Genomic DNA, 46,244 nt, shown 5'->3' on the forward strand with positions numbered 1-46,244 from the left:
ACAGGGAATTGTCAGAATGCAATGATAAAGAAGAACCATCTATATTTATTTGACATTTTGCAAAATGCATATTGCCAAATAATACCTTTGATGGTAAAATACACATGGGCTTTAATGGTTTAAAGTGAAAAAGAAAGGAATCATGGTATGGAAAAGGAAAAAATAGTTGTAGTGGTTTGTGTCATTTACTTTGCAGCAATGATCCTGATAGGGATAATCGCTGCAAGAAGGAATAAGGCAACTTCTGATTATCTGGTGGCGGGAAGGAAACTGAACGTGACCATGACCGCCATTACGCTGGCAGCAGTACAGATCGGGGTGGGTATCGTGCTCAGCAGCGCCACCAATGGCTATGACCTGGGCGTATGGCCGGGTATGTATTATGCATTTGGATGCGGCGGAGGTCTGATCATAGCGGGACTTGTAACAACAAAGAAACTCAGGGAGCAGGAAGGCTATGTGCCCCTGGATTATTTTGCACAGCGCTATGGGGAGAGCAAGGCAATCCGGCTTTGGGCCTGGATTAGCAATGTGCCCAGCCTTCTGGGTATTTTCATTGCGCAGCTGCTGGCGTCCGGCGGTATCCTGGCTGGTTTCGGCATCCCGTTTAAGACCGGGGTTGTGATTACGGCAGTGGTAATCCTTATCTACTGTACCGTGGGCGGCATGTGGGGCGTTGTGCTGACCGATGTGGCCCAGACAGCCATCATTGCAGTGGGTGTGCCAATCCTGGCAGTTGCAATCCTAATCCGTTATGTGGGGGCCGGGGGAAGCATTGGGGAGATTTTTGCAACGCCGTTCATTCCGGCAGGAATGGGTTCAAGGTTCATATACCTGGTACTGCCGTTCCTGCTGTCCATATCCGTGTCCTATGACGCCTACTCGCGCATACAGTCATCCAAAGACGCAAAGACAGCAAGGATTGGCTGTATCATAGGCGGTATCCTGGTCATCATCATAGGCGCGTTCTGTTCCACCATCGGCGTGGCGGCAAGGAGCCTTTTCCCGGGCGTGACAGACGGCATTTTCACCATAGCGGCCACCGGCGTCCTGCCTCCTGTGCTGGCAGGCATCGTGATTGCGGCCATACTGGCGGCAGCCATGTCCAGCGCCAACTGTGTGATCCTGTCCATGGGCGCGTCCTTTGCAAGGGACTTTTATAATAAGTTCCTTCATCCGGAGGTGGACGACCTGGACAAGCTTCCAAAGTCAAAGCTGATCTCCCAGGTAACGGTGTTCCTGGGCAGCCTGGCAGGTATTTTCTTTGCCTTCCATATGACGGACATATTGGACGCCATGATTATTTTCAATTATCCGTATATGGGCAGCCTGCTGATTCCGTTGCTGGGCGGACTGGTATGGAAGGGGGCCACAAGAAGGGGGGCGTTTGCGGCAGCCATTGCGGGCGGCATCGTGGGGGTAGTGTCCTTCCTGTTCGGCATACCAGGACCTTTATATGGGAAAATGAACACAGACCTTTCACTTTTAATCGCATATACGGTTTCAGCCGTATTCCTGATCCTATTCAGCATGGCTGACCGGAAAGGAAAGAATTAAGTCATACGATAGATTGTATATCAGGGCGTGTTTGAACACAGAAAAGAGGTAATATGTCAGATATGAAATGGCCTTATCCCAACGAAATGGACCAGGAGGAGCAGATATCAGGTGACGTCCTTGTCCTGGGGGGCGGTATGGCGGGCTGTTATGCAGCCATTGCAGCGGCCCGGAAGGGAAAAAAGGTAATATTAGTAGAAAAAGGAGCCACGGTCCGCAGCGGCGCAGCGGGAAGCGGTTTTGACCACTGGGAGTCAGCCTGCACCAACCCCTGCTCCAAAGTAACGGCAGAGGAGATTGCCAATGCCTACATAGATGAGCAGGATGGATACAGCAATGGGATTGCCCACTACATTGAATGTCAGGAGGGCTGGCACAGGCTTAAGGATATGGAATCCTTTGGGGGCAAGATCAGGGATACCCAGGGTGAATTCGCGGGGGCGGATTTCCGGGATGGGAAGACCGGGCTGATGTTTGCCTATGACTATGAGAATAAATTTACAATCCGCGTCTGGGGAAGCACCTTTAAACCGGCTCTTTATAAGGAGTTAAGACGCCTGGGCGTGGAAATCCATGACAGGACCGAGGCAACGGCATTGCTGGTAAAACAGGAAAATGGCAGCAGGCGCTGCATCGGCGCCATGGGTATGGACGTACATACGGGGAAGTTCCTGGTGTTCAGCTCCAGGACAACGGTCCTTGCCATGTCAAGGCCGGCCAGAATCTGGCTCTTTGATTCAGATCAGGTAGGTTTAAGCGAATTCCGTCCAACCCAGAGCATTGGCAGCGGCCACGCCATGGGCTACCGGGCAGGGGTTGAGTTTACCATGATGGAGAAATCCGTGCGTGGGGAGTTTTCAGCCGCAGGCAGAAGCTTTCCGCCCTACAGCACGGGGAATAACCATAATACCTGGTATGCGGCCACCATGGTGGATGCCAGGGGCCGGGAAATCCCGTATGTGGACCGGGATGGGAATGAGCTTAAGACCGTAAAAGAACGGTATTATCCGGCCAAAGGACAGAAGTTTTTCCTGAAGGGCGGGGTGATTGACAATCCCAAGTATGAGTACCGCGGGCCTGAGACACTGGAATTTGAGGAACTGATGAGGCGCGGATACCAGCTGCCGTTCTATGCGGATTTAAGCAGGATGCCGGACGAAGAGCGCCGGGTCATCTGGGGCATGATGGTGGGTGAGGAAGGCAAGACTAAGATTCCGGTCCTGGAGAATTTTACAGAGCGTGGGTTTGACCCTGCAAAACACCGTCTCCAGTCCTATGGGACGGGCTGGCAGTCAGCTGCCTTCCTGGCACAGGAGCGCCAGCTGTTCGGCGCGCCCGGAGGCATTTTCCATGACTGGGATTTAAAGACCAACATTGATGGGCTTTATGCTGCCGGAGACCAGCTGTACGCATCGGACTGCTGCGGATTTGCAGCTGCAACCGGGTATTACGCGGGGCGGAAGGCGGCAGCGGCCTGCCATGGGCTTGAACCGGCAGCGCCGGACCGGGCGGATGTGGAGCGGGAGAAGGAACGGCTTTATGCCCCGCTTTTTGTGGAGGACGGAATGGACTGGAGGGAGCTTAACAAGGCGGTCTCCAAGGCCATGCAGAATTACTGCGGAGGCGTGAAGAATGACATGCTGCTGACCCAGGGACTGGAACTGCTGGAAAGCTATGAAAGGGAATATGTACCCGCCCTCTCATGCTCCAACCCCCATGAATTGATGCGTGCCCATGAGGTAATGGATATCTTAGAGGTATGTAAGCTGATCATCAACTCCTGCCTGCTGCGCAGATCCAGCTCCGTGCCTCTTTGCTTTGAGCGCAGCGATTATCCGCAGACGGATCCGGAAGAAGACCAGTGCTTCATCACCATTTACCAGGAGGACGGGGAAATCCGCAGCAGAAGGGTGCCAAAGCGGTATTACGGGGATGTGAAGGCCGGGTATGAAGCCTGCAACCAGGACTATATAAAGGAGGAGGCTGGGTTGTATGAAGAAAATTGAATTTCAGGCAGAACCGGTGTCATGCAGCGTGAAGCCCCTGTCCTTTGATGATAAGCTTTGTATTGGCTGTAACCAGTGTGCATCCGTGTGCCAGGTGGATATCATGATTCCTTCATCGGAAAAGGGGAAGCATCCCGTGGTGATGTATCCGGGGGAGTGCTATTACTGCGGCTCCTGCGTCATGGCCTGTCCGGTTAAGGGGGCCATACATCTGAGGCATCCGCTGATGAACCAGACCAAGTTTGTGGGAATTGATTAAGGATGACCGTATCAAATCAAATATAATAAAGCAGAAGCTGGCTCCGGAATGATGTGATTTTGTCAGATCAGTCCGGGGGCCAGCTTTTTTGTGTTGTAAAAAAGTATTCACAGGATATTTATATCATAGGAAAAATGGCATATGGCTTTTTAACGTACAGTTCTGGTATTTTATAGAAACAGGCTAACTGGGACAAGGCTGGCTAGGGCAAGTCTGGAGGGGCCAGACCGGAAACCCGGATGGCCGGAATCTGGGGACAGCAGGTATTCCGGGAAGGAAAGAGGCATCCAGGAGGTGGAAGGAATATGACTCAATACACGGTTCTTATAATCCATAATGATGAAATCATGCAGAAGCTTATTGAAAATACGTCAGATACGGAGAATTACCGGTTCCACCAGGCTGAGAACGGTCTGGGAGGCCTGTCATTTTTCTATGCAGGGCATCCGGATATCGTACTGCTTGACCTGGTCCTTCCTGACATGGATGGAATGGATGTGCTGAAGATGATCCGGCAGGAATCCGGGACCCCGGTCATTATTGTGACATCCAAAACAGAAGAAGCCGTCATGGTGGAGGCTTTGGACTGCGGGGCTGATGATTATGTGGCAAAGTCCTGCCATGCAGAGGAACTTATGGCGCGTATCAGGGCCGCCCTGAGGCACAGGGAGGACCAAAGACCGGTGAAGGATGATACATTCCGCATGGATTACCTGGAGATTGATTTTGAAAAGAGAAAGGTTTATGTCCATGGGAAACAGGTCCATTTGACACCGGTGGAATATAAGATCCTGATCCTTATGGTGACAAATAAGGGAAAGGTCCTGACAAACAGTTACATCCAGCAGGAAATCTGGGGAAATGATGACACCGGGGACTACAGAAGACTCCGGGTATTCATGGCCAATGTCAGGAAAAAGATAGGGGACCAGACCGCACATTCCAGGTTTATCAGGACGGAAATCGGCGTGGGGTACAGGTTTGCGGATGAATAGCCATATTCCGCTGGCGGACCGGACTGCACGGTGGGGAACGAGGATTAAGGCAGATTGGGCTGGATATAAGGGGGGAGGGAGGTAAGGTCTGATTCGGGACTAAATTAGGGATAAATAAGGGATAAACAAGGACGATAGGGATAGATTAGGAATAAATTTAGAACTAAAGCAGGAATAAATTAGAACAAAATCAGGACAAAATGAGGCGGAGGCCATGCAGTATCAATTACAACTGTATGGCCTCCGCCTCAAACATACTTATACATTAAACATACTTACATATTAAAGCTACTTACATATTAAATCTACTTACACATTAAAGCTACTTACACATCAAATCCATTTCACATCAAATCCATCTACCAATCTATTCTAAGACATCCATATAAGAAACCTTAACCCTATTGCTAACGCGGAAACCACGGTCATTATACCCAAACAGGCCAGGTCCTTTTTTATCTCTTTCATCATATATGGTCACCTCCTTTGAGATACCTTCAGTCTAGTACCGAAGGCTTAAAGATTCCATATGCAGTTTCCGGTACGGCATTAAGTTATCATTAAGACCGGGATATCCCTTGGCGTATTTATAGATTCTTTATAAAAAGGACCCGGCTATGGTATGGAATCTTTATTCCCACGTGTGATACCATACCCCTATCTTAAAACGAGGAGGAAAAATCGATGTCAGTACTGTTAGGTATCATAGGTGTAACCGCAGTTTTCCTGTTGGCCTATCTGGTCATTATACTATTGAGAGGTGATAAACAATGATGAATGTAACGGTACAGATGGTTGTGTATTGTGTAATACTTGTACTGCTGGCAATACCCCTTGGACGCTATATGGGTAAGGTTATGAATGGGGAACATGTTTTCCTCTCAGGCGTATTGCAGCCGGTTGAGCGCGTGATTTACAGGGTGCTTAAAATAGACCCGGATGAGGATATGGACTGGAAGAAGTATTCGGTCTGTGCAGCGGTTTTTAGTGTGCTGAGCCTGTTTGTCCTGTGGGCCATCCTCTGTTTCCAGAAGTTCCTTCCGCTGAATCCGGAAGGGATTGGGGGCACGAGCTGGCACCTGGGCTTTAACACGGCAGCAAGCTTTACCACCAATACCAACTGGCAGGCTTATTCAGGAGAATCCACACTGAGCTATTTCAGCCAGATGCTGGGACTGAATTTCCAGAACTTCGTGTCAGCCGCAATCGGGATTGCGGTCCTGTTTGCCCTGATCAGGGGATTTGTGAGGGTAAAGAAAACAGGTATCGGAAACTTTTATGCGGATATGACAAAGACGGTCCTTTACATACTGATTCCTCTGTCAATGGCTGTATCCCTTGTCATTGCATCACAGGGAGTGCCCCAGACGTTTAAACAGTATGATGAAGTACAGCTGCTGGAGCCGGTGGTGGTGGAAAATGAAGACGGCACCACAACAGAAGTGACCAAGGCAGTGGTTCCCTTGGGTCCTGGCGCAAGCCAGATTGCCATCAAGCAGCTGGGGACCAACGGAGGCGGGTTCTGGGGCAATAACTCGGCCCATCCGTTTGAGAACCCCACCCCCCTTTCCAATTTGTTTGAAATGATTTCCCTGCTGCTGATTCCTGCAGGACTCTGCTTCACCTTTGGACGCAATGTAAAGGATAAGCGCCAGGGAATCGCCATCTTCCTTGCCATGTTCATCATGCTGGCGGTGGCCCTTGTGATTGTGGGCTATAATGAGCAGGCGGGCACGCCCCAGCTGGCCCAGGACGGCTCCGTATACATGGGGACCGAAGGACAGGCAGGAGGCAACATGGAAGGCAAGGAGACAAGGTTCGGCATCGCCACTTCTGCTACCTGGGCAACCTTTACAACGGCTGCTTCCAATGGTTCCGTCAACTCCATGCATGACAGCTACACGCCCCTTGGCGGACTTGTCCCGATGCTTCTGATGCAGCTGGGCGAGGTGGTATTCGGAGGAACGGGCTGCGGGCTGTACGGCATGATCGGATTTGCCATCATGACCGTGTTCATAGCAGGATTGATGGTGGGCCGTACGCCGGAGTACCTGTGTAAGAAGATAGAGCCTTTTGAAATGAAGATGGCAGTCCTTGTATGTCTGGCAACCCCCATTGCCATCCTGGTGGGCAGCGGGATTGCAGCCCTGCTTCCTTCCACCCATGACAGCCTGAATAACCCGGGCGCCCATGGACTGTCCGAGATGCTGTACGCATATTCATCCGCAGGCGGCAATAATGGTTCGGCGTTTGCAGGATTCAATGCAAATACCCCATTCCTAAATGTGAGCATTGGACTGGTCATGCTTTTTGTAAGATTCCTGCCAATGTTCGCGACACTGGCTATCGCAGGCAGCCTGGTGGGCAAGAAGAAGGTAGCGGTAAGCTCCGGCACCCTTCCCACGCACAATGCCATGTTTATATCCTTACTGATATTTGTTGTGCTGTTAGTAGGCGCTCTCAGCTTTTTCCCGGCATTGTCACTGGGACCGGTTGCTGAGTTCTTCCAGATGATAGCTTAGGGAGGTCAATGAGACATGAGTGAACGTAAAAAGAATATATTTTCCGATAGAAAGATAGTAGGCCGGGCCATAAAGGATTCCTTCATAAAGCTGAATCCAAGGACCCAGGTCAGGAACCCGGTCATGTTCATGGTATTTGTGTCAGCCATACTGACCCTGGTCATGTTCATCTTTGCACTGGCTGGCGTAAGGGATGCAAAGCCCGGGTACATACTTGCCATATCAGTCATCCTCTGGTTCACCGTACTGTTCGGCAACTTTGCCGAGGCAATCGCAGAGGGCAGGGGCAAGGCCCAGGCAGATGCGCTGAGGGCGGGCAGAAGGGACACAATGGCGTCCAGGATACCATCCGCTGGCCAGAAAGATAAAATCACACAGGTTAAATCCACAGAACTGAAAAAAGGTGATATTGTATATATAAAGGCCGGTGAGCAGATTCCGGCGGACGGCGATGTGATAGAAGGCGCGGCCTCGGTGGATGAGAGCGCGATTACCGGTGAATCCGCCCCTGTAATCCGTGAAAGCGGAGGCGACAGAAGCGCGGTGACAGGCGGTACAACTGTCATATCGGACTGGATTGTGGTGGAGGTAAGCAGCAATCCGGGCGAGGGCTTCATGGATAAGATGATTGCCATGGTAGAAGGCGCTTCCCGTAAAAAGACCCCCAATGAACTGGCGCTCCAGATTTTCCTGGTGGCATTGTCCATTATATTCATGCTGGTTACCATGTCCCTGTATTCCTACTCCCTGTTTTCATCCAGGGAGGCTGGCATGGCGGATCCCACATCCGTGACAAACCTGGTGGCCCTGTTAATCTGTCTGGCCCCCACCACCATCGGCGCCCTGCTTTCCGCCATCGGCATTGCGGGCATGAGCCGTCTGAACCAGGCCAATGTACTGGCCATGAGCGGCCGTGCGATTGAGGCCGCGGGCGATGTGGATACGCTGCTTCTGGATAAGACAGGTACCATTACATTGGGAAACAGGCAGGCGGATGCATTCATCCCGGTTGACGGCAATGACGGGAAGGACCTGGCAGACGCTGCGCAGCTGTCATCCCTGGCAGATGAGACACCTGAGGGCCGAAGCATCGTAATCCTGGCAAAGGAACGGTTTGGGATCAGGGGAAGGAACATGGAAGAACTCCATGCCAGATTCGTACCCTTTACGGCCAAGACCAGGATGAGCGGCATTGATTATAATGGAAATGAGATCAGGAAGGGCGCTGCCGATGCCGTGAAACGGTACGTGGAGGAACATGGCGGAAGTTTTAGCAATGAGTGTACACAGACCGTGACCAGGATTGCCAACCAGGGCGGCACACCGCTGGTGGTTGCCAGGAATGGCCGGGTCATGGGTGTGGTTGAACTAAAGGATATTGTTAAGCAGGGCGTAAAGGAGAAATTCGCTGACCTGCGCAAGATGGGTATCAGGACCATCATGATTACAGGCGATAACCCCCTGACGGCCGCCTCCATTGCGGCTGAGGCAGGTGTGGATGACTTCCTGGCAGAGGCCACCCCTGAGGCAAAACTGGAAATGATACGTGATTACCAGTCCAAGGGACATCTGGTAGCCATGACAGGCGACGGTACCAATGACGCGCCGGCCCTGGCACAGGCAGACGTGGCGGTGGCCATGAATACAGGCACCCAGGCAGCCAAGGAGGCTGGCAATATGGTAGACCTGGATTCCTCACCGACCAAGCTGATTGAGATTGTAAAGATTGGGAAACAGCTGCTGATGACAAGGGGGTCCCTGACCACGTTCAGCATTGCCAATGATGTTGCCAAGTATTTTGCCATCATCCCCGCGCTGTTCATGGGACTTTATCCCGGACTGGGGGCGCTCAACATCATGGGGCTTCACAGCGCTGACAGCGCGGTATTCTCAGCCATCATATACAATGCCCTGATTATCGTGGCCCTGATCCCACTGGCCCTTAAGGGCGTCCGCTACAGGGAGGTGTCGGCGGCGCAGATGCTCCGCGGAAACCTTCTGGTATATGGACTTGGAGGAATCGTCATACCGTTCATTGCCATTAAGATGATTGATGTGCTGATCACGGCTTCGGGATTAGTCGGCTAGTACTGCGCAATGCAGCAGCAGAGTGTATCCGGGTAAGTAACATAAAAGTGCTCATAATGAGGAGAGGATAGCTATGAAAACAATAAAATCAGTCTTACCTAAAATGATAGGATTTTTCCTAATCATGATGGTGATTACAAGCATCATATACCCGGCGGTCATTACCGCGGCAGCCAATGTGGCATTTGGCAATAAGGCCGAAGGCTCCATCATAACAGGCAATGACGGCAGGAAATACGGAAGCGCCCTGCTGGCCCAGGAATTTACAGGCAGCCAGTATCTGTGGGGCAGGATCATGAATGTGGACACATCTACATTTACCGATGAAAATGGAGAGCCGCTGATGTATTCATGGGCATCCAACAAGACACCGGCAGGTGAGGAACTGGAGGCCATGGTGGCTGAGCGCGTGGAGAAAATCAGGGAGGCCCATCCTGAAAAGGGGGATGAACCCATTCCCGTGGATCTGGTTACCTGTTCAGGCAGCGGACTTGACCCTGAGATTTCACCGGCAGCAGCCGGGTACCAGGCTGAGCGGATTGCCAGCGCAAGGGGGATGTCCGTGGAAGAGGTGGAGTCCGTCATCCAAAAGTATACCACAGGAAAGTTTTTAGGAATCATGGGAGAACCAAGGGTGAATGTGCTGAAGGTAAATCTTGCCCTGGATGGCCTGCTTTGATGTTTCCAGACATGCCAAGAGAGTTGCCGCGGATGCGGCAGCTCTAAAGCTGTCTTTGGGTATACCTGCCGTAAAAGCAGGATTTACATAGATATTCCTGGGGAATACATAATCAGGTAAGGAGGAACCATATGGACAAGGAATGGGACAGCAGGCCCGACCCGGAGCTTCTGCTCAGACAGAATTTCCCGGAAGGTGAACCGGATGGGAAGGGAAAATTAAAGATATTCTTCGGATATGCGGCCGGTGTGGGCAAGACATATACCATGCTGGACGCGGCGCGCCAGGAAAAAGAAGCGGGCAGGGATGTGGTGGCAGGGTATATTGAACCCCACGACAGGCCGGATACCATGGCCCTTCTTGACGGGCTGGAATTCCTGACTCCCAGGTACGTGGAATATAAGGGAATCACGCTGCGGGAGTTTGATCTGGATGCCGCCCTGATACGCAGGCCGGACCTGATCCTGGTGGATGAGCTGGCCCATACCAATGCCCAGGGCTGCCGCCACAGGAAACGCTATCAGGATGTGATTGAACTCCTGGATGCAGGCATAAACGTGTATACCACGCTCAATGTGCAGCATCTGGAGAGCCTTCATGATATAGTTGCATCCATCACCCATGTGCGTGTCAGTGAGCGCATCCCGGATTCCGTATTTGACAATGCCAGCCAGGTGGAGTTGGTGGATATTGCGCCGGAAGAACTGCGCCAGCGTCTGGAGGAGGGCAAGATATACCATAAAAACCAGGCGGATAAGGCGAAAATCAGTTTCTTTACAGTGGAGAACCTTTCAGCCCTGCGCGAGATAGCATTGCGGCGCACCGCGGACCGGGTGAACCGGGAAGTCATCCGGGAGCGGGATGCGGCAGGAAAGGAATATTTTACCAATGAACATGTGCTGGTCTGTCTGTCCCCTTCCCCCACCAATGCAAGGGTTATACGGACAGCGGCCAGGATGGCGGGGGCGTTCCATGCGGACTTTACGGCGGTGCTGGTGGAGACAGAGCATTTAAAACGGGAGCACAGCAGGATCAGCAGGAGCATGGAAGCCAATATCAGCCTGGCCAAGCAGTTCAGGGCCAATGTCATTACCCTGTACGGGGATGACATAGTGGAACAGGTGGCTTCCTATGCAAGGCAGAACGGCATTTCCAAAATAGTGATAGGGCGTTCCGTGAGGAAACGCCACACACTATATGTGCGCCCTACCATCATAGACCGCCTGATTAAGGCAGTGCCCAATATGGATGTCTATGTGATCCCCGATGCAACGGCAGTGGAACGCAGGTATAAAATAAGCACGGACCAGAAACGGAAGGTATGGATGGATATCCTTAAGACCGGCGCGATAATGGCGCTCTGTACCGTATTGTCGCTGGTGCTGGATCATTATCAGCTGGGAGTCATCAACGCTGCCATGATATACATGATGGGAACCATGCTGGTGGCATATATGACAAGGGCCGGCTGGTGCGGGCTGCTGGCCTCGGTATTGTCGGTGCTGCTGTTCAACTACTTTTTTACGGATCCGCGTCTGACCTTTCAGGCGGATGCGTCCATTTACCCGTTTACATTTGCAGCCATGCTGGTATGCGCCCTTGTAACCAGCTCCATGGCGGCAAAGCTGAAGCGTGAGGCTGCCAGGGGAGAGTCTGAGTCCAGGTATATGCAGATTCTTTTCGATATTAACAGGAACTTAAGGAAGGGGGCCACAGGAGAGGAAATCCTGGACATATGCGGCCGCCTGGTGCGCACCCTTTTAAAGCGTAATATTGTCATATATGACACAAGGAACGGGAAAATGGACCAGATGAGGATATACCCTGCATCTGAATCCGAAGACTCTGCCCGCCTTACCGGCCTGTTCAAATCCCCGGATGAGATGGCCGTGGCGGCATGGGTCAGGAAGAACCGCCATAAGGCAGGCGCCACCACGGACACCCTTCCCGGCTCCAAGGCCCGCTATACCCCGGTCTACAAGAACGATAAGGTATATGCGGTCATCGGCGTGGAACTGGACGGAGGGGACATGATAAAGCCCAATGATAAGAACGTCCTTAACATCATTGCGGAGGAGACATCCTACAGGCTGGGAGACATGGAACACAGGTAATATTTGCACGGAATTTATGTGATTGGCTGAGAGACGCATGGAATCTTTACGGCAATGTGCAGTATCCTTAAGATATCAAAAGGAGGTGCCTGCAATGATTGCTAAGATGATTTTAAAACTCAAAAGCCCGATGGAGCAGGAAATAGACCGTGCATGCCGGCATTTTCCGGTACTGTCAAGTATTGTACTTCAACTGGCCGCCGCGATTTTCATGGTTGGCGTGGTTGCCTCGATTGCATGTGTGGGAGGAACCATCATCTGGGTGTTTTACAAAGTGTTTGGAGTTATGTAAACTTGAGATATAGATAACATACAGCCTTGCATGGGAGTGAGGGCTGCCGGGAAGCAGATGTTTCCCGGCAGCCCTTTTGCGGCGGCGTCTGCCGGCGCGCGCTGTTCCTGTCAAGCTTTTATAAAGATTCCTTCACACGTATAAAGAAGATATCAAGATAATTGCTTTCTGCAAATCCATTGTATATAATGGCGCTATCCACACATGGAAGGATGAAAAGGAGGGGATGGGGATGTGGAACAGGAAAAAGACAATCATCATTGCAGGGTGCAGCCGTTTCGGCGCCGGGCTGGCAGGCGAACTGTCAGAGCATGGGGATGATGTCATCATCATAGACATGGACAATGATGCATTCCGCAAGCTGCCGCCTAACTTCAGCGGTTTCCAGATTGTGGGAAATGTTACGGACCCGGACCTGCTGGAGGATGCCGGCATTGAGAATGCATCCGTGGTGGTGGCTGCCACGGATGATGACAATATAAACTGCATGCTGGCGCAGATGGCAAGGCGCATCTATGATGTGGGGGAAGTGTTTGCAAGGCTTAACGATACGGACAAGGAACATCTGATTGGCGGGCTGAACATCAAGGCCATTTATCCGGCCCGTCTGTCCATAGAGAAATTTAAGGAACTGAGTTCCATTGCATTCTAGGGAGTGATTGGATGAAGATAGTAGTGGCAGGGGGAAAGACAAAAGCAGATTATCTCATAAGGATGCTGCTGAGCAAAGGGCATGAGCTTGTGGTAATCAACGATGACAGGGAGTACTGCACGTATCTGTGCCAGACACACAGGATACCGGTCATACACGGCGACCCGTGCAAGCTTTATGTGATGGATGAAGCAGGCATAGACGGGTTTGACATCATGATTGCGTTAAAACCCAGCGATGCGGACAATTTGGCAATCTGTCAGACCGCCAAACGGATTTACCATATCAGGAAGACTGTGGCGGTTGTGGGAAACCCTAAGAGCGTGGATATCTTCAAGCGCCTGGGGGTAAACACCGCAATCAGCGCAACCTACATGATAGCCGGATACATTGAACAGATGTCCACGGTGGAGAGCCTGGTCAACAGCCTTCCGCTGGACCAGGGAAATATTGTCATCAATGAGCTGATGATTAACCAGAACAGCCCTGTGGCCGGTAAGAAGCTCTGCGACATGGAGCTGGGGGAGGATGCAATCATATGCTGTATCGTGCGTGGGTCAAAAATCATCGTGCCCAAGGGGCAGACCAGCATACAGGCCAATGACAAGCTGCTGGTGCTTTCCACGCCAGCCATCCAGAACCGTGTGATTGACCTGATTATGGGAAGGGAGCAGGCGTGATGGGGACTGGCAGGAATGAAATAGGAGGCCGGCTGCTTATTACCGGGTATCTGGGAGTGGTCCTGATGCTTATCGGCGGGATCATCCTTCTGCCGCTGGCCGCCCTGCCTGCTTTTTGGGATGAGATTTCCATGGCGCGGTATTTCACGGTTCCCGGGGTGGTGGCCATTTTCGCAGGTTATGTAATGTACCTTCCGATAAAAGGAAGGGAGGCGCTGCGGCTTACGGGACATCAGGATGCCCTGATTGTGGTGCTGTCCTGGGTGCTGGCCATTGTTTTCTGCGCGGTGCCATTCATGATGACAGGCAAATATGATTTTACCCAGGCCGTGTTTGAGTGCACCAGCGGCTGGAGCACTACCGGGCTATCTGTTGTGGATGTCACCCGGTGCCCCAGGATTTTCCTCCTTTACAGAAGCGTCATGCTGTTTTTCGGCGGGGTGGGGCTGGTCCTTGTGATGGTTTCCGTGCTGTCTGACAGACATGGGATGCGGCTCTACAGCGCAGAGGGCCATTCGGACCGCCTCCTGCCGAATCTTGTGAAGTCTGCCAGGATGATCATAGCCATCTATATGGGCTATATCCTTTCCGGCACGCTTTTATATATGTTCTTTGGGATGGATTGGTTTGATGCGCTGAACCATTCCATAGCAGCCCTTTCTACCGGAGGCTTTTCCACCAAGGCGGAGAGCATCGGGTATTACGACAGCTTTGGGATTGAACTGGTGACAATTGTGCTGATGCTCTTAGGCTGCACTAACTTCCTGGCCCACCTCTACCTCATAAGGGGAAGGTTTTTGACCTTCTTCCGTTACTGCGAGGTCAGGTTCCAGCTGATAATCTGTGGGTTCTTCACCCCTGTCATGGCAGTACTGCTGCTTTACGCAGGCCTTTCAGGCAATGTGGGACAGGGGTTCAGGGATGGCCTGTTCCAGGTGGTGACAGCCCTGACGACCACGGGATTCCAGACCGTGGACAGCTTTGCAGCTTTTAGCAGTCCCTTGCTTCTGGTAATGACCCTGCTGATGCTGGTTGGCGGAGGCACGGGTTCCACTGCCGGAGGCATCAAACAGATCCGTGTCTGGATTGCCCTTAAAAGCCTGTACTGGAGTATGAGGAGCCGGATATCCAGGAAGAGGACGGTTTATTCGGACAGCATCCAGAAGCTTAACGGCAAGGAGTTCCTTACAGCCCAGGGCAGGCTGGATACGCTGGAATTCATCGGAATATACCTTTCCGTATTCATGCTGGGTACCATGGTGCTGTGCATGTGCGGGTTTGATATCGGGGATTCCATGTTTGAGTTCGCGTCCGCCCTTGGCACCGTGGGATTGTCAGTGGGCATTACTTCCTATGACGCATCTCCGGTCGTGTTGTGGACTGAAACCGCCGGAATGTTCGTGGGGCGCCTGGAGATTTATGTGGTATTTGTTGCAGCTGTGCAGCTGGGCAGGGAATTAAAGCATGGAGTGGGGATACGGGGAAGGAGATGGAAAAAGTATGCCAGGTGACAGACAGGCTGTAAAAGGATTCAGGAGGAAAATGCTGGCGGCCGCGGTCATATACGGGCTTGCGACCCTGCTGGCATCCGGGCTTTGGGGAATCCATATGAGGGCTGAGAACATCATCATGATCTACCTTATCAGCGTGATAGTGATGATGATTGAGATACAGGAATTTGTCTGGGGGACAGCCTATACCGTGGTGTGTATCCTGACGTTTAATTTCCTGTTTACAGAGCCCAGGTTTACCCTACGGGTCAACGACCCCAACTATGTGGTGACCATGGGCATCTTCATGGCTGTGTCCGCAATCACAGGACTTCTTGTCTCGCGGCTGGGGGAACAGGTTAGGCTGGCGCAAAGGAATGAGAACCGGATGGAGGCGCTTCTGGAAATCAGCAGCGGCTACCTGACCCTGTCAGGGATGGAGAATATTGTATACTATGGCATCAAAAGCCTGTACCAGGCGGCCGGGGAGAGATGCGTGGTCTATGTGGCCCAGGGGCCGGGCGGATTGGGAAAGCCTTATTATATAAAAAGCTATTTTCCGGAACCGGGTATGCTGGATAATGATACCCCGGCCCAATGGTGCTATATGAACCATACGGTCTGCGGAGCCAATACAGGATTCTATGGGGACTCCGGGTGGGTATACCTGCCAATCAGGAACCGTGATACATGCCTGGGCGTCATAGGCGTGTATACGGATGGCAGGGAAATCGATGACGGACATATGGTCTTCATCAACACCGTGATGTCGCAGATGGCCATGGCCATTGAGAAAGAGGGAAATCCGGCAAAAAACGGGGAGCATGACAGGGGATGCCAGGGAACCGGGCCAAAGGACGGGTGGAAGGACCAGTTGGAACAGGAGCTGTATCATGGCTTCTGCCTGCCGCTGGAAGACATTTTAAAGGAATCAGACGCCCTGGGGCCGGGCCTGCGCCTTAAACTCTGTACCCTGTATAACCGGCTCAGGAACATGGCGGTCCAGCCCTGCCTGGACCGGGCTGTCCCACAGGACGGGGAAAATGTGGACTTTGCAGAGGCAGTGTCCGGGGCCGTGGACTTCTATGGCAGGGCTGGCAGGGAGCGCGTCATATGGATTAAAAAGCCCCAGGAGCCGGTCCTGGTCCATGGGGACAGGGAACTTCTGAAACTGGCTGTATCCAATGTGCTGGATAACGCCCTGGTCCATACGCCTGCCCGGGAAAAGGTCTATATAAGCCTTGGGCGGGAACAGGGATATGGAATACTGGAGGTATCTGACAGCGGCAGCGGGATATCATTCCAGGAACTGCAGCACACACTCAACGGGAGCCTGGACAGCGGCGCAGGGCTGTCCGGAGGATTGTCCGTATCCCGGCAGATTCTGGATAAGTGCCAAGGGAGCCTGGTCATAAAAAGCAGCCGGTATGGCGGGACCGCTGTCATATTGTCGCTTAAAGCAACCGGGAACTGACGGCTGTCCGCGGCAGTATGTGCTCGCGGTGTGATTTTTATATGATTCTGCGGGTTTGCCCGTGATGTAATTTTTGTTTGACACAGGCATGGATTAAGGATATGATTGTAATCAGGAAACAGGGATAAAGATATCTTTATAGAATCTTTATACCCTGTTTGTACATTATCCCTAGTTTCTTTATATGGTTTTCTTTTACAATAAAAGTGGGAACATATAGTAGAAAGGGGGAAATATCATGTTATTCCATAAATCAAAAGGTATTATTATCGTTGGCTGCAGCCCCTTCGGCGCAGCGCTGGCCAATACATTATATAATAAAGGTCACAAGGTGGTTGTCTTAGATAAGGACAGGGAAAGCTTCCGTTACCTGCCGGACGGGTTCGGCGGGGCTGAGATGGAAGGGGATCCCACTGACCCCAAGGTATTAAAAGAAGCCGGGATTGAACGGGCGGGCATGTTCATTGCTGCCACCCCGGATGATAATTCCAACCTCCTGATTTCACAGATAGCCAGCCGCATTTTCCAGGTGAACCAGGTATACGCGCGTCTGGATGACACCAGCAGGAGCCGGCTCATAAGGGATACGCCCATTAAGCCGATCTGTGTCTATAACCTGTCGGTGGATGATTACCTGCATCTGGCAGAGTCTGTATGCCAGGAGGTGGCTGTATGAAGATAGCGGTGACAGGCGGCAGTGATTACGCGGATATCCTTATTGGCCTGCTGACAGCCAGGAACCATAAGGTGACGGTGATTGACAAGGATAAGGAATTCTGTGAGCGCATGTGTGCTTCTTATGATGTCAAGGCAATCCTGGGCAACCCCTGCCAGGAAGATGTCCTGGCGGATGCCGGTTTAAAGGACTTTGACATGGTTGTGGCCATAGGGCAGGAGGATACGGATAATTTTGAGATATGCCAGATGTGTAAGAAGGTTTTTGGGATTAAGAAAGCTGTATGTGTTGTGAAGAATCCAAGGAATGTGGAGGTTTTCGGGCAGCTGGGGATGGATTTGGTGATAAATATCCCTGTAATGATTGCGGATATGATTGGGTAATATACCAGAGTAAAAGAATAGTGAAGGATAAATATATGTTTAACCATTGGGATGTTGTACTGGATTTTGTAAAGGCATGTGTGAGGATGACCGTCATATGGGTATTTTCGACCATATTGGCCATTGTGCTGGACAGCTGGGGTATCAGGGCGGAGAACCTGCTTCTGGTTTACCTGGTAGGTGTCCTGATCAGCATACTTGCAACGGGAAGCCTGGCATGGGCGTTCTGTGCGGCTTTTGTATTCACATTTACCTTTAACTACCTGTTTACGGAACCCAAGCTGACCTTCCACATGGATGACCTTAACTATGTGATATCATCCGTCATATTCGTGGCAGTGGCTGCCACGGTGGCCACCCTGGTGCTGAAGCTTCAGAAGCAGATGCAGATAGCCAACAAGAAGACGGAGATAACAGCCAAGCTCAACGAAATCGGAAGCGGTTTCCTGAACCTGTCCGGGTACCAGCAGATTAAGGAGTACAGCGAGGCCAGCCTGACAGGGCTGATTGGAAAGCATGTGACCGTCCTTCTGAAGGAGGATGAGAACACGGTATTCTCCAATTCCATGGCAGAGTGGTGCTACCGCCAGTCCATTCCCTGCGGACATGGGGAATGCCAGTTCCCGGATGACAACGGTCTGTACGTTCCTATCCGGAACAGGGAAAAAACATATGGGGTCATCATCTTTGACTGCGCCGGATGGACGCTGAACCAGGAAGAAAAGATATATGTGGACACGGTTATTTCCCAGATTACCCTTGTGATTGAGCGGGAGCAGCTGAGCCGGGAAAAGGAGGACAACCGGGTGCAGGTGGAGCGGGAGCGGCTTAAAAGCACGCTGCTTCGGAGCATTTCCCATGATTTAAGGACCCCGCTGACCGGGATCAGCGGAAGCGCGGGTTTCCTTTATGACAATCTGGGAATCATGGACGATGCCACAATCAAGAGCATGTTAAAGGATATCTGTACGGATTCGGAGTGGCTCAGCTCCATGGTTGAAAACCTGCTTAACATGACGCGGATCCAGGAAGGGCGTCTGGATATCAATAAGAAAAAGGAAGTTCTGGATGATATTGTCTCATCTGCGGTCCGGCTGGTGTCCAAGCGGATAGGAAACCATACCTTAAGGACCCATACGCCGGAGGATATCATCCTGTTTCCGGTGGATGGCCGCCTTTTCATACAGGTGCTGGTCAACCTTCTCGACAATGCGTTCCGGCATTCCGGAAACAGCACGACGGTTACGCTTAAGGTTGTGAAGGAGGGGGATGTCCTTGTGTTCACTGTGTCGGATAACGGGGTGGGCCTGTCCAAGGAAAAGATTGATAAGATATTTGACAACTTCTTTACCACGGCCTATGAAAAGGGGGATAAACAGAGAGGGGTAGGTCTTGGGCTTACCATCTGCAAAGCCATTGTAGAGGCCCAGGGAGGGACCATAACAGCTTATAACGGCAGCCAGGGCGGCGCTGTGTTTGAAATAAGGATGCCATTGGAGGACAAAAAGCATGAATGAAACCACAATCCTGGTCATTGAGGATGACAAGACCATACAGAATTTTATGAAGATATCCCTTAAGACCCGGGGGTATTCATATATACTTGCAGATAACGGCCTTTCCGGTATTTCACTTTTTTATGCCAACCATCCGGACTTAATCCTTCTGGATCTGGGACTGCCGGATATTGACGGCATGGAAGTGTTAAAGCAGATAAGGCAGCAGTCCAATACGCCGGTCATTGTTGTCTCTGCCAGGGGGCAGGAGCGGGAAAAAATCAATGCCCTGGACCAGGGCGCGGACGATTATGTGACCAAACCCTTCAGCGCAGAAGAGCTTCTGGCCCGTATCCGTGTGGGGCTGCGGCACAAGAACTCCTTTGTCAGTAGGCAGGACCAGGAGTTTGAACTGGACTACTTCAGGATGGATTTTGAAAAGCGCAAGATTTTTGTCCATGACCAGGAAATCCACCTGACGCCCCTGGAGTACAAGATGATGGTACTTCTGGTAAACAACAGCGGCAAGGTGCTGACCCATCACTATATCCAGCAGGAGGTGTGGGGATATGACACCACGGACGACTACCAGTCCCTGCGGGTATTCATGGCTAATATCAGGCGTAAGATAGAGGATAATACGGCAAACCCCAGGTTTATATTGACTGAGGTGGGGGTGGGGTATAGGTTTGTGGATGAATGATGGGGAGGTTGATGATTGGAGGCAGGGGTTGGAGGGGACGCAACCTCTGTTTTTGTTTGTCTCTCCGGAGTCAGGGGCGGGAGGAAGACGGGGCTGCGGTTCCTGGTTCCGGGAGGCAGGTCTGCTAACTCAAAAAGAGGCTGGAAACAGGGCACCGTCTCAACTACCGGAAAATCTTGATGATTTTCCGTCCGTGGAGACTCTGCGTTCGGGCTTGGAGGCCCTCACTCGGCCCTGCTTCCAGCCTCTTTTTGAGTAAGCAGACCTGCCCCCCTCCACAAGGAACCGCAGCCCCGCCTTCCTCCCGCCCCTGACTCCTGCTAAGGCTGTGGAGAGGTTGCTGGGCGCTCCGGGACGAGGCCTTCAATCATGAATCTGGGGATGGTAGGATGGGGTGGCCTTGGGTTCGTTTGTGAGCGGGGAGGGGGCGATGGTTTGTTGGATGGTGATTTTGGGGGTTAGATTCCAAGGGCGGTTTTTACTTCTTCTCCGATGAGTCCGTCGGCGGTCAGGTTGTTGTCTTCCTGGAATTGTATTAGTGCTGTCCTGGTTTTTTCGCCGGATATGCCGTCGGGGGTTCCGCAGTCGTAGCCTTTGTCGTTTAGGGCCTGCTGGACCTGTTTGGTAAGGGCGGTGTCTGCTTCGGAGGCAGGGGCGGAGGTGGCGGATTGGGTGCTGCCGGATGAAGTGGCGGCGTAGGGGCATACTCCGTCTGGGTGCAGGTGGGCGGGATGTCCGCCGCAGTGGTAGTGATAGGATCCCAGGCCGCTTTTGTTTTTGTTGTCCTTGTGTCCGCCGTTGGCATCGGTCCTTCCGGAATGGGCTTCGGCTACAATGGATGTCTGGACACTGACGTGGCAGATGGCGCTTCCGGCCATCATGATTCCCATGCTCATTGCGATGATTTTTTTGCTGATGTGTCTCATATGCATTTCCCCCGTGATATGTGGATGTTTTGTGGTTTGGGGAGAGGGTAAGCTCCCCTCCCCTGGTACTGGTTTTATTTTAGCATATTTTGTGCGTTCGGTCACTATGTTTGTAATGATTCATTTTCCTTTTTACGGCAGATCTTAAAATGTCCTTGAAAAAAATATGTAAAGTGGTTAAACTGATACCATGAAGTTATTATATGAGGAAACGCTGGATGGAATATCTGTCCGGCGTTGTTATGGTTTAGACGGAATTGTACAGATTCCGGACAGTTATGACGGAAAGCCTGTGACGGGGCTTGAGAGGTATCTTTTTTCGGAGACGGTCAGAGGGCGCGAGGTGCCTCCGCATGAATATGAGGGCGAGCCGGAACTTTGCGGCAGCCAGGTTAAGGAGCTGGTGTTGCCCAGATATACAAAACGGATTGGTGCCTATGCTTTTTATAACTGTTTTGGGTTGAGGAAGATTTCCTGCCGTAGTACCGTGGAGGATTGGGGGGCGGGTGTGTTTACCGGGTGTACCGGTATTGAACGCCTGGATATCTGTGTGAGGGAGGAAGGGAAGTCCTGCTTCAGGGAGATTCTTTCGGAGCTTCGCCAGACCCTGGATGTGGATTACAGGGGGGAGGACGGGGCGCTTCTTGCCAGACTGGTGTTCCCGGAGTATTTTGAAGAGTCGGTGGAGAATACCCCGGCCAGGATTATTATGAGGGAAATGCATGGCTGCGGCCATATGTACCGTTACTGTTTTGACGGGACCAGGTTTGATGTGGGGGAGTATGACCGGCTTTTTCCCTATGTGACCGTGCAGGAGAAGCCGGAACTTGTAACGCGCCTGGCCCTGTACCGCCTGTATTGGCCCTGGGGGCTTAAGGAGGAGGCGGCACAGGCGTATTGGGATTATGTTGCTGCCCATGCAGGGGATGCCGCGGAAGGAATCCTTAAGCGGGGGGAACGGGATATACTGGGCTGGATGGCCCGCTCTGAGCCTGTGGGCAGGGATGGGCTGGGGCAGATGCTGGATGCGGCTTCACGCGGAGGGAATGCGGCGGATGCAGCCCTCCTGATGGATATAAAACACGAAAGATTCGGTGCTGTGCCTCTAAAGGCCAGGACATTTGAATTATAAAGGAGGATAAAACAGGATATGTCAAAAAAGACAAAAGCACAGGAATTACAGGAACAGCTTACATGGACCTTCCCTCACATTGGAAAGGATTCGCCGGAGCAGATAGAAAAGGCGTCCAAATACTGCGAGGGTTACAAGGCATTTTTAAATGCAGGCAAGACGGAGCGGGAATGCGTGAAGGCAGCCGTGAAAATGCTTAAGAAGGCAGGCTACAGGCCCTTTGACAGGAATGCTTCTTATGAACCAGGGGATAAGGTGTATTATGTTAACAGGGGAAAGGCGCTGATAGCAACCACCTTTGGTAAGAAGCCCCTTTCAGAGGGAGTCAGGATAAACGGGGCGCATATTGACTCGCCAAGGCTGGATTTAAAGCCCAATCCCCTGTATGAGAAGGACGAGATTGCATTTTTTAAGACCCATTATTACGGCGGCATACGCAAATACCAGTGGGGGACCATACCGCTTGCCATCCATGGGGTGGTGGTTAAGAAAAATGGGGAAACCGTGGACATCTGCATCGGTGAGGATGAGACAGACCCGGTGTTCTGCGTGACAGACCTGCTTCCCCATCTTTCAGCCAAACAGAACGAGCGCCCCTTAAAGGACGGACTGAAGGGGGAGGAACTGAATATTGTCATTGGTTCCCTTCCTTATCAGGAGGAGGACATAAAGGAACCGGTCAAGCTGATGGCACTGTCCCTGCTCAATGAGCGCTATAAGATTACGGAAAAGGATTTCTTCCGGGCAGAGCTGGAGCTGGTGCCTGCGGTAAAGGCCAGGGATGTGGGCCTGGATGCCAGCATGATAGGAGCTTACGGACAGGATGACCGGGTGTGTGCCTACACCGCTCTTACGGCCGAGATGGATGCAAAGAAGCCGGCCCATACCACGGTGACCATCCTGACTGATAAGGAGGAGACTGGTTCTGACGGCAATACCGGTCTGAATTCGGATTACGTGCTTCACTACATAGAAGACCTTGCAGGGCAGGCCGGCGTGCCGGTGCGGGATGTGCTCAGGAATTCCCTGTGCCTGTCCTCTGATGTGAATGCGGCCTACGACCCGACATTTCCCGATGTATATGAAGGTCGTAATTCCAGCTACATCAACAAGGGCTGTGTCCTGACCAAGTACACAGGTGCAAGGGGCAAGTCCGGTTCCAGTGATGCCAGCGCTGAAACCATGGCAAAAGTCATCGGTATCATGGAAGAAGAGGGCGTGTACTGGCAGGCAGGGGAGCTGGGCGCAGTGGATGCCGGAGGAGGCGGGACCATCGCCAAGCTGGTTGCCCACATGAATGTGGATACCGTGGATCTGGGCGTACCCATCCTGTCCATGCACTCCCCCTTTGAACTGTCTTCCAAGCTGGATGTGTATAACACCTACAAGGCATTTAAGGCATTTTATAAATAAAAGGAAGGCCCTCTTAAATTTTCATGAAATTGATGGAAACACTTTTTTTTCATGGACAGGTATGGTATAACTATGTACAGCGCACGCTCCGAAAGGAATCCCCGGGAATCCCCATGTCAGATCAGGGGAGGGAGGACGAGGGCATGTTTGAAAATTCATTCCCGCCCGGGGATGTGTGAAATGAGTAAAAGAAAAGGGATATGTAAGATGAAAAAATTAGCATTGATATGTTTATGCACCATGACAGCCCTGTCACTGCTGACAGGATGTTCAGGCAGTACTGAGGGGGGAAAGGAAAACCTGGGTACCGTGGAACTGGGCGAATACAAAGGCGTTAAGGTAAACATGCCGGAGGTATTGGTCACGGACGCAGAGGTGGATTCCAGGATTAATCAGGTATTAAGCCAGAATCCCAAGGAAACCGAGGTTGACCGCCCGGCAGCAGAGGGCGATGTGGTGAACATCGATTATGTGGGAACAAAGGACGGTGTGGAGTTTGAGGGCGGATCCGCTGAGGGCTTTGACCTTACACTTGGTTCCGGCAGCTTTATTGAAGGATTTGAAGATGGCCTGATCGGGGCTAAGAAGGGCGATAAGAAGGAACTGAACCTGACATTCCCAGAGACCTATCAGGAAAAATCCCTTGCAGGACAGCCTGTTGTATTCACTGTTACCGTGAATGCGGTGAAGGAGAAAACAGACGCTGTCCTGGACGATGAATTTGTCCAGGGGGTTTCAGACTACAAGACCGTGGATGAGTATAAGGAAAGCATCCGGGCCGATCTGTTAAAACAGAAGAAGCAGGCGGCAGACCGTCAGGTACAGACATCCGTACTCCAGCAGGTAGTAGCGGATTCCACGTTCAAGCTTAATAAGAATGCAGTTTCCAAGCGTTACAATACAAGACTTAAACAGTACGAGCAGCAGGCTAAGATGTATGGAAGCAGCCTGTCAGGTATGGCCCAGGCCAACGGTATGGATGTGCCTGGACTTCAGGAAGCAATCTATGCCAGTGTGAAGGATGATGTAAAGAACCAGCTGGTCATCAACACGATTGCAGAGCGTGAGGGACTTGTGCTGGAGGATGCTGACCGTGAGGCATTTGCAGAATCCAACGGACAGACCGTGGATGCTGCGGTAAGTTATTATGGCCAGGAGACATTTGATGAGATGGCGCTGAATTATAAGGTCATGAAGTTCATGGCTGATAATGCTTCCAATGTTGCACAGACGGGTGCTGGGGAGACGGCGGCACCGGAGACGGCTGCGGCAGGGAACGAGGCGGAAGAAACCACGGCAAATGAGACTGAGGCGGAAGAGACCACGGCAGCGGAAACCGAGGTAGCAGAAACCACGGCAGCGGAAGACGGGGCAGGAGAAACCATGGCAGCGGAAACCACGGCAGCGGAAGACGGGGCAGGAGAGACCATGGCAGAAGAAACCACAGCAGCTGAGACGGAAGCGGCAGAGACCACAGTGGCAGAGACTACGGCAGCGCAGTAATAGGATAAGAAAAGAATGAGGAGGGTACGTACATGCAGATTTTAAAAGACAGGATACGTAAAGACGGCAAGATTAAGGCCGGAAACGTTCTGAAAGTGGACAGCTTCCTGAACCATCAGATGGATATTAAGCTGTTTGGGGAGATTGGCAGGGAGTTTAAGCGCAGGTTTGCCGATGTTCCGGTGACCAAGATTTTGACCATTGAGGCTTCCGGTATCGGAATAGCATGTATAGTTGCCCAGTACTTTGATGTGCCGGTGGTATTTGCCAAGAAGACACAGACCAAGAACATTGCAGGAGAGGTTTACACCACCAAGGTGGAATCCTTTACCCATGGCCGTGTATATGACATCATTGTTTCCAAGGAATTTTTAGGGCCTGGGGACAAGGTGCTTCTGATTGATGATTTCCTTGCCAACGGCAAGGCGCTGGAAGGACTGGCAGCCCTTGTCAGGGACTCCGGTGCACAGCTGGTGGGCGCGGGAATCGTGATTGAAAAAGGCTTCCAGGTAGGCGGGGACCTGCTGCGTTCCGAGGGAATCAGGCTGGAATCCCTTGCAATTGTAGAGAGTATGGATGAGGAGACACAGACTATTGTGTTCAGAGATGATGAGTAATAGGAATAAAGCTTTATTTTTTGATATTGACGGAACCCTCCTGTCTGAAAAGACAGGACTGGTTCCTGACAGCGCCAAAGAGGCAATTAAGGAAGCGCGTAAAAAAGGGCATCTGGTATTCATCAATACAGGCAGGGTGTACCCCCACACCCGGGATATCCGGTCTGAGATTGAGACCGATGGCTGCCTGTGCGGCTGTGGGACCTATGTGATTGCGGAGGGCAGGGTACTTTACTGTTACCAGATTCCTCATGAGAGAGGTCTGCAGATTAAGAAGGATATTGACGAATGCGGTCTGGACGGCGCGCTGGAAGGTGTGGAAGGATGTTATCTGCACAGAACGGTTTCCAGGTTTCCGCAGGTAGAAGAGCTGAAGGCGGCATTAAGACGGTCGGGTACCACAGGCATGTATGACTGGGAGGACGACTGTTACGATTTTTCCAAGTTTTATCTGGCCTCGGATGAGAAGAGCAGACCCAGGGAACTGTTCGGGCGTCTTAAGGATATTGAGGCCATTGACAGGGGGGACGGCTATTATGAGTGTGTTCCCAGAGGCCATTCAAAGGCAACGGCCATGGATTTAGTCCTGAAGCATTATGGTATTTCCAAGGATGACGCCTATGTATTCGGCGACAGCAGCAACGATCTGTCCATGTTCAAATATGCCACCAATTGTGTGCTTATGGGCCAGCACAGCGACGTGCTTCTGCCCTATGCCACCTTTGAGACAAAGGACGTGGAGGATGACGGTATCGCGTACGCGATAAAAGAGTTAGGCATCATATAGAAAGAGCTGACCGGATGAAGAAAAAGACCTGGATAATAAGTGCCCTGATGTATGCCATGGTATTCATGGCATGCTTCGGGGTTTTGCATTTTATGAAAAAATTAATGGAACCCGTTGGCCCGGTGCAGATGGAGACAGGCACAGAGGGATTCGGACAGGAATCCGTGGACGGTGATGATGGAAAGCGGCCGGAAGACAGGAACGTGGACAGCCTGATTAAGACGGCAACGGATTCCCAGGCCGAAAAGCCGGAGGAGGTCATAAGGGAAGAAGGGTATACCGGCTGGAAGAAACAGTTTCCCGGCCTGTGGACCCCTCCCCAGGACACAGAGGAGCCGTATGTGCCCCCAAGGCTTGTCCTGGCCACTGACCTCCACTATCAGAGCGCCCAGGCAGGTGACGGCGGTCCGGCATTCCAGCTGTTTGTGGAGCGAAGCGACGGTAAGGTCATCCAGTACCTTCCGGAACTGCTGGAGGCATTCCTGGACGAGGTAATAGAAGAAAAGCCTTCCGCCCTTGTACTCAGCGGGGACATTACCATGAACGGGGAGCGGATGAACCATGAAGAACTGGCAGGACGTCTGGCGCGGGTACAGGATGCAGGGATACAGGTACTGGTCATTCCCGGCAACCACGATATCAACAATGGGCATGCCGCAGTGTATTACGGAGCAGAGAAGGAATCCGTGGATTCCATAGATGCGGACGGTTTTTACGAAATCTACCACAGGTATGGATATGACCAGGCCCTCAGCAGGGACAGCAGTTCCCTAAGTTACGTATATGGACTGGATGAAAAAAACTGGCTTCTCATGCTGGATTCCTGCCAGTATGAACCTGAGAATAAGGTGGAGGGCAGGATTAAGGAAAGCACCCTGGCATGGATGGATGAGCAGCTTTTAAAAGCCAGGGAACAGGGGATTTTCGTACTGCCTGTTGCCCACCATAACCTGCTGGCCCAGAGCCGTATGTATACCACCCAATGTGCCATGGACAATAACGGGGAAGTGATTGACCTTCTCCAGAAATATGAACTTCCCCTGTTTTTCAGCGGACACCTTCATGTACAAAGGGTGCGCAAGCACAAGGCTGAGCCTGGAGTGGCCGATGAGGCTTACGGGATACAGGAAATCATCACAGATGCATTGAGCATCCCCCCGTGCCAGTATGGCGAGGTGGTCTGGGATGAGGATGGCAGCATTTCCTATGAGACACGGTCCGTGGATGTGTCAGGCTGGGCCAGGAAGATGGGAAGTGGGAATCCGGATCTGCTGGACTTTGAGGACTGGTCTTACCGCTACATACAGAAACTTATCAGTGACCAGATACGGGGAGTGGTGAAAAATCTTGGGAATGATGTGGAGCGTTCCATGGCAGCCACCTATGCGGGTGTTTACATTGATTACTATGCAGGCAGGAAGATTGATGCCAAAGGAATCAGGAACACAAAGGGGTACCGATGGTGGCAGCGCAATATGCCGGACAGCTACCTGCTCCGGGAACTGGATTCCATGATTATGGATTCGGACAGGGATAATAATTACTTCCTGCTGCCTGAGGAAGAGGGCTGGCTCAGGGAATGAACCGGGGATATCCGGTACCGGGTATCTGGAAAATTACAGAATGGGGCTGGCATGGCCGGCACGGTTGACGGACAGGCCTTGTGAGGGGCCTGTTTGTGTGTTAGAATAAATGTAAGAAATATACAGAAGGAGGAACCGGCCATGAAGAAAAATGCCTGGAAGATTGTCATAAGACGCCTGGGGGCGTTGGCGGTGGCAGCCATCCTTGTGGTTTCCGTACCGTCCTGCGGCGCGGTCCAGGTTCAGGCAGCAGTTCAGGCGCGGCCGGAATCGGGGCGTCAGGCAGAGGTTCAGGCGCGGCCGGAATTGGGGCGTCAGGCAGAGGTTCAGGCTCGGTCGGAATCGGGGCGTCAGGCGGTATCACCCCGGATGGACCGGTTTTTTGAAGGGGTGGATTATTCCCAAAGGCCGTATGAACATTTCTCCACATCTGTCCTGGACAAGGCCATGGAGGATTTTGAACTGGCTTTAAGCGCACAGGGGCAGGAAGAGGAAGTGGGGCGTCTGTATGACCTGATCATCAGTGAGTTTGACCGGTTGGCAACAATGGCTTATATGGCCCAGATCATGTATGACAGGGATATATCTGACCAGGAGGCCGCCGCGGAGCAGGCATATACAACACAGTTGTATTCGGAGATGGGGAATAAGGCAGCGGCCTGCCTGCAAAAGGGCCTTAAATCTTCTTACCGCTCCCTTCTGGAGACAAAAATTGGAAAATCCTACGTTCCCATGATTGCCTATTATGAGGATTACTCACAGGAAGAGCTGGATCTCCATAACCGGGAAGAAGAACTGATCAGGGAATATGACCAGCTGGCATCCGGCGGGATATCCGTGGAATATGACGGGGAACAGTGGGATTATGAGCGTCTGGCAAAAGAGCCGGATATGAGTACGGAAGATTACAGTGAAGTGAACGAGGCGCTGGGCAGGGAAAGAAACCGCATCCTTGGGGGCAAATACCTGGAACTGGTCAAGGTCCGCGGGGAGATAGCCGGTTCTGCAGGCTATGACAATTATGCTGAATATGCACATGAGACAATATACGGGCGGGACTATACCCTTGAGGATACGAAGCAGCTTTGCCGGAATGTGAAGGATTACATCGTGGTTCTCAGCGATGATATGTGGTACCTGTGGTCAGAAGATGTGGACAATGCTTCCTATGACAGCCTGGACCGGCTGGAAGAAAGCACGACAGAGGATATTCTTGATACGGTAGGGGACGGCATGGATCAGATGGTGCCGGAACTTGGGGAAATATTCCAATATATGAGGGATAACCATCTGTATGATATCCAGGCAGGGGAGGACGGCGTGGAGCGTACCGCTGGGAGCTATACAGTGGGTCTGCCCAGCTACAAGGACGCATTTATCTTCATAAACCGTGACAATACGTTCCGGGATTACCAGTCCCTGATTCATGAGTTCGGGCATTTTTGCAGTTATTATTATAATACAGTACCCGAGATGTATCAGGGCTTTCATGTGGATGTGTGCGAGATACAGTCCCAGGGACTGGAGATGCTGTCAACACGCTATGCGGAGGAACTGTTTGGGAATGGGGCGTCCGCCTATGCCTATGAGACAATGACGGATATGCTGTATGTGGCCATAACTGCATGTATGATTCAGGAATTCGAGGAAGCCGTATACACGACCCCTGACATGACCCTGGATGATATGAACCGCAGGTTCAAGGAGATACAGGATTCTTACGATGGCTGGTATTACCGGGTATATGGGGATATGTGTTATGACTGGGTAGATATCCCCCACCTTTTCTATACTCCCCTGTATTATATCGGCTATGGGACTTCAGCCCTTTCAGCTCTGGATCTTTGGGTGCTTTCCGGGGAGGACTGGGATGAGGCGGTGGACACCTACCTTGGGATACTGAACGAAGGGCTGGATGCGCCCTACAGAGGGACCATGGCCAGGTGGGATATGAAGGATGTGTTTAATGAGGAAGATATAAAGGAGCTGTCCCTGGAACTTACAAGGCTTGGAGAAGCCGGCAGCATGGAAGGGGAAGATACCGTGGATGGCGGCCAGCCTGAGGAAGAAGCGCCTGTGGTCAGCCCGGACAGAACATCCGTAGCCCAGAGCGATAGGTCAGTACTGTTCATCATTCTGGCGGGAGTCGGGACAGTGATTGTGCTTCAGGTCCTGATCATCAGTATCGGGCTTGTGATTTTGTGGGAGATTAAGAAGAGACGGCAGTGAGGGAAAGGCAGCGGTAAGGAAAGCGGAAGCAGGATAAATGGCAGTAAGGAAAAGTTAGTATAGATGCGGTGGTAAGAAAAGGACAGTAGCATTCAGGAATCTGAGATTCAGATATCTGGGTTACTGTCCTTTTCCTATGTAAGAATCCGTTGGATTGAATTATAAGCGGTCATTTGGGACATATATGCCTTGGATATCATCGATTGTGATATCGCCAACCGTAAAAATACCACCCACAAAACTGCCACCCACAAAACTGCCACCCGCCACCCCGCATCATCACCACTGGGAATCCCGATAATAAGCCAGCATCAGATCCACCATCCTCCCATAACTGCGCACCCCGTCCTCCTGGTTATTAGCTTTCAGGTAACGGTCATTGAGCTGGGTGGAGGCTTCGGCAACCTTGCCGTCAAACCTGTCCCAGAACTGGTTGTTCCAGGAGAGGTCCCTGGCTGCCTCCGGGGCAAGCCGCCCGTACAGGTCATAATATGCCTCCAGGTCCACCTTGGCCAGTGCATTACCGGCATAGACCCATCCGGTCAGGTATCCGCTGTAACGGAAATCCGGGGAACCGGAACCGATACAGGCCAGGTATCCGATGAAGTTGGCCTCATCCTCGCGCATGAATCCTTTCAGATGGGACAATTCATGGCATATGGTATGCGGGATATTGTAGTAAGGCATTTCCCTGTTGTAGTTTGCCTCAATGGTAAAGGGGGAGTAGATGCCGCAAAGCTGCTGGATGGACAGCAGACGCGGATTCATCAGGGGTTTGGGATAAGGGTAGTATCCGGCCAGCTGGGGGTAGTCTGTGCCCAGGTCCTTCATGGATTTAACCCCTCCCATCCCAAACTCCCGGAGCATTGCGGCTGAGGGCAGGGGCGTGTCCCCTGTCTGGCCAGGATAAAGCCCCTTAAGTACATCCTCTGAGTGGTCTGTTTCCTTAAGCGTGCTGTTTACCTGTTCCGTAAGGAACAGGCAGAGGCTGTAAAGCTCTTCTGTAGACGATTTTTCCATGACCATGCCAGCCTCATAGGAAAATGGCGTCCGGTAGTAGTTGATGCCGCAATTGGCCGTGTACAGGAACAGGAGGAGGCAGACAAGGAAAAACAGATGGGACATCACGGCAAGCGGTTTTCTGATAAGGAAAAAGAGGTTCAGGATACAGAAAACAGCCACCAGATATAACCCTGCTTCTGACAGGGAGAAGGGGAAAATGCTGCTGAAACGGCCAATGGTATTCACAAGCACAGGATAGACGGTAATGGAATATGTATGTGCAAAACCAGGAACCATCCTGGCACAGATGCCCAGGATGATGGAGGCGGCAGCAAGAACCAGGCTGATGGCAAAAAGACGGATTTGGGATCTGCGGACCCTGTCCGGGGGACTGGGGGCATGACGGGATGGTGGGGACGGGAACTTGGATGGAATCTTCATAAACATACCTGCCTTTATGTAATGTAGTCCGGTTCTGGATGGTATACAGCACGCTCCGGGGCGGATGGCTTGACGGGAAATGATGAACATACACGCCCAGAAGAAAAAGGATTTGCAATTTATTTGAATAACTGGATGGTTCCGTTCCCGCTGAGCTTAAAGAGGACGGTGGCGCCAATGGGAAACAGGAAGATACCGGGCAGCCCCAGGACTTTGCCGCCCACAAACATGCAGAGCAGGGCAGCAGCAGGAGGGAGGCCCATCTGCAGGCCGACCACCTTAGGCTCCAGGGACTGGCGGACTACCGTAATCAGCAGATAGAGGCACACAAGGCCGATGCCCAGGCTCCTGGAACCTGTGGTCCAGGCAACAAAGGCCCAGGGCAAAAGGATGGTGCCCGTGCCCAGTACAGGCAGGATATCCACCAGTGTAATCAGGCAAGCGGCCGTGAACCCCATGGGCACCCCCAGGACCAGGAAGCCCACGGACAGTTCCGCAAAGGTAAGGGCCATAAGCAGGGCATATGCCTTAACCAGACGCCCTGTCACATCCCGTATGCTGGCACATGCAGCCGTGAGTATGGCCCGCTGGTTTTCCGGAATCTGGCGCATGAGGAATGCAACGGTCTGCCGGTAACTTCCGGTAAGGAAGAAAGACGCAATCACCGCAGCCAGGATATCCACCAGAAGGGATGGGAAACCAACAAGGACAGAGGCGCCGTAGCCAATCAGGCTGGAGGAAAGGGCACCTGCTGCATTTTCCATGGCATGCTCCAGACTGGTCCCAAGGGAGGAGATATGGATGCTATGGCCGGGGAAACTGGCTTCCAGAAGCGTGAAAAACCGGGAAAGCCCTGGTTCCACCACTTCGCTGTATAACGCTGGAAGCTTCCTGCCCTGTTCCTGGATGCAGGAAAACAGCCAGTTCCCGGAGACAGCCGCCAGACTGAAGAGACAGCCATAGAACAGAAGGAGGACTGCCGCTGCCGCACACTTCTGCCCGCCTTTCATGCGGCTTCCTAAAAAGGAGACAGCCGGGTCCAGCGCCGCGGCAATTGCCAGCGCCATGATAAAGGGCATGAGCATGGGAATCAGCCTTTTAAAGAGAATATAGCAGATTACACCGATAATCGCAAAGTAAATAAAGCTGATGATAAAGGTCCTGCGTTTTTGGAGGTCCATATGACATGCATCCTGTTTGTTTGCTTACCTCTATTATAGGCAGTGGAAATGCCGCAGTCAAGAAATAATCCCCAGAATTTGGAGGACATGCTATCAGGAGGATATACAATCAGGAGAATATGCAATCAGGAGGACATGCTGTCTCAGATACCTAAGACCATATGCCCATACAGCGCAATCCCCGCACATATGAGAATCCCGGGAACCGTGGCGATACAGACAGCCGTCCCGGCCCATTTCCAGCTTTTTGTCTCCCTGGCAATTGCCTGGCAGGTGGTCAGGCAGGGCCAGTGCAGGAATGTAAAGACAAGGGTACAGATTGCTGTAATCCAGGTCCAGCCCTGGGAGGCGAGCAGCTGGTACAGGGAAAAGCCATTGCCGCCCGCGGCCAGGGAACCGCCCAGCATGCCGCCAAGGGGCCCGCCTTCAAGGTAGGCCATGATGAGGATTGGAAGGAACAGCTCTCCTGCCGGGAAGGACAGCACAAAGGCCGCCAATATGGCCCCGTCCATGCCAAGAAGGACAGCGGCAGGATGGAGCAGGCCCGTAAATGCAGCCAGCAGGCTGGGAACGCCGTCGGCAGGCCGGTGAAAGGACACGAATCCGCCGGAAGGGCCTGTGTAGAAGAGATTGGCCAGGAACCATATGATGATTCCGGCGGGAACCGCCGCCCTGACCGCGCGTCCGGCAAACACCATGGTTCTGTTCAGGAGGGAGCGCAGGGCTGAGCGGGTAATGTGCATTTTCCTGTAAGGGGACAGTTCCAGGGCGAGGGCGGAGGGAAGTCCCTTTAACAGTGTTTTTGACAGAAGCCAGGATATCCCCAAGGACAGGTAGACAGCGGCCAGCAGCAGGATGGAAAACAACAGGGCGCAGGACAGGGAACCGGTCAGGGAGTCCACGGGACCGGCGGCAAAAAACAGGGGAATCAGCATTATAAAAACAGGAAAACGGCCGCAGCAGGGAATCATGGAATTGGTGAGTACGGCAATGATGCGTTCCCTGGGGGACTGGATGGACCGGCAGCAGGCCACTCCGGCAGCATTGCACCCCAGACCCAGGGCCATGGTCACACATTGTCCGCCGCAGGCGCCGCATTTTTCAAATATGGGGTCCATGCCCATGGATGCCCTGGGAAGGAATCCAAGGTCCTCCAGAAGGGTGAAAAAAAAGAGGAAAACAGCAAGGGGAGGCAGCATGATGGCAGTGGTCCAGGAAAGCGCACGGAAGCCACCGTGAATAAGGCAGCCTGTAAGCCAGGGAGCCGCCCCCAGATATGCCATGGCGCTGTCCAGATACAGTTCCAGCCGTGACAGGGCATTCCACAGCAGGAAGGATGGGACACCGCCAGCAAGCATGGTCAGATGGAGGACTCCAGCCAGCAGCAGGAGCAGTATGATTTTCCCTGTAACAGGCCCGGTGAGGATGAGGTCCAGCAATACCCTGCGGGCGCCGTCTGCCTCTGAGGTGACGGAGATGCATTCCGCAGTCAGTTTCTTGGGCGAAAAATCCAGACAGTCATAGCAGAATGCCTTCCGGTTCCCTGGTTTGGCCGCATAATGTATGGCGGCCTTGACATCGTCAAGATGGCTCTGGTCCCGGGCGCAGCAGGGGATGACGGGAATCTGGAGCACATCTTCCAGAAGGTTATAATCAATCACCAGCCCTGTCCGAAGGGCCTCGTCACAAAAATTGACGCAGAGTATCACTGGGATGCTGCCTGTATTTCTGGTTCCGCTATCCATTCCAAGGACTTGTTTTAACAGGTGAAGTCCCAGTTCCAGCCTGGTCGCGTCAGCCACCACTGCAATTACATCCGGCTGCCGGGATTGCAGGAGGGAATCATTGCTTTCACGGGAACCGGAATCCGGAAACGGAGCAGAGGAAAGGGAATAGGCGCCGGGCATGTCAAGAAGCATATAAGCCTGGCCACAGTATCTGTAAGTACCGCGGCCAGGCGCTCCCCCGTCCCCCCACCAGCCGCCGGTGTAGCGGCACATACCTGTCAGTCCGTTGAATATGGTGGTTTTTCCGGATTTCGGGGTTCCTGCAAGGGCAATCACGCTGTATTCATTTTCCATTTAATCACTCCATATATAAATCCAATCCAGGGAAATGGATTGGGCCTTATGATTAGATATGCCGGGAAATCCTGGTGGTGCCAGTACAGCGGAGGGGTTCCGGCGCCCCAGGAGCCGGTCTGCCTGAATCACGCCAGTCCATCCATATGTCGCCGCTTTGGGCATGACGGAAACTGTTTTGATTTTACATACATCTTTTGATATAATGGAAAGATGTATTGTCGTATGGTCCGTATCAAGGAGGAGAAAAGATGATGAGGAAAATGCTGATACTGCCTGTGCTGATACTGACAGCAGTTTTCACGGCTGCATGCAGTGGACAGGATAATGAGGACAAAGCAGGGATACCTGCCGGACTGGAGGCGGATAGCCGTGTGGACAGGGCCGGAGAGGAAGCTGCCGGGGCTGCCAACCCGTACTATGAAGAGGTAAACCGTGTCATCTACAGTGAGTTTAATTCTCCCCTTGGAAATATTCCGGAACCCATTGATGAAGCCTTTGAATTCCGCCTTGGGGATACGCCGGACGGAATCAGGAAGGCATACGGCAGCCTGAAGCTTCGGGAGGAAACGGACCTGCTGGACCCGTTTACTGAAAAACCGGTGCCGGGCGCGCAGGAGAGAAGCCGGATCTTTGACAGCAGGAAGGTATTTGCTGTTGAAAAGGAGACGGAGGCCGGGGATTACCGGACAATCCTTTCATTGGCAGCGGAAACCGGCGCGGCCGGTGAGACAGGTGCGGCCGGTGAGACAGGTGCGGATGGCCAGCCGCTTACCATGGTGGAGGTGAACCCGGATGAGATGTCCTTGTCCTCAATCAGGCTTCCGTCATCCATGGCAGATATGATTAATGACCACAAAGAGGAAGGGTCATGGAATTACTATAACCCGGAAACTTTGTGCTTTTCTTCCATTCAGTCTAAGGAAACAGCCCCGGGTTATCACACGGTCAACGCGGTTTTTGTGGTATTTAAGGACCGGGATTTCAGCCAATATCTGGAATACAGGATGGAATGCCTGTGCAACACCCTTTTTGATGAAACCGCTGCAGAGGTAAAGGAAATGATGGAGGACAGGCTGGATGAACTTTCAGATTGGCAAAAGGCGGACATAGGGCAAAAAGAGCGCCTGATTGTAAGCCATCTGACCCTAAAGGCAGTCACGCCGGAACAGGGCCATGGGGATGGGGACAGGGATTATGCGGACCAGGTTCTGGAGTTTGTAAAAAGCGGGCGGAACCAGGACTATTTTCTTACAAAAGGAAATGTTACCCATACCCTGCTGGAGCCATATGGGGATTTCCTGAAAGGACAGCCTGAGGGACTGGAATCCCTATTGAAGCCGGAAGCCGCTGTCCTTGGGGCGTACGGTGACAGCGCTTTAGCAGACACCTTCCGGGACGTGCTGGGGACGGACGTGCTGGAGCCAGATGTGCTGGGGATGGACGCGCTGGAGATGGACCTGCTGGAGCCAGGGGGTCTGGAAGTGTTGTCCGCCGCTAATTTTATGGACCGGGAAGCAGATGTGAAGGACGCCCTCATAACACGGATGCGGCATTACGGCGGGGCGGGTGATCATGGATATGTGACGGTGCCGGAGCAGGTGGGGGATGCGTTGAAACAGCACTGGCTGGCATGGATGGCAGACGGCGCTGTTTACTCGGAATATGATTATGGGAATGAAAGGATAACCGTGGCTTCGTCCGGCCTTTCACAGGATGGGCGCTTTTGTTCGTTCCAGGTTGATGTAATCCCTTCAGATTATCCGCGGATAACAGTCCGTTATGACGTTGCCGGAAGCCGTTATGGAGCCGGGCTGATAATGGACGGGGATTTTGGGCTGGCAGGGTATGACTGAACAGGCAGATGCTTTGCAGGGCAGGCCGCAGGACATTGTAAGACGGGATTAATTCTACGGCTTGACGGCGGAATCGATATCAACTATACTAAAAGGAAAATACGCAGGAGATGAACAGTTATGGGATTTCAGGACGATTATGTGATGAGGACCATCAGCGACCTGGTCAGGGCCATTGCAAGGCTGGTGCTGGGCAAGAACGATATAGACTATGAGCTTCCGGAGGACGAGGACAGGTATACCCCCATGGACCGGGTGTACCGCCAGTTAAAGGACATGGCGGATGCAGGCGATATCAACGGGGCTGAGAATTATCTCTCGGACCAGCTGGATCCCCAGGATATTGACCGCCTGGAGATGGCCCTTACTTTTTATATGTATCTTAACCAGATGAAGGATGACACACTTTTCGAGGCGAACTATTCGCGGGAGGAGATTGTGGACGGTATCAACAGCGTGTGCGCGGAATATGGCATTTCAGGTTTTGAGCATTTTGTGGATACTACCATGGTGTAAGTTTAATAGCTGCCGGATGGACGTGGGAACATGTGCACCTGGCTGCTTTTGTGAAAATCAGAAGGAAAGAGGAAATCCATGGAGATAAAAAGAGAATGCGCTCAGTATTTGGAGGAATACTATAAGGAGCTTTTTTTCGGCAGCGTGAATAAGCGTTTCAGGGCCATGACGGCCGCTGAATTGAGGAAACGGTTAAAGCGCCTGACTGAGGAGAACTTAAAGCCCCTTGAGAAAGCCAATGAGTTGAGCGATGTCCATGCCATGCTGTCCAAGGTCTGCGCATATCTGATGCACAAGGAGGGAAAGCTGCCGCCGGGACCGGCTGTCCAGGAGTGGGAACAGAATTGTGCCAGCATGCAGGAATTCTGCGGCGCCCTTGCAAGGAAGGACCTGGAGTACCTGTCGGGCCTGTCCCTGGAGGAACTGGAACATGTCCTCAGGATGCAGGGAATCCGCCGTTATCTGCTGACCAACTCATTGGACCGTGCCTACCAGCTGTTCTATATACCAAAGACCATTAAAAAGGGAATCCGGGAGTCCGTGAACCAGAAGCCGGAGGAGGAGTATCCGGGAGCCAGGGAGATGAAGCGCAGGTTCATCCTCCATGTAGGCCCCACCAACAGCGGCAAGACCCATGATGCATTGGAACGGCTGAAGGAGTGCGGGCACGGGGCGTATTTCGGCCCCTTAAGGCTTTTGGCTCTGGAGGTCTATGATAAGCTTAATTCAGAGGGACTTGCATGTTCCATGATTACAGGGGAGGAGACACTGGAGGTGCCGGGAGCCGTGTGCCAGGCATGTACCGTGGAAATGCTCAATGACCACGATTATTTTGATATCGTTGTAGTGGATGAGTGCCAGATGGTTGCGGACCCATACAGGGGACACAACTGGACCAGGGCGGTCCTGGGGCTTCGGGCAGAGGAGATACATCTGTGCATGGCGCCGGAGGCAGAGGACATCATCGTCCAGATGATAAAACGCTGCGGGGACCAGTTCCGGGTGGTGCGCCACAAGCGGAATACCAGGCTGACCCTGGAGACAAAGCCATATAACCTGAAGCGGGATTTGAAGAAAGGCGACGCCCTGATTGTATTTTCCAAAAAATCAGTGCTTGCCTTGGCAGCCCATCTGGAGAACGAGGGAACCCATTGCAGCGTCATATATGGAAGCCTGCCTCCGGCCACCAGACGGGAACAGGTGCGCCGTTTCCTGGCAAAGGAGACGGATGTGGTGGTCAGCACGGACGCCATCGGCATGGGCCTGAACCTGCCCATACGCAGGATTGTGTTTGTGGAGACCAGGAAATTCGACGGTGTGGGCAAACGCACCCTGAATCCGGAAGAGATTAAGCAGATAGCGGGCCGGGCCGGAAGATACGGGCTTTACGATGAAGGGTTCGTCACTGCCATTGACGAGCTGGATGTGATAAAGGACGGTCTGTCCAGGCTTCCCATCCCCATCATGAAAGCATATGTGGGCTTCCCGGAACAGCTGCTGAACCTGCCGGCCGAGATTGACACCCTGGTGAAGATCTGGGCGTCCATGGATACGCCTTCCATTTATGAGAAGATGGAGGTGGACGAGCTCCTGTCCCTGTACATGACATTTGAACATGTGCACCAGGACGACATGGACACATTTACCAGACAGGAGATATATAAGCTGATTACGTGTTCCATTGATATAGATAATAAGATGGTCATGGACCTGTGGAAAGATTACTGCAGGGATTACCGGGATGTGGATGAACTGGAATTCCCCTACAGCCCGGGCGATGACCTGTATGACCTGGAGAGCTACTATAAAATGCTGGATCTGTATTTCCAGTTTTCCAGGAAGGCAGGACTTCCGGTCCAGACCGGAAACCTGAATGAGGAGCGGCGGCGCACCGAAGAGGAAATCAGCCGTATCCTGAAAACAGAATGTGCCAGCTATTCCCGCAAGTGTTCAGCCTGCGGACGGGAGCTGTCATGGGATTACCCCTTCTCTGTATGTGAGAAATGCTTTGAGCGGGGGAAGGTAAACCGTACCCATAACCGAGGGGGACGGCGCCGCGCATCATAGAGGCGGGCCATTACCGCAGGTCTGCGCAGGGATGCGCCAGTTGTTTATAAGAGTATGGGAAAGACAAAGGAGGAAGAAAATGGAAAATCAACGTATCATTCAGGTGGAGGACAAGGTACCCTTTAAGCTGCTTGTTCCCCTGAGCATCCAGCACATGTTCGCCATGTTCGGCGCATCCATCCTGGTGCCCTTTCTGTTCGGCATCAGCCCGGCTGTGGTCCTGTTCATGAACGGTGTGGGGACCTTGCTGTTCATCTGTGTGACAAAGGGAAAGGCGCCTGCTTATCTGGGCTCCAGCTTTGCGTTCCTGGCCCCGGCCGGGGTGGTCATCCAAAACTTCGGGGAATCCGGATACGCCTATGCGCTGGGCGGTTTTGTGGCCGTGGGATTCTGCGGATGTATCCTGGCATTCATCGTTTACAAGTTCGGCACGGAATGGATTAATGTTGTCCTTCCTCCGGCAGCCATGGGTCCGGTGGTGGCCTTGATCGGTCTTGAACTTTCCAGCAATGCGGCTGACAATGCAGGCCTTTTAGACCCTGCAATGGACCCAAGGAAGATTATCGTATTCGTAATCACACTGGGCACCGCTGTATTTGGCTCCATCCTGTTCAGGAAGTTCTTCTCAGTCATCCCTATCCTGATAGCGGTCATAGCAGGGTATGTGGCTGCATTTGCATGCGGACTTCTGGATTTCTCAGCAGTGGCTGCGGCGCCTGTATTTGCACTGCCAAACTTCTCCAGACCCAAGTTTAACCTGGAGGCAATCATGACCATCCTTCCGGTCCTCCTGGTCATCACTTCGGAGCACATCGGACATCAGGTGGTCACCAGTAAGATTGTGGGCCGCGACCTGTTAAAGGACCCGGGCCTTCACCGCTCCCTGTTCGGAGACAACTTCTCCACCATGATATCCGGACTCATCGGTTCCGTGCCAACCACCACCTACGGGGAGAACATCGGCGTCATGGCCATCACCCGGGTATACAGTGTGCGCGTAATCGCAGGCGCCGCCGTGCTGTCCATCATATGTTCCTTCATCGGCAAGCTGTCCACCCTGATCAGCACCATACCGGGGCCGGTCATAGGGGGAATCTCCTTCCTGCTCTACGGAATGATCGGTACCTCGGGACTGCGTATCCTGGTGGATTCACAGGTGGATTACGGCAATTCCAGGAACCTGGCCCTGACCTCAGTCATATTTGTCACCGGCCTTTCAGGAATTGCCGTGAAAATCGGCAACATCCAGCTGACCGGCATGGTCCTGGCCTGCGTGGTGGGTATGGTTTTAAGCCTTGTGTTCTATCTGCTGGATTATTTCCATCTGACTAATGACCAGGCGTAGGATAGTGGGTATGTATAGCAGTTATGGGATAGCGGTTATGGAGTAACAGTTATGGAATAGCAGTTATGGAATAGCAGTTATGGAATAGTGGTTATGGAGTAACAGTTATGGGGTGGCGGTTATGGAGTAACAGTTATGGGATAGCGGTTATGGAATAACAGCCATGAATTACAGGTATGGAAATGCATTGGAAAGTCATTGACATTTACAGTGAAATCTGCAATAATGACTGATAAAGTAAAGTATTAAACCGATGAAGCGGAGATCAAACCGTAGAGGGCATTCACAGAGAGCAGGGGATGGTGGGATTCCTGTAATAAGCCGGACGGCAAATGGACCGCGGAGGGAAAGGTGAACGGGCAGGTTAGGTGCGGGCAGGAAGACTGTGGCGGGAAGAATGCGGCAGGAAAGACTGCAGAAGGAAACATGCAGCAGGAAGACTGCAGACGGAAGCGTGCCGCAGGAAGGCCGCAGACGGAAGTGTGCCGCAGGAAAGCCGCAGATGGAAGTGTGCCGCAGGAAGGCGACAATCGGCCGTTGCAGCTGTCTGGCATGTATAATCCGGCATTTATAGCCCCAGTATCCGGACCGCAGGCCTGCGTTAAAGGCAGAATATGTGCCGGATTGTGTCTGGAAGTTCAGTTTTGCCCAAACGCGTCTTAGCATATTTGTTAAAGTGGTAAGCAGATAAGGTGGTACCACAGGTGCTGTATATTCAGGCCTGTCCTTTCTTAAGGACAGGTCTTTTTGTATCTGAAAATAGCAGTAAATGTACATAACGGAAGGAGAAGGGCAATGTCCAAATCATTTTTAATGGGAAATGAAGCAATCGGCCTGGGAGCAGTCAGGGCAGGTGTGCAGGTGGTATCGGGTTATCCGGGCACCCCGTCCACGGAAGTCCTGGAGACAGTGGCAAAACACAACCCAGGTGATATCTATGTGGAGTGGTCGGTGAATGAAAAAGCGGCAATGGAGGTGGCTGCCGCGGCCGCCTATACGGGCGCCAGGACCATGGTCACCATGAAACAGGTGGGACTTAATGTGGCCTCGGACCCCCTTATGAGCCTGGCCTATGTGGGCGTCAAGGGAGGCATGGTTGTCATGGTGGCAGACGACCCAGGCCCCATATCCTCCCAGACAGAACAGGATACGCGTCACTTCGGACAGTTCTCCAAGCTGCCTGTATTTGACCCCAGTTCCCCGGAGGAAGCTTATGAGATGATTGGGGATGCATTTGATTACTCGGAAAAATACCATACCCCGGTGCTGTTCCGTCCCACCACAAGAATCTGCCATGGCTGTGCCAGCGTGGAGTTAAAGGAACGTATCTGTCTTCCGGCACCACAGGGATTCGTGAAAGATTCCAACAAATGGGTTATCTTCCCGCGCCTGTCCAATGCAAACCACAGGATGATTGAGGCGCGCAATCCTGTAATCGGAGATGACTTCAGCAGTTACCGTTTCAACCTGCTGCACAGGGAAGAGAAGGAAACTGTCCAGGGAATCATCACCCATGGAATCAGTTATGAGTTTGTCATGGAAGCGCTGAACGGATACAAGGGCGCGCGTGTAATCAAGATTTCCACGCCCAACCCCACGCCGGAAAAGCTGATGCTTCAGTTCATGGACGGCCTTAATGAGGTCATGGCAGTGGAAGAACTGGACCCGGTGCTGGAGCAGGAACTGATGCTTCTCTGCGGAAAACACCATTTGAATGTGGATATCCGGGGAAAGCTTACGGGTGATGTACAGTGTGCAGGCGAGAACAGCGTGGAGTCCGTGCGCAAGGTGCTGGAGGCTTATCTGGGTGCACCGTACATAGAATATATGGAATCCCTGGATGAGGCTTCCGATGGGGCTTCCGATGAGGCTGTCGATGAGGCTTCCGATGAGGCTGCCGATGCGGCTGCCGGTGCATCTTCCGATATGGCTTCCGATGAGGCTGCCGGTGCATCTTCCGATATGGCTGCCGGTGCGGCCTCCCTACCGGTCCCGCCACTCCCAATCCGTCCTCCGGTCCTTTGTGCGGGATGTCCCCACAGGGCTTCCTTCTATGCGGTCAAGCGTGCCATGGAAAAGCTGAACCAGGAACTGCCCGATGGACAGGAGCCGATGGAAGGCATCTACTGCGGAGACATCGGATGCTATACCCTGGGCAATGCAAAGCCTCTGGACATGGTGGATACCTGTCTGTGCATGGGTGCAGGCATCACCATGGCGCAGGGGATGCAGAGGGTGGAGCCGCACAAGCGTTACTTCTCCTTTGTCGGGGATTCCACATTCTTTGCCTCCGGGCTGACTGGTATTGTGAATGCAGTGTACAATGAGGCCAATCTCACCCTGTGCATCCTGGATAATTCCACCACGGCCATGACAGGCCACCAGCCCCATCCGGGAACCGGCCATACCATGATGGGCCAGGTGGTGGAAAAGGTTGACATAACAAAGGTACTGGAGGGAATCGGCATAAAACACATAAGGACCGTGGATGCGCTGGATCTTAAGCAGTGCGTGGACACCGTGCTGGAGTTTTCCGCCCTAAACGGGGTAAAGGCCGTGATATTCAAGGCTCCCTGCATTGCCATTGTAAAAACCACGAAGAAATGCAGGATTGTGGAGGACAGATGTGTGGACTGCCGCACCTGCATCAATGAAATCGGATGCCCGGCCCTGGTGCTGGACCAGGATAAGGTTAAGATTGATTCCGGACTCTGTACCGGCTGCGGACTCTGCGGCCAGATATGTACCGTGGACGCCATCGAACCTGTGGAATAAGCGAGGAGGATAGATATGACAAAAAATGTATTGTTATGTGGAGTGGGAGGACAGGGAACCGTCCTTGCGTCCCGCCTGATAGCCCTGGCAGCCATGGAAAAGGGGATGGAGGCCAGAGGCGCAGAAACTATTGGAATGGCACAGAGAGGCGGCAGCGTGGTCAGCCATGTGCGGATTGGGGAGGAAATCCACTCCCCCCTGATACCATACAAAGCAGCGGACGTCATCATTGGCTTTGAACCCGCCGAGGCAGTGCGCTGTCTTCCATACCTGAAAAAGGGAGGCTGCATGGTGGTGTCACCCGTGCCGATCCGTCCGGTTACTGCTTCCCTCACAGGCGGCGCCTATACAGGCAATGAGATGATGGAGTATCTGAAACAGACCGTGGATAACCTGGTGGTGGTGGACGGCACAGCCATCTGCGCCAGGAGCGGTTCCCCAAAGGTACTGAATGTGGCGTTGCTGGGCGCTGCCATTGCCAGCGGTTTAATCGGCATTTCCCTGGAGGAAATGGAGCAGGCCATATTAAAACGGGTACCTGAGAAGTTCAGGGCCATGAATGTGACGGCGCTTAACCTGGGCGCTGTCTCAGAACACGCGTGAAAAACGGAGGATAGAACCAATGAAGATGAAAGAATCCCAGTTCCTTCTCATAAAGGAACAGCTGAAGAAACTGACTGGCAAGGAATGTTTTTACAAGCATAAGCTGGAAGGAATCAATGTGGACCAGATACAGTCGCAGGAGGACTTTGAAAAGCTTCCGTTTACGTGGAAAGGCGACCTGAGGGAGGCGTATCCCCTTGGTCTCATGGCTGAACCAGAAGATAAAATCGTGCGTATCCACTCCTCATCCGGGACTACCGGGACCCCGGTCATCATCCCCTACACCCAGCAGGATGTGGATGATTGGGCGCTGATGTTTGCCCGCTGCTATGAGATGGCCGGAATCACCAACATGGACAGGATACAGATTACACCGGGATACGGGCTGTGGACAGCGGGAATCGGATTCCAGCTGGGAGCCGAGCGTCTGGGGGCCATGACCGTGCCCATGGGACCCGGCAACACGGATAAACAGCTGCGCATGATGATGGACATGAAGTCCACGGTCCTGTGCGCCACCTCATCCTATGCCCTGCTGTTGGCAGAGGAGATTGCCAAGAGGGGAATTGGGGACAGGATATGCCTGAGAAAAGGTGTGATTGGATCGGAACGCTGGGGTGACAAGATGAGGAAGCGGATTGCCGCCGAGCTGGGGGTTGACCTTTATGACATCTATGGACTCACGGAAGTATATGGTCCCGGCATCGCAATCAACTGCCAGGCCCAGGGAGCCATGCATTACTGGGATGATTTTATTTACATTGAGATTGTGGACCCGAAGACAGGAGAAGTCCTGCCTGACGGGGAAGTGGGGGAAATCGTCATCACAACCCTGAAAAAAGAAGGCGCGCCCTTAATCCGTTACCGCACCCATGACCTTTCCAGGATTGTGCCCGGCGACTGCCCATGCGGTTCCCCTTATCCAAGAATCGGAACCTTAATCGGACGCACGGACGACATGGTAAAAGTAAAGGGAGTCAACATTTTCCCAAGCCAGATAGAAGAACTGTTAAGCTCCATTGAAGGCGCATCCAGTGAGTATCAGGTCATGGTAGACCATCTCATGGGCAAGGATGTAATGACCTTGTTTGTGGAAACCAACCCATCCATTAACAGGTACGCCCTTGAAATAGAAATCCAGACCAGCTTCAAAAACAGGATAGGCCTGACGCCGGTTGTTAAGCTGGTGGATCTGGGGGAACTTCCGCGAAGTGAGAAGAAGTCTACCAGGGTGTTTGATAATAGGTATTGATGGGGAGAGGCAGAGGGAGCGCGGGGGTGCGCAACCTCTGCTTTTGTTTGGTTCCGGGAGCGGGGCCGGGAGGCGGGCGGCCTTGCGGTTCCTGGTTCCGGGCGCATGGTTTGCTAACTCAAAAAATGGACGGAAACAGGGCACCGCGCCAACTACCGAAGAAATCTTGATGATTTTTCGTCCGTAGGCGCTCTGCGTTCGGGCTTGGAAGCCCTCTCTCGGCCCTGTTTCCGCCCATTTTTTGAGCAAGCAAACCAAGCCCCCTCCACAAGGAACCGCAAGCCCGCCCGCCTCCCGCCCCCGCTCCTGCCAAGGTTATGAAGAGGTTGCTATATCTTCCGTCCACTGCGTCTGCCACCTCCACACCAGAAAGGAAGAAGGCCCCGCCCGCCATATGACACGGGCAGTGTGCTGGTTTATGGGATATCTTAGGTTGAGTATTTTAACATATTTTTGGATTCATTCTATAGTTAGATGTGCAATCGAATATGGATTGCTGTCCAAATTGTCATTAATCTGACATTGTAACTGGTTAGTTAAAAGAACAATAGAAATGCCATAAGAAAATAATTAGGAAGGCAATAAGAAAGAAACAAAAGAACAATAGAAGCGCGAAAAGTAAATAATAAGAAGGCAATAAGAAGCCAATAAAAAATAATAATTAAGCGATAAGAACGTAATATGAAATCAATACGAAAGCCATAGTTAGTACAGCCTTACACAAATACCAGTAAAGCCAGCATTTGATATCTACGCCAGAAATATGCCTGAAAGACCTGGTCATAGCGCCCACTACGCCTCCATCATCGGGACCAAATCTCCCACAAAGTGGGACGCACAGCCGACGGAAAGCAATTTTCAAACACGCT

General features: G+C 52.4%; 38 protein-coding genes and 1 pseudogene. 34 read left to right on the plus strand and 5 right to left on the minus strand.

Features of this window, described 5'->3' with window-relative positions; translation table 11 throughout:
- Positions 1–147 precede the first annotated feature (147 nt).
- From LK536_RS51940 to LK536_RS52020, 17 genes are all read left to right on the plus strand, one after another.
- The gene (locus LK536_RS51940; RefSeq protein WP_025485331.1) at positions 148–1,557 is read left to right on the plus strand and encodes a sodium:solute symporter family protein; all 1,410 of its coding nucleotides are present in this window, start codon (positions 148–150) and stop codon (positions 1,555–1,557) included.
- A 53-nt stretch (positions 1,558–1,610) separates the two neighbouring features.
- Positions 1,611–3,563, plus strand: a complete 1,953-nt coding sequence (locus LK536_RS51945) for an FAD-dependent oxidoreductase (protein WP_120054974.1) — start codon at positions 1,611–1,613, stop codon at positions 3,561–3,563.
- A complete protein-coding gene (locus tag LK536_RS51950; RefSeq protein ID WP_227796829.1) occupies positions 3,550–3,822 on the plus strand; it encodes a 4Fe-4S dicluster domain-containing protein in 273 nt (90 codons plus the stop codon). The genes LK536_RS51945 and LK536_RS51950 overlap by 14 nt, the downstream gene beginning before the upstream one ends.
- Before the next feature lie 305 nt (positions 3,823–4,127).
- Entirely contained in the window at positions 4,128–4,817 is a 690-nt protein-coding gene (locus LK536_RS51955; RefSeq protein WP_227796830.1) for a response regulator transcription factor, read from the plus strand.
- A 770-nt stretch (positions 4,818–5,587) separates the two neighbouring features.
- The gene (gene kdpA / locus LK536_RS51960; protein ID WP_227796831.1) at positions 5,588–7,339 is read left to right on the plus strand and encodes a potassium-transporting ATPase subunit KdpA; all 1,752 of its coding nucleotides are present in this window, start codon (positions 5,588–5,590) and stop codon (positions 7,337–7,339) included.
- A gap of 15 nt (positions 7,340–7,354) precedes the next feature.
- A complete protein-coding gene (gene kdpB, locus LK536_RS51965; RefSeq protein WP_227796832.1) occupies positions 7,355–9,427 on the plus strand; it encodes a potassium-transporting ATPase subunit KdpB in 2,073 nt (690 codons plus the stop codon).
- A gap of 73 nt (positions 9,428–9,500) precedes the next feature.
- A complete protein-coding gene (gene kdpC / locus LK536_RS51970) occupies positions 9,501–10,106 on the plus strand; it encodes a potassium-transporting ATPase subunit KdpC (protein ID WP_227796833.1) in 606 nt (201 codons plus the stop codon).
- 131 nt (positions 10,107–10,237) lie between these two features.
- On the plus strand, positions 10,238–12,220 hold the full coding sequence (locus LK536_RS51975) for a DUF4118 domain-containing protein (protein WP_008720118.1): 1,983 nt from the start codon (positions 10,238–10,240) through the stop codon (positions 12,218–12,220).
- A 94-nt stretch (positions 12,221–12,314) separates the two neighbouring features.
- Complete coding sequence (locus LK536_RS51980) at positions 12,315–12,512, plus strand: hypothetical protein (RefSeq protein ID WP_008720117.1); 198 nt, start codon at positions 12,315–12,317, stop codon at positions 12,510–12,512.
- Positions 12,513–12,744: 232 nt separating this feature from the next.
- Positions 12,745–13,164 (plus strand): potassium channel family protein, encoded by a 420-nt coding sequence (locus LK536_RS51985; protein WP_227796834.1) that lies wholly within the window; start codon positions 12,745–12,747, stop codon positions 13,162–13,164.
- 11 nt (positions 13,165–13,175) lie between these two features.
- A complete protein-coding gene (locus tag LK536_RS51990; protein ID WP_008720115.1) occupies positions 13,176–13,844 on the plus strand; it encodes a potassium channel family protein in 669 nt (222 codons plus the stop codon).
- Complete coding sequence (locus LK536_RS51995; RefSeq protein WP_227796835.1) at positions 13,844–15,355, plus strand: TrkH family potassium uptake protein; 1,512 nt, start codon at positions 13,844–13,846, stop codon at positions 15,353–15,355. The genes LK536_RS51990 and LK536_RS51995 overlap by 1 nt, the downstream gene beginning before the upstream one ends.
- Positions 15,345–16,808, plus strand: coding sequence for a sensor histidine kinase (locus tag LK536_RS52000; protein WP_120054990.1), 1,464 nt, complete (start codon positions 15,345–15,347; stop codon positions 16,806–16,808). Before LK536_RS51995 ends, LK536_RS52000 begins: the two co-directional genes overlap by 11 nt.
- 238 nt (positions 16,809–17,046) lie before the next feature.
- Complete coding sequence (locus LK536_RS52005) at positions 17,047–17,484, plus strand: potassium channel family protein (protein WP_008720112.1); 438 nt, start codon at positions 17,047–17,049, stop codon at positions 17,482–17,484.
- A complete protein-coding gene (locus tag LK536_RS52010; protein WP_227796836.1) occupies positions 17,481–17,867 on the plus strand; it encodes a potassium channel family protein in 387 nt (128 codons plus the stop codon). Before LK536_RS52005 ends, LK536_RS52010 begins: the two co-directional genes overlap by 4 nt.
- A gap of 35 nt (positions 17,868–17,902) precedes the next feature.
- The gene (locus LK536_RS52015; RefSeq protein ID WP_227796837.1) at positions 17,903–19,384 is read left to right on the plus strand and encodes a sensor histidine kinase; all 1,482 of its coding nucleotides are present in this window, start codon (positions 17,903–17,905) and stop codon (positions 19,382–19,384) included.
- Complete coding sequence (locus LK536_RS52020) at positions 19,377–20,066, plus strand: response regulator (RefSeq protein ID WP_008720107.1); 690 nt, start codon at positions 19,377–19,379, stop codon at positions 20,064–20,066. Before LK536_RS52015 ends, LK536_RS52020 begins: the two co-directional genes overlap by 8 nt.
- Before the next feature lie 458 nt (positions 20,067–20,524).
- Here the strand turns inward: LK536_RS52020 and LK536_RS52025 are convergent, their stop codons facing one another.
- A complete protein-coding gene (locus tag LK536_RS52025; protein WP_227796838.1) occupies positions 20,525–20,992 on the minus strand; it encodes a peptidoglycan-binding protein in 468 nt (155 codons plus the stop codon).
- A gap of 190 nt (positions 20,993–21,182) precedes the next feature.
- Here LK536_RS52025 and LK536_RS52030 point away from each other — a divergent pair, with 190 nt between their 5' ends.
- The 8 genes from LK536_RS52030 to LK536_RS52065 all read left to right on the plus strand — a co-directional run bounded on the left by LK536_RS52030 (position 21,183) and on the right by LK536_RS52065 (position 30,256).
- Positions 21,183–22,124, plus strand: a complete 942-nt coding sequence (locus tag LK536_RS52030; protein WP_227796839.1) for a leucine-rich repeat protein — start codon at positions 21,183–21,185, stop codon at positions 22,122–22,124.
- An 18-nt stretch (positions 22,125–22,142) separates the two neighbouring features.
- Positions 22,143–23,537 carry an aminopeptidase gene (locus LK536_RS52035; RefSeq protein WP_227796840.1) on the plus strand — a complete coding sequence of 465 codons (1,395 nt, stop codon included), beginning with the start codon at positions 22,143–22,145 and terminating at the stop codon, positions 23,535–23,537.
- 23 nt (positions 23,538–23,560) lie between these two features.
- On the plus strand, positions 23,561–23,716 hold the full coding sequence (locus LK536_RS52040; RefSeq protein ID WP_506092220.1) for a hypothetical protein: 156 nt from the start codon (positions 23,561–23,563) through the stop codon (positions 23,714–23,716).
- Between the two features lie 28 nt (positions 23,717–23,744).
- Positions 23,745–25,040: a trigger factor gene (gene tig, locus LK536_RS52045; protein WP_025485345.1), complete on the plus strand. Its 1,296-nt coding sequence runs from the start codon at positions 23,745–23,747 to the stop codon at positions 25,038–25,040.
- 32 nt (positions 25,041–25,072) lie between these two features.
- Positions 25,073–25,657 (plus strand): xanthine phosphoribosyltransferase, encoded by a 585-nt coding sequence (locus LK536_RS52050; protein WP_008720099.1) that lies wholly within the window; start codon positions 25,073–25,075, stop codon positions 25,655–25,657.
- Entirely contained in the window at positions 25,650–26,444 is a 795-nt protein-coding gene (locus LK536_RS52055) for a Cof-type HAD-IIB family hydrolase (protein WP_506092221.1), read from the plus strand. Before LK536_RS52050 ends, LK536_RS52055 begins: the two co-directional genes overlap by 8 nt.
- A 92-nt stretch (positions 26,445–26,536) precedes the next feature.
- On the plus strand, positions 26,537–28,027 hold the full coding sequence (locus LK536_RS52060) for a metallophosphoesterase (protein WP_331472265.1): 1,491 nt from the start codon (positions 26,537–26,539) through the stop codon (positions 28,025–28,027).
- A gap of 141 nt (positions 28,028–28,168) precedes the next feature.
- On the plus strand, positions 28,169–30,256 hold the full coding sequence (locus tag LK536_RS52065; RefSeq protein WP_227796843.1) for a gluzincin family metallopeptidase: 2,088 nt from the start codon (positions 28,169–28,171) through the stop codon (positions 30,254–30,256).
- 279 nt (positions 30,257–30,535) lie between these two features.
- Here the strand turns inward: LK536_RS52065 and LK536_RS52070 are convergent, their stop codons facing one another.
- The 3 genes from LK536_RS52070 to LK536_RS52080 form a co-directional block, all read right to left on the minus strand.
- Positions 30,536–31,699: a DUF3810 domain-containing protein gene (locus LK536_RS52070; protein WP_227796844.1), complete on the minus strand. Its 1,164-nt coding sequence runs from the start codon at positions 31,697–31,699 to the stop codon at positions 30,536–30,538.
- 119 nt (positions 31,700–31,818) lie between these two features.
- Positions 31,819–32,880 (minus strand): AI-2E family transporter, encoded by a 1,062-nt coding sequence (locus LK536_RS52075; RefSeq protein WP_227796845.1) that lies wholly within the window; start codon positions 32,878–32,880, stop codon positions 31,819–31,821.
- 143 nt (positions 32,881–33,023) lie between these two features.
- Positions 33,024–34,961: a FeoB small GTPase domain-containing protein gene (locus LK536_RS52080; RefSeq protein WP_227796846.1), complete on the minus strand. Its 1,938-nt coding sequence runs from the start codon at positions 34,959–34,961 to the stop codon at positions 33,024–33,026.
- 251 nt (positions 34,962–35,212) lie between these two features.
- Here LK536_RS52080 and LK536_RS52085 point away from each other — a divergent pair, with 251 nt between their 5' ends.
- The 8 genes from LK536_RS52085 to LK536_RS52120 all read left to right on the plus strand — a co-directional run bounded on the left by LK536_RS52085 (position 35,213) and on the right by LK536_RS52120 (position 45,375).
- Positions 35,213–36,817 carry a hypothetical protein gene (locus LK536_RS52085; RefSeq protein ID WP_227796847.1) on the plus strand — a complete coding sequence of 535 codons (1,605 nt, stop codon included), beginning with the start codon at positions 35,213–35,215 and terminating at the stop codon, positions 36,815–36,817.
- Between the two features lie 120 nt (positions 36,818–36,937).
- A complete protein-coding gene (locus tag LK536_RS52090) occupies positions 36,938–37,333 on the plus strand; it encodes a DUF6483 family protein (protein WP_120055014.1) in 396 nt (131 codons plus the stop codon).
- Positions 37,334–37,411: 78 nt separating this feature from the next.
- Positions 37,412–39,400, plus strand: coding sequence for a helicase-related protein (locus tag LK536_RS52095; protein WP_227796848.1), 1,989 nt, complete (start codon positions 37,412–37,414; stop codon positions 39,398–39,400).
- Between the two features lie 79 nt (positions 39,401–39,479).
- Positions 39,480–40,745: a uracil permease gene (gene uraA / locus LK536_RS52100; RefSeq protein WP_008720087.1), complete on the plus strand. Its 1,266-nt coding sequence runs from the start codon at positions 39,480–39,482 to the stop codon at positions 40,743–40,745.
- Between the two features lie 385 nt (positions 40,746–41,130).
- Positions 41,131–41,319 carry a hypothetical protein gene (locus tag LK536_RS52105; RefSeq protein ID WP_506092222.1) on the plus strand — a complete coding sequence of 63 codons (189 nt, stop codon included), beginning with the start codon at positions 41,131–41,133 and terminating at the stop codon, positions 41,317–41,319.
- Between the two features lie 221 nt (positions 41,320–41,540).
- Positions 41,541–43,520: a thiamine pyrophosphate-dependent enzyme gene (locus tag LK536_RS52110; RefSeq protein ID WP_227796850.1), complete on the plus strand. Its 1,980-nt coding sequence runs from the start codon at positions 41,541–41,543 to the stop codon at positions 43,518–43,520.
- A 15-nt stretch (positions 43,521–43,535) separates the two neighbouring features.
- Positions 43,536–44,123: an indolepyruvate oxidoreductase subunit beta gene (locus tag LK536_RS52115; protein WP_008720085.1), complete on the plus strand. Its 588-nt coding sequence runs from the start codon at positions 43,536–43,538 to the stop codon at positions 44,121–44,123.
- A gap of 19 nt (positions 44,124–44,142) precedes the next feature.
- Complete coding sequence (locus LK536_RS52120) at positions 44,143–45,375, plus strand: phenylacetate--CoA ligase family protein (protein ID WP_008720084.1); 1,233 nt, start codon at positions 44,143–44,145, stop codon at positions 45,373–45,375.
- Between the two features lie 661 nt (positions 45,376–46,036).
- On the opposite strand, the gene LK536_RS52125 is transcribed toward LK536_RS52120, so the two are convergent.
- The gene (locus tag LK536_RS52125) at positions 46,037–46,216 is read right to left on the minus strand and encodes a DUF6783 domain-containing protein (RefSeq protein WP_329602270.1); all 180 of its coding nucleotides are present in this window, start codon (positions 46,214–46,216) and stop codon (positions 46,037–46,039) included.
- Here LK536_RS52125 and LK536_RS52130 point away from each other — a divergent pair.
- Positions 46,199–46,244: pseudogene (locus LK536_RS52130) on the plus strand (hypothetical protein); the annotation flags it as partial. The gene LK536_RS52125 and the pseudogene LK536_RS52130 overlap by 18 nt on opposite strands.

It is taken from the genome of Clostridium pacaense (assembly GCF_020709765.2).
GTDB lineage: Bacteria > Bacillota > Clostridia > Lachnospirales > Lachnospiraceae > Enterocloster > Enterocloster hominis.

Bases quoted from the DNA above. Each gene is read 5' to 3' on its own strand.
- LK536_RS51940 (WP_025485331.1), top strand. From the start codon at position 148: ATGGAAAAGGAAAAAATAGTTGTAGTGGTTTGTGTCATTTACTTTGCA.
- LK536_RS51945 (WP_120054974.1), top strand. From the start codon at position 1,611: ATGTCAGATATGAAATGGCCTTATCCCAACGAAATGGACCAGGAGGAG.
- LK536_RS51950 (WP_227796829.1), top strand. From the start codon at position 3,550: ATGAAGAAAATTGAATTTCAGGCAGAACCGGTGTCATGCAGCGTGAAG.
- LK536_RS51955 (WP_227796830.1), top strand. From the start codon at position 4,128: ATGACTCAATACACGGTTCTTATAATCCATAATGATGAAATCATGCAG.
- kdpA (WP_227796831.1), top strand. From the start codon at position 5,588: ATGATGAATGTAACGGTACAGATGGTTGTGTATTGTGTAATACTTGTA.
- kdpB (WP_227796832.1), top strand. From the start codon at position 7,355: ATGAGTGAACGTAAAAAGAATATATTTTCCGATAGAAAGATAGTAGGC.
- kdpC (WP_227796833.1), top strand. From the start codon at position 9,501: ATGAAAACAATAAAATCAGTCTTACCTAAAATGATAGGATTTTTCCTA.
- LK536_RS51975 (WP_008720118.1), top strand. From the start codon at position 10,238: ATGGACAAGGAATGGGACAGCAGGCCCGACCCGGAGCTTCTGCTCAGA.
- LK536_RS51980 (WP_008720117.1), top strand. From the start codon at position 12,315: ATGATTGCTAAGATGATTTTAAAACTCAAAAGCCCGATGGAGCAGGAA.
- LK536_RS51985 (WP_227796834.1), top strand. From the start codon at position 12,745: ATGTGGAACAGGAAAAAGACAATCATCATTGCAGGGTGCAGCCGTTTC.
- LK536_RS51990 (WP_008720115.1), top strand. From the start codon at position 13,176: ATGAAGATAGTAGTGGCAGGGGGAAAGACAAAAGCAGATTATCTCATA.
- LK536_RS51995 (WP_227796835.1), top strand. From the start codon at position 13,844: ATGGGGACTGGCAGGAATGAAATAGGAGGCCGGCTGCTTATTACCGGG.
- LK536_RS52000 (WP_120054990.1), top strand. From the start codon at position 15,345: ATGCCAGGTGACAGACAGGCTGTAAAAGGATTCAGGAGGAAAATGCTG.
- LK536_RS52005 (WP_008720112.1), top strand. From the start codon at position 17,047: ATGTTATTCCATAAATCAAAAGGTATTATTATCGTTGGCTGCAGCCCC.
- LK536_RS52010 (WP_227796836.1), top strand. From the start codon at position 17,481: ATGAAGATAGCGGTGACAGGCGGCAGTGATTACGCGGATATCCTTATT.
- LK536_RS52015 (WP_227796837.1), top strand. From the start codon at position 17,903: ATGTTTAACCATTGGGATGTTGTACTGGATTTTGTAAAGGCATGTGTG.
- LK536_RS52020 (WP_008720107.1), top strand. From the start codon at position 19,377: ATGAATGAAACCACAATCCTGGTCATTGAGGATGACAAGACCATACAG.
- LK536_RS52025 (WP_227796838.1), bottom strand. From the start codon at position 20,992: ATGAGACACATCAGCAAAAAAATCATCGCAATGAGCATGGGAATCATG.
- LK536_RS52030 (WP_227796839.1), top strand. From the start codon at position 21,183: ATGAAGTTATTATATGAGGAAACGCTGGATGGAATATCTGTCCGGCGT.
- LK536_RS52035 (WP_227796840.1), top strand. From the start codon at position 22,143: ATGTCAAAAAAGACAAAAGCACAGGAATTACAGGAACAGCTTACATGG.
- LK536_RS52040 (WP_506092220.1), top strand. From the start codon at position 23,561: ATGAAATTGATGGAAACACTTTTTTTTCATGGACAGGTATGGTATAAC.
- tig (WP_025485345.1), top strand. From the start codon at position 23,745: ATGAAAAAATTAGCATTGATATGTTTATGCACCATGACAGCCCTGTCA.
- LK536_RS52050 (WP_008720099.1), top strand. From the start codon at position 25,073: ATGCAGATTTTAAAAGACAGGATACGTAAAGACGGCAAGATTAAGGCC.
- LK536_RS52055 (WP_506092221.1), top strand. From the start codon at position 25,650: ATGAGTAATAGGAATAAAGCTTTATTTTTTGATATTGACGGAACCCTC.
- LK536_RS52060 (WP_331472265.1), top strand. From the start codon at position 26,537: ATGAAAAAATTAATGGAACCCGTTGGCCCGGTGCAGATGGAGACAGGC.
- LK536_RS52065 (WP_227796843.1), top strand. From the start codon at position 28,169: ATGAAGAAAAATGCCTGGAAGATTGTCATAAGACGCCTGGGGGCGTTG.
- LK536_RS52070 (WP_227796844.1), bottom strand. From the start codon at position 31,699: ATGAAGATTCCATCCAAGTTCCCGTCCCCACCATCCCGTCATGCCCCC.
- LK536_RS52075 (WP_227796845.1), bottom strand. From the start codon at position 32,880: ATGGACCTCCAAAAACGCAGGACCTTTATCATCAGCTTTATTTACTTT.
- LK536_RS52080 (WP_227796846.1), bottom strand. From the start codon at position 34,961: ATGGAAAATGAATACAGCGTGATTGCCCTTGCAGGAACCCCGAAATCC.
- LK536_RS52085 (WP_227796847.1), top strand. From the start codon at position 35,213: ATGATGAGGAAAATGCTGATACTGCCTGTGCTGATACTGACAGCAGTT.
- LK536_RS52090 (WP_120055014.1), top strand. From the start codon at position 36,938: ATGGGATTTCAGGACGATTATGTGATGAGGACCATCAGCGACCTGGTC.
- LK536_RS52095 (WP_227796848.1), top strand. From the start codon at position 37,412: ATGGAGATAAAAAGAGAATGCGCTCAGTATTTGGAGGAATACTATAAG.
- uraA (WP_008720087.1), top strand. From the start codon at position 39,480: ATGGAAAATCAACGTATCATTCAGGTGGAGGACAAGGTACCCTTTAAG.
- LK536_RS52110 (WP_227796850.1), top strand. From the start codon at position 41,541: ATGTCCAAATCATTTTTAATGGGAAATGAAGCAATCGGCCTGGGAGCA.
- LK536_RS52115 (WP_008720085.1), top strand. From the start codon at position 43,536: ATGACAAAAAATGTATTGTTATGTGGAGTGGGAGGACAGGGAACCGTC.
- LK536_RS52120 (WP_008720084.1), top strand. From the start codon at position 44,143: ATGAAGATGAAAGAATCCCAGTTCCTTCTCATAAAGGAACAGCTGAAG.